The 57,671-nt window shown below is 67.9% G+C and carries 46 protein-coding genes, 1 tRNA gene and 1 pseudogene; 29 read left to right on the plus strand and 19 right to left on the minus strand.

Going from position 1 to position 57,671, the window contains the following annotated elements; all coding sequences use genetic code 11:
- Window positions 1-121: 121 nt before the first annotated feature.
- Both OE647_RS12340 and OE647_RS12345 read right to left on the minus strand, forming a co-directional pair.
- Window positions 122-628, minus strand: coding sequence for an SDR family NAD(P)-dependent oxidoreductase (locus OE647_RS12340; protein ID WP_318527946.1), 507 nt, complete (start codon window positions 626-628; stop codon window positions 122-124).
- 3 nt (window positions 629-631) lie between these two features.
- Window positions 632-817 (minus strand): hypothetical protein, encoded by a 186-nt coding sequence (locus tag OE647_RS12345; RefSeq protein ID WP_263722043.1) that lies wholly within the window; start codon window positions 815-817, stop codon window positions 632-634.
- A gap of 74 nt (window positions 818-891) precedes the next feature.
- Here OE647_RS12345 and OE647_RS12350 point away from each other — a divergent pair.
- From OE647_RS12350 to OE647_RS12360, 3 genes are all read left to right on the plus strand, one after another.
- Window positions 892-965, plus strand: a tRNA-Gly gene (locus tag OE647_RS12350).
- A 279-nt stretch (window positions 966-1,244) separates the two neighbouring features.
- On the plus strand, window positions 1,245-3,035 hold the full coding sequence (locus tag OE647_RS12355) for an ABC transporter transmembrane domain-containing protein (RefSeq protein WP_263722044.1): 1,791 nt from the start codon (window positions 1,245-1,247) through the stop codon (window positions 3,033-3,035).
- A gap of 84 nt (window positions 3,036-3,119) precedes the next feature.
- Window positions 3,120-5,018, plus strand: a complete 1,899-nt coding sequence (locus tag OE647_RS12360) for an acyl-CoA synthetase (RefSeq protein WP_263722045.1) — start codon at window positions 3,120-3,122, stop codon at window positions 5,016-5,018.
- A gap of 3 nt (window positions 5,019-5,021) precedes the next feature.
- Here OE647_RS12360 and OE647_RS12365 read toward each other — a convergent pair whose 3' ends face one another.
- From OE647_RS12365 to OE647_RS12390, 6 genes are read right to left on the minus strand one after another with little or no spacing between them, the layout of a single operon-like run.
- Entirely contained in the window at window positions 5,022-5,948 is a 927-nt protein-coding gene (locus OE647_RS12365; RefSeq protein WP_263722046.1) for a hypothetical protein, read from the minus strand.
- Window positions 5,949-5,950: 2 nt separating this feature from the next.
- The gene (locus OE647_RS12370) at window positions 5,951-6,688 is read right to left on the minus strand and encodes a TSUP family transporter (protein ID WP_263722047.1); all 738 of its coding nucleotides are present in this window, start codon (window positions 6,686-6,688) and stop codon (window positions 5,951-5,953) included.
- 6 nt (window positions 6,689-6,694) lie between these two features.
- Window positions 6,695-8,008: a TRAP transporter large permease gene (locus tag OE647_RS12375; protein WP_263722048.1), complete on the minus strand. Its 1,314-nt coding sequence runs from the start codon at window positions 8,006-8,008 to the stop codon at window positions 6,695-6,697.
- Between the two features lie 9 nt (window positions 8,009-8,017).
- Window positions 8,018-8,560, minus strand: coding sequence for a TRAP transporter small permease (locus tag OE647_RS12380; RefSeq protein WP_263722049.1), 543 nt, complete (start codon window positions 8,558-8,560; stop codon window positions 8,018-8,020).
- A 60-nt stretch (window positions 8,561-8,620) separates the two neighbouring features.
- Window positions 8,621-9,592: a TRAP transporter substrate-binding protein gene (locus tag OE647_RS12385; RefSeq protein WP_263722050.1), complete on the minus strand. Its 972-nt coding sequence runs from the start codon at window positions 9,590-9,592 to the stop codon at window positions 8,621-8,623.
- 31 nt (window positions 9,593-9,623) lie between these two features.
- Entirely contained in the window at window positions 9,624-10,874 is a 1,251-nt protein-coding gene (locus OE647_RS12390; protein ID WP_263722051.1) for an NAD(P)/FAD-dependent oxidoreductase, read from the minus strand.
- Between the two features lie 190 nt (window positions 10,875-11,064).
- Here OE647_RS12390 and OE647_RS12395 point away from each other — a divergent pair, with 190 nt between their 5' ends.
- Window positions 11,065-11,763, plus strand: a complete 699-nt coding sequence (locus OE647_RS12395) for a GntR family transcriptional regulator (RefSeq protein WP_263722052.1) — start codon at window positions 11,065-11,067, stop codon at window positions 11,761-11,763.
- A complete protein-coding gene (locus OE647_RS12400; RefSeq protein ID WP_263722053.1) occupies window positions 11,760-12,479 on the plus strand; it encodes an aspartate/glutamate racemase family protein in 720 nt (239 codons plus the stop codon). The genes OE647_RS12395 and OE647_RS12400 overlap by 4 nt, the downstream gene beginning before the upstream one ends.
- A gap of 3 nt (window positions 12,480-12,482) precedes the next feature.
- On the opposite strand, the gene OE647_RS12405 is transcribed toward OE647_RS12400, so the two are convergent.
- Window positions 12,483-14,012 (minus strand): phospholipase D-like domain-containing protein, encoded by a 1,530-nt coding sequence (locus OE647_RS12405; protein WP_263722054.1) that lies wholly within the window; start codon window positions 14,010-14,012, stop codon window positions 12,483-12,485.
- 245 nt (window positions 14,013-14,257) lie between these two features.
- Here OE647_RS12405 and OE647_RS12410 point away from each other — a divergent pair, with 245 nt between their 5' ends.
- The 4 genes from OE647_RS12410 to OE647_RS12425 all read left to right on the plus strand — a co-directional run bounded on the left by OE647_RS12410 (window position 14,258) and on the right by OE647_RS12425 (window position 19,654).
- Entirely contained in the window at window positions 14,258-15,889 is a 1,632-nt protein-coding gene (locus tag OE647_RS12410; protein WP_263722055.1) for an MFS transporter, read from the plus strand.
- Between the two features lie 130 nt (window positions 15,890-16,019).
- On the plus strand, window positions 16,020-17,534 hold the full coding sequence (locus OE647_RS12415) for a thymidine phosphorylase family protein (RefSeq protein ID WP_263722056.1): 1,515 nt from the start codon (window positions 16,020-16,022) through the stop codon (window positions 17,532-17,534).
- Window positions 17,531-18,415: a ribose-phosphate pyrophosphokinase gene (locus OE647_RS12420; RefSeq protein ID WP_263722057.1), complete on the plus strand. Its 885-nt coding sequence runs from the start codon at window positions 17,531-17,533 to the stop codon at window positions 18,413-18,415. The genes OE647_RS12415 and OE647_RS12420 overlap by 4 nt, the downstream gene beginning before the upstream one ends.
- Window positions 18,416-19,222: 807 nt before the next feature.
- Window positions 19,223-19,654: a hypothetical protein gene (locus OE647_RS12425; RefSeq protein ID WP_263722058.1), complete on the plus strand. Its 432-nt coding sequence runs from the start codon at window positions 19,223-19,225 to the stop codon at window positions 19,652-19,654.
- 36 nt (window positions 19,655-19,690) lie between these two features.
- Here the strand turns inward: OE647_RS12425 and OE647_RS12430 are convergent, their stop codons facing one another.
- From OE647_RS12430 to OE647_RS12440, 3 genes are read right to left on the minus strand one after another with little or no spacing between them, the layout of a single operon-like run.
- Window positions 19,691-20,488 carry a transglutaminase family protein gene (locus OE647_RS12430; RefSeq protein WP_263722059.1) on the minus strand — a complete coding sequence of 266 codons (798 nt, stop codon included), beginning with the start codon at window positions 20,486-20,488 and terminating at the stop codon, window positions 19,691-19,693.
- A 3-nt stretch (window positions 20,489-20,491) separates the two neighbouring features.
- Entirely contained in the window at window positions 20,492-21,433 is a 942-nt protein-coding gene (locus OE647_RS12435) for an alpha-E domain-containing protein (RefSeq protein WP_263722060.1), read from the minus strand.
- A 3-nt stretch (window positions 21,434-21,436) separates the two neighbouring features.
- Window positions 21,437-22,861 (minus strand): circularly permuted type 2 ATP-grasp protein, encoded by a 1,425-nt coding sequence (locus OE647_RS12440; RefSeq protein WP_263722061.1) that lies wholly within the window; start codon window positions 22,859-22,861, stop codon window positions 21,437-21,439.
- Between the two features lie 274 nt (window positions 22,862-23,135).
- Between OE647_RS12440 and OE647_RS12445 the strand changes: the two genes are divergently transcribed.
- Window positions 23,136-24,377: an extracellular solute-binding protein gene (locus OE647_RS12445; RefSeq protein ID WP_263722062.1), complete on the plus strand. Its 1,242-nt coding sequence runs from the start codon at window positions 23,136-23,138 to the stop codon at window positions 24,375-24,377.
- Window positions 24,378-24,662: 285 nt separating this feature from the next.
- The gene (locus OE647_RS12450) at window positions 24,663-25,292 is read left to right on the plus strand and encodes a hypothetical protein (RefSeq protein ID WP_263722063.1); all 630 of its coding nucleotides are present in this window, start codon (window positions 24,663-24,665) and stop codon (window positions 25,290-25,292) included.
- Window positions 25,293-25,310: 18 nt separating this feature from the next.
- Here OE647_RS12450 and OE647_RS12455 read toward each other — a convergent pair whose 3' ends face one another.
- Entirely contained in the window at window positions 25,311-28,664 is a 3,354-nt protein-coding gene (locus OE647_RS12455; RefSeq protein ID WP_263722064.1) for a glycosyltransferase, read from the minus strand.
- 171 nt (window positions 28,665-28,835) lie between these two features.
- On the opposite strand from OE647_RS12455, the gene OE647_RS12460 reads away from it, so the two are divergent.
- Entirely contained in the window at window positions 28,836-31,370 is a 2,535-nt protein-coding gene (locus tag OE647_RS12460; protein WP_263722065.1) for a DUF3131 domain-containing protein, read from the plus strand.
- A gap of 38 nt (window positions 31,371-31,408) precedes the next feature.
- Here the strand turns inward: OE647_RS12460 and OE647_RS12465 are convergent, their stop codons facing one another.
- A complete protein-coding gene (locus OE647_RS12465; RefSeq protein WP_263722066.1) occupies window positions 31,409-32,206 on the minus strand; it encodes a crotonase/enoyl-CoA hydratase family protein in 798 nt (265 codons plus the stop codon).
- A gap of 325 nt (window positions 32,207-32,531) precedes the next feature.
- Here OE647_RS12465 and OE647_RS12470 point away from each other — a divergent pair, with 325 nt between their 5' ends.
- The 5 genes from OE647_RS12470 (at window position 32,532) to OE647_RS12490 (ending at window position 39,200) form a co-directional block, all read left to right on the plus strand.
- Window positions 32,532-33,497, plus strand: coding sequence for a TAXI family TRAP transporter solute-binding subunit (locus tag OE647_RS12470; RefSeq protein WP_263722067.1), 966 nt, complete (start codon window positions 32,532-32,534; stop codon window positions 33,495-33,497).
- Between the two features lie 69 nt (window positions 33,498-33,566).
- The gene (locus OE647_RS12475) at window positions 33,567-35,660 is read left to right on the plus strand and encodes a TRAP transporter permease (RefSeq protein WP_263722068.1); all 2,094 of its coding nucleotides are present in this window, start codon (window positions 33,567-33,569) and stop codon (window positions 35,658-35,660) included.
- Window positions 35,657-36,022: a DUF1850 domain-containing protein gene (locus OE647_RS12480; RefSeq protein ID WP_263722069.1), complete on the plus strand. Its 366-nt coding sequence runs from the start codon at window positions 35,657-35,659 to the stop codon at window positions 36,020-36,022. The genes OE647_RS12475 and OE647_RS12480 overlap by 4 nt, the downstream gene beginning before the upstream one ends.
- 101 nt (window positions 36,023-36,123) lie before the next feature.
- Window positions 36,124-37,875 carry a sensor histidine kinase gene (locus OE647_RS12485; RefSeq protein ID WP_263722070.1) on the plus strand — a complete coding sequence of 584 codons (1,752 nt, stop codon included), beginning with the start codon at window positions 36,124-36,126 and terminating at the stop codon, window positions 37,873-37,875.
- Window positions 37,872-39,200 carry a sigma-54-dependent transcriptional regulator gene (locus OE647_RS12490; protein WP_263722071.1) on the plus strand — a complete coding sequence of 443 codons (1,329 nt, stop codon included), beginning with the start codon at window positions 37,872-37,874 and terminating at the stop codon, window positions 39,198-39,200. Before OE647_RS12485 ends, OE647_RS12490 begins: the two co-directional genes overlap by 4 nt.
- 15 nt (window positions 39,201-39,215) lie before the next feature.
- Here the strand turns inward: OE647_RS12490 and OE647_RS12495 are convergent, their stop codons facing one another.
- Entirely contained in the window at window positions 39,216-40,148 is a 933-nt protein-coding gene (locus tag OE647_RS12495) for a LysR family transcriptional regulator (RefSeq protein WP_263722072.1), read from the minus strand.
- A 116-nt stretch (window positions 40,149-40,264) separates the two neighbouring features.
- Here OE647_RS12495 and OE647_RS12500 point away from each other — a divergent pair, with 116 nt between their 5' ends.
- Window positions 40,265-41,491 (plus strand): urate hydroxylase PuuD, encoded by a 1,227-nt coding sequence (locus OE647_RS12500; RefSeq protein ID WP_263722073.1) that lies wholly within the window; start codon window positions 40,265-40,267, stop codon window positions 41,489-41,491.
- A 256-nt stretch (window positions 41,492-41,747) separates the two neighbouring features.
- On the opposite strand, the pseudogene OE647_RS12505 reads toward OE647_RS12500, so the two are convergent.
- Window positions 41,748-42,353: pseudogene (locus tag OE647_RS12505) on the minus strand (phytanoyl-CoA dioxygenase family protein).
- A gap of 78 nt (window positions 42,354-42,431) precedes the next feature.
- Window positions 42,432-43,157 carry a GntR family transcriptional regulator gene (locus OE647_RS12510; protein ID WP_263722074.1) on the minus strand — a complete coding sequence of 242 codons (726 nt, stop codon included), beginning with the start codon at window positions 43,155-43,157 and terminating at the stop codon, window positions 42,432-42,434.
- Between the two features lie 73 nt (window positions 43,158-43,230).
- On the opposite strand from OE647_RS12510, the gene OE647_RS12515 reads away from it, so the two are divergent.
- Complete coding sequence (locus tag OE647_RS12515; protein WP_263722075.1) at window positions 43,231-43,770, plus strand: HutD/Ves family protein; 540 nt, start codon at window positions 43,231-43,233, stop codon at window positions 43,768-43,770.
- 21 nt (window positions 43,771-43,791) lie between these two features.
- Here the strand turns inward: OE647_RS12515 and OE647_RS12520 are convergent, their stop codons facing one another.
- A complete protein-coding gene (locus OE647_RS12520) occupies window positions 43,792-45,150 on the minus strand; it encodes a formimidoylglutamate deiminase (protein ID WP_263722076.1) in 1,359 nt (452 codons plus the stop codon).
- A gap of 78 nt (window positions 45,151-45,228) precedes the next feature.
- On the opposite strand from OE647_RS12520, the gene hutI reads away from it, so the two are divergent.
- The 10 genes from hutI to OE647_RS12570 all read left to right on the plus strand — a co-directional run bounded on the left by hutI (window position 45,229) and on the right by OE647_RS12570 (window position 55,976).
- On the plus strand, window positions 45,229-46,434 hold the full coding sequence (gene hutI / locus OE647_RS12525) for an imidazolonepropionase (RefSeq protein WP_263722077.1): 1,206 nt from the start codon (window positions 45,229-45,231) through the stop codon (window positions 46,432-46,434).
- Entirely contained in the window at window positions 46,431-47,966 is a 1,536-nt protein-coding gene (hutH, locus tag OE647_RS12530; protein ID WP_263722078.1) for a histidine ammonia-lyase, read from the plus strand. Before hutI ends, hutH begins: the two co-directional genes overlap by 4 nt.
- Window positions 47,966-48,769 (plus strand): N-formylglutamate deformylase, encoded by an 804-nt coding sequence (gene hutG / locus OE647_RS12535; protein ID WP_263722079.1) that lies wholly within the window; start codon window positions 47,966-47,968, stop codon window positions 48,767-48,769. The genes hutH and hutG overlap by 1 nt, the downstream gene beginning before the upstream one ends.
- A gap of 11 nt (window positions 48,770-48,780) precedes the next feature.
- Window positions 48,781-50,484 carry a urocanate hydratase gene (gene hutU, locus OE647_RS12540; RefSeq protein WP_263722080.1) on the plus strand — a complete coding sequence of 568 codons (1,704 nt, stop codon included), beginning with the start codon at window positions 48,781-48,783 and terminating at the stop codon, window positions 50,482-50,484.
- A 100-nt stretch (window positions 50,485-50,584) separates the two neighbouring features.
- A complete protein-coding gene (locus OE647_RS12545; protein ID WP_263722081.1) occupies window positions 50,585-51,859 on the plus strand; it encodes a 3-deoxy-D-manno-octulosonic acid transferase in 1,275 nt (424 codons plus the stop codon).
- Window positions 51,837-52,805 (plus strand): threonine dehydratase, encoded by a 969-nt coding sequence (locus OE647_RS12550; RefSeq protein WP_263722082.1) that lies wholly within the window; start codon window positions 51,837-51,839, stop codon window positions 52,803-52,805. The genes OE647_RS12545 and OE647_RS12550 overlap by 23 nt, the downstream gene beginning before the upstream one ends.
- 106 nt (window positions 52,806-52,911) lie before the next feature.
- Complete coding sequence (locus tag OE647_RS12555; protein ID WP_263722083.1) at window positions 52,912-53,379, plus strand: NUDIX hydrolase; 468 nt, start codon at window positions 52,912-52,914, stop codon at window positions 53,377-53,379.
- Between the two features lie 52 nt (window positions 53,380-53,431).
- Window positions 53,432-53,854, plus strand: coding sequence for a DUF1178 family protein (locus OE647_RS12560; RefSeq protein WP_263722084.1), 423 nt, complete (start codon window positions 53,432-53,434; stop codon window positions 53,852-53,854).
- Window positions 53,855-53,938: 84 nt separating this feature from the next.
- Complete coding sequence (locus OE647_RS12565; protein WP_263722085.1) at window positions 53,939-54,589, plus strand: SDR family NAD(P)-dependent oxidoreductase; 651 nt, start codon at window positions 53,939-53,941, stop codon at window positions 54,587-54,589.
- A 130-nt stretch (window positions 54,590-54,719) separates the two neighbouring features.
- Window positions 54,720-55,976 (plus strand): aspartate kinase, encoded by a 1,257-nt coding sequence (locus OE647_RS12570; protein ID WP_263722086.1) that lies wholly within the window; start codon window positions 54,720-54,722, stop codon window positions 55,974-55,976.
- Between the two features lie 462 nt (window positions 55,977-56,438).
- Here the strand turns inward: OE647_RS12570 and OE647_RS12575 are convergent, their stop codons facing one another.
- Entirely contained in the window at window positions 56,439-57,503 is a 1,065-nt protein-coding gene (locus OE647_RS12575) for an alginate lyase family protein (RefSeq protein ID WP_263722087.1), read from the minus strand.
- Window positions 57,504-57,671 lie beyond the last annotated feature (168 nt).

The raw sequence follows: 57,671 nt of genomic DNA on the forward strand, positions 1-57,671 counted from the left end.
GGCAGGAACGGCTTCAGACGCTTCATCTGCGCCTCCGACAGCCAGTATAGGTTGCTCATTAAACAGGTCTCCTTGCGGAGCCTGAATCATGCCAAAAGCCTGAAATCAATGGGTCGGGAGCCTAGAACGTCTCCACCCACGGCCGGACGCTGATCTCATTCGACCAGGCGCTGCAGTCCTGCTCGATCAGGTGGCGGTAGGTGCGCGCGATGGCTTCTGGCTGCAGCATCGATCTCGGCCGGTCCTCGGGTTCGTCCCGACCAGGGACCAGGATCAGCCCATCGACGTTGATCCAGGCGACGTGGATGCCCTTCGGATGCAACTCGCGAGCCATGCTTTCTGCCAGGCCGCGCTGCGCGAACTTTCCCATCGCGAAGGGCGCAGATAGCGCATAGCCCTTTACGCCCGCGGAGGCCCCGGTAAACAGGATCGTGCCGCGGCAGCCGGCAACGGGCTCGACCCCGAGCATGCGCCGCGCGGCGTGTTTCCCGGTCAGGAAGGCGCCGATCGCGGAGACCTCAAGCACGCGCCGAACATCTTCGGCCGCAAGTTCCGCCACCGGGCCGCGCAGGCGCATCGAGGGGTTGTAGATGACGACCCGAGGTGGCTCAGGCAGGGCGTCGAACAGCGCCTAGACCGCCGCCTTGTCGGTCGCGTCCAGCAGCACCATCTCCGCCCCGGTCTCCTCGGCAACCGCCTTCATCCTCTCGCCGCTCCGCGCAGCAAGCGTCAGCCTGTGATCGCACGCGAGTTCCCGGGCGAGGGACGCCGAAAGCCCGTCCCCGGCCCCGATGATGACGGCGCGTGCCTTCTCCATGATCTCCTCCCAGGCTGCCTTGGGGGCCCACTTGACCTCGCAGGTTACATCGCTTACCTCATAGCGCGGCCCGAGCGGGCGTTGTGTAATGGTAAGACCCCTGCCTTCCAAGCAGGAGACGCGGGTTCGATTCCCGCCGCCCGCTCCAGCCGAAGCTTCCACCCATCGCGAAGATCAGACAACCGGGCGGACACCGGCAAGGTGCTGGCCTGGCTGCAAAACCGCAGCAGGCCCGGCGGGCACAGGGCGCCATCGCGCGGGACCATGGCAAGCTGGCGCTATTTCTACCGCCCCGCACAGCCCTCCCCCTTGCCGAAAGAGACCGCCACCGGCCCCGTCCCTGCGCGGGCGCGATCCTGTCGCAGCAATTCTGCCTTGTTCCCGGCCTGACCTCCGCCTAAACCCGGTGTCGCACGAAGGAGGTTCCATGGCGAGACGTTCCGATCCGACCCTGTCCGACCGGCAGTCGTCCCGGCGCATGCGCTCGCTTGGCGCGCTCTGGCCGTTCCTCAGGCCCTATCGGGTGATGGTGGCGCTGGCGGTTTGCGCGCTGGTGCTGACGGCCTCCGTCTCGCTTATCCTGCCGTTGGCGGTGCGCCGCGTGGTCGATCAGTTCAACGGCGCGACCCAGCTTCTGGACAGCTACTTCATGGTGGCGCTCGGCTTCGCCGCGCTGCTCGCCATCGGGACGGGCGCGCGCTACTACCTTGTCACGCGGCTCGGCGAGCGGGTGGTGGCCGACATCCGCCGCGCGGTCTTCAGCCGCGTGATCGGGATGAGCCCTGCCTTCTTCGAACGCATCCTGACCGGCGAGGTGCTGAGCCGGATCACCACCGATACCACGCTGATCCTGTCGGTGATCGGATCCTCCGTCTCGATCGCGCTCAGGAACTTCCTCATCCTCATCGGCGGGGCGGGGCTGATGCTTCTGACCTCGGCCAAGCTGACGGCCTATGCGCTGCTGATCGTGCCCGTGGTGATCGTCCCGATCATCCTCCTGGGGCGGCGGCTGCGGGCGCTTAGCCGCGAGAACCAGGACTGGATCGCCCAAAGCTCCGGCAACGCGTCAGAGGCGCTGCTGTCGGTGCAGACCGTCCAGGCCTTCACCCATGAGGCCGAAAACCGCGCGGCCTTCGCCGAGGTCACCGAGCGGTCGTTCCTGGCGGCCAAGACCCGGATCGGGACCCGCGCGGTGATGACGGTGATCGTGATCTTCCTGATCTTCGCCGGCGTGGTCGTCGTGCTTTGGTCCGGCGCGCGCGACGTGCGCGCGGGCGCGATGAGCGTGGGCGAACTGGTTCAGTTCGTGATCTACGCGGTCATGGTCGCGGGGGCCGCCGGTGCGCTTTCCGAGATCTGGGGCGAATTGCAGCGCGCGGCAGGCGCGACCGAACGGCTGGGCGAGTTGCTCGCGGCCGAGGATAGCGTCAAGGACCCCGCCACGCCGGTGACCTTGCCGCGGCCCGCCAAGGGCGCCGTCGCGTTCGAGGGCGTGACCTTCCGTTATCCCGCGCGGCCGGAGATCTCGGCGCTCGACGCCGTGGACCTTTCGGTGCAGCCGGGTGAGACGGTGGCGCTCGTCGGCCCCTCCGGCGCGGGCAAGACCACCGTGATCCAGCTTCTGCAACGGTTCTACGACCCGGACCAGGGCCGGGTGACCATCGACGGCCTCGACCTGCGCGACATGGCGCGCGCCGACTTCCGCCGCACCATCGCGCTCGTACCGCAGGACCCGGTCGTCTTCGCCACCACCGCGCGCGAAAACATCCGCTTCGGCCGCCCCGAGGCCACCGATGAGGAGGTAGAGGTCGCGGCCCGTGCCGCCGCCGCGCATGACTTCCTGAGCGCGCTGCCCGAGGGCTACGACAGCTATGTGGGTGAACGCGGCGTGATGCTCTCGGGCGGTCAGAAGCAGCGCATCGCCATCGCCCGCGCGATCCTGCGCGACGCGCCGATCCTGCTTCTGGACGAGGCGACATCGGCACTCGACGCGGAAAGCGAGGTCGCCGTTCAGAAGGCCGTGGAACTGCTCGCGCGGGGGCGCACGACGCTGATCGTTGCCCACAGGCTTGCGACCGTGAAGAAAGCCGACCGCATCGTGGTCTTCGACCAGGGCCGGATCGTCGCCCAGGGCACGCATGAAAGCCTGGTGGCAGAGGGCGGCCTTTACGCGCGCCTTGCCCGGCTTCAGTTCACCGAAGGCCAGGCTACCGAATAGATCGCGCCGCAGCGTCGCGCTTGCCGCAACCGCCGTTTGCCTCCATCCTTTCTTTCGGGGCCCGCCATGGGTCAGGGAGGAGACATGGTGAAGTTCGAGACCCGCGCCGACCGGGACGCGATCGAGCGCGAGATGCCTTGGGCCGATCGCGGGGTTCCAAAGACGCTTCATGCCTTTCTGGAACGCACGAAGCAGATGTTCGGCGCCCGCCCTGCGGTCAGCTTCCAGATCCTGTCGGACCCGCGCGCGGGGGCCGAAACGCTTGACTGGCGCACGCTTCACGGGCGTGTCACGCAGGCCGCCAATCTGTTCCGAAGCCTCGGGGTCGGCGAACACGACGTGGTGGCCTACCTTCTGCCCAACGCGACGGAAACGGTCGTCACCCTGCTGGGCGGGGCGATCGCGGGGATCGTGAACCCGATCAATCCGCTTCAGGAACCCGAACAGATCGCCGGCATCCTGCGCGAGACGGGCGCGAGCGTCCTCGTCACCCTCAAGGCCTTTCCCAAGACCGACGTGCCGCAGAAGGCGGCGGAGGCGGTGCGCCTCGCGCCCAATATCCACACGGTGCTCGAGGTCGACCTGAACCGCTACCTGCCGATCCCGAAGCGCTGGATCGTTCCCCTGATCCGGCCGAAGGTTGCGGTCGAACACCAGGCGGTGGTGAAGGATTTCAATGCCGAATGCGCGAAGATGCCGGCGGACCGGCTGACCTTTGCAGACAGCGCAGGCGACCGGGTCGCGGCCTATTTCCATACCGGCGGCACCACCGGCCTGCCCAAGGTCGCCCAGCACAAGTATTCGGGCATGATCTACAACGGCTGGCTCGGCGGCACGCTCATGTTCGACGAGACCGACGTGCTGATCTGCCCGCTGCCGCTGTTTCATGTCTTCGCGGCCTATCCGGTTTTCATGTCCGCGATCTGGTCCGGCGCCCATACCGTCTTTCCGACCCCGGCCGGATACCGGGGCGATGGCGTCCTTGACAACTTCTGGAAGCTGATCGCGCGCTGGAAGGTCACGTTCCTGATCACCGTTCCCACCGCCATCGCCGCGCTGATGCAACGTCCGGTCGATGCCGATGTCTCCTCGCTCAAGACCGCGATCTCGGGGTCGGCGCCGCTGCCGATCGAGCTTTACAACCGTTTCAAGGCGGCAACAGGCGTCGAGATCGCCGAGGGCTACGGCCTGACGGAGGCGACCTGCCTTGTCTCCTGCAACCCGCCCGAGGGCGGCAAGAAGGTCGGCTCCGTCGGCCTTGCCCTTCCCTATTGCGAGGTTCGCATCCTGCATTGCGACACCGATGGCAGCGTTGGCCGCGAATGCGCCACCGACGAGGTGGGGGAGATCTGCGTGTCGAGCCCCGGGGTCTTTGCCGGCTCCACCTATACCGAGGTCTCCAAGAACGAGGGGCTGTTCGCCGGGGGGCGTTTCCTGCGAACGGGTGACATGGGACGGATGGACGCCGACGGCTACCTCTGGATCACCGGCCGGGCGAAGGATCTGATCATCCGGGGCGGGCACAACATCGACCCCGCGCTGATCGAGGAGGCGCTGGCCGGGCACCCGGCGGTCGCGCTGGCCGGGGCGATCGGCCAGCCGGATGCCTTCGCAGGCGAGCTTCCCTGTGCCTATGTGGAGCTAGTCGCGGGGGCCGAGGTGACGGCAGAAGAGCTGACGGCCTTCGCCGCAGAGCGCATCGCGGAGCGCGCGGCCATTCCGAAGCACGTCGAGATCCTGCCCGAACTTCCCAAGACCGCGGTCGGCAAGGTCTTCAAACCCGACCTGCGCAAACGCGCGATCCGCCGCGTCTATGACGCCGCACTTGGCAAGGCCGGAATCGCGGCCTCGGTGGCAGAGGTCTATGAGGACAAGCGCCGCGGGCTTGTCGCCCGGCTTAGACGCGACGGCCCCGTGGACGAGGCGCGTCTGGGTCCTGTGCTCGACGCCTTCACCCGGCCGTGGGAGTGGGGCGAGGATTGACCGCTAGCCACCGTGGCGGTGAAGGTGGCGGGCAAAAAGCGGGGTCAGATACATCGGGATCTGATAGCAGCCGACAAAGACCATGAGCGGCGCGACGACCTCGGGCGGCAGCGCGACAACGAATAGGAGCACATTGCGGTTGCCGGCGATGATGCCGAAGGTCCCGGCTTCCGCGCCCCTGCCGCGCGCGCGCAGGATGGCCGAGGTCGCGGCCTGAAGCCCGAAGTTCAGCGCGAACGCCAAGGCCAGCCAGTAACACAGCCTGAGCGGATCGGAGAGCAGAACGGGGCCGACCTCGGCCATGAGGCCGATCACGATGACCGCGCCCAGGATCGCGCCCGCACCATCCGCCGCGCGGATCTGGGGCTCCGTCGCGCCGGGCAGAAACAGGCGGCGCAGAGCAAAGCCTGCCCCCGCCCCCAGGAGGATCGTGACGAGAAGCTTGCCCTCGGCCCAAAGGACGCCGGCGCCGGGGCCAAGGCCGGGCAGCGTCGCCAGGACCGGCAGCGCGCTCAGCGGCAAAAGCGCGGTGCCCAGCACCAGCTGGCGCAGGGCGGGCTCCGGCGGCAGGCCGCTCAGCACCGCAAGGCCGGGCCCCATGCCGACCGGGGGCGCGGCCATCACCAGAAGCGCGATCACCGCCTCGGGCCGGTGCATCAACCCGACCGACGCAAGAGCCGCCAGCGCCGCCAGCGGCAGCAGGAATTGCAGCACGATCGCCATGCGCAGCGTCAGCACCAGATCGGACAGCGCACCAACGGCCCGGCGCAGCCCGATGCGGAAGGCCGCCAGCCCAATGAGCGCCGCGGCCATCGGGCCAAGCCAGGGCGCAAGCGCGCGGGCAAGGCCGGGGAGGCCCACCCCCGCCAGAAGGCCCAGGATCAGGAGCAGGCGGCCATGCCGCGCGGCCAGCCGCAGGAGGTCGCCCACGTTCATCCCCAAAGCGCCCGGACGGTCAACAGCACCGCGGCGAGCGCGCTTGCCGCCAGCATCAGCCCGCGGTAGCGCCGGTCGAACGCCCCGCTGAAGCGCCCCGCGGTCCAAAGCCCCGCGACCATTGCCGGGGCCATCAGCGCGGCAAGGCCCAGATCCCCCCACCCCAGCCGCCCCGCGCCCCACAGCCCGGCAAGCGAGGCCGTGCAGCCGAGCGTGAAGAAGGCCGCCAGGGTCGCGCGCGCCTCGCGCGGCGGACGCTCCTTGTAGATCAGCGCCAGCGGCGGCGCCCCGACCGAGGTCAGCGTCCCCATGAGACCCGAAAGTGTCGAAAGGGCCACGAGCTTCGGCCTCGAGAAGCCCAATCGCCACCCCGCCGCCGAAAGCGCCACCGCGATCCCGATCATCGCCGCGAAGGCCAGCGAAAAGGCGCGCGGGTCAGAGGCCGCCACGAGGAAGGCCGTGGCCAGCGCCACGCCCGTGACGCGGCCCGCCGTCCCGATCCAGACCTCGGCCCAGCGGATCAGCGGCGGCGCCTGGACCGCGACCCAGAGAGAGGATGCGAAACCCAGGATCAGGACAGGCGCGGGCACCAGCGCGGAATCCAGCAACGCCAGAAGCGGCGCCGCCGCCAGCCCGAAGCCCATGCCAAGCCCCGCCTGCACGATCGCCGCGACGAAGACGATCGAGAGGACGGCGGCCAGCAGAAGCGGCGACCCCGCCAGGATCGGGTCCATGGGGCGCTATCCGGGCGTCTGGCGCATGTTCGCCGGCAGCCAGGTCGCAAGCTCCGGGAAGGCGATCAGGACAAAGACCATGACCACCATGATCAGGAACATCGGGAAGGCCGCGCGCGCGATGAAGTTCATCTCGTGCCGGGTCATGCCCTGAAGCACGAAGAGGTTGAAGCCGATGGGCGGCGTGATCTGCGCCATCTCCACCACGACAACGATGAAGATGCCGAACCAGATGATGTCGATGCCTGCCTGACGGATCATCGGCTCCACCACCGCGATGGTCAGTACGACGGAGGAGATGCCGTCGAGGAAGCAGCCGATCACGATGTAGAAGACCAGAAGCGCCATCAGAAGCTCGAACCGCGAAAGGCCAAGCGAGCCGATCCATTCCGCCAGCGCCCGCGGCAGGCCGGTGAAGCCCATCGACAGCGACAGGAACGAGGCGCCCGCGAGGATCAGCGCGATCATCGCCGAAGTGCGAGTCGCCCCCATCAGGCTTTCCTTGAGGCTGGTCCAGGTGAGCGAGCGCTGGAATCCCGCCAGTGCCATGGCGCCGAGGACGCCGAAGGAAGCGGCCTCGGTCGCGGTCGCGAAGCCCAGGTACATCGAGCCGATGACAAGCAGGATCAGCAGCAGCACCGGGATCAGGAACCGAGAATTCGCCAGCTTCTGCCCCAGGCTCATCGCCGGCTCGGCGCTGGGGCGGTAGGTTTTCGAGAACCGCGAATAAAGCGCGATATAGCCCATGAAGAAGATGGCCAGCACCAGCCCCGGCAGGATGCCGGCGATAAAGAGCTTGGTGATCGATTCATTGATCGTCACGCCGTAGACGATCAGCGTCAGCGAGGGCGGGATCATCAGGCCCAGCGTCGCCGCGCCGGCCAGCGTGCCGATGACCATGTGTTCGGGGTAGTTGCGGCGCAAAAGCTCGGGGATCGACATCTTGCCGACCGTCGTCAGGGTCGCGGCCGACGATCCCGAGACGGCGGCGAAGACCGTGCAACCGACGACGTTGGTGTGTAGAAGCCCGCCCGGCAGCCGCGCCATCCAGGGGCTGAGGCCGCGGAACATGTCCTCTGACAGGCGTGTTCGGTAAAGGATCTCGCCCATCCAGATGAACAGCGGCAGCGCCGTCAGCGACCAGGACGAAGATGACCGCCAGATCGTGGTCATCATCGCATCGCCCACCGGGCGGGTGGTGAAAAGCTCCATCCCCACGAAGGCCACGCCAAGAAGCGCAAGCCCGATCCAGACCCCCGAGCCCAGCAGCAGGAACAGCGTGAACAGGAAGATGGCGAGCGGCCAGAATTCATGTGCCATGGTCCGCTCCTACTCCGCGTGGGATTGATCCGCGAGTTCCTCGCGGATGTTGTCGCGCCCGGTCAGGAGCAGCGCGATCAGGTTGTCGGCAAAGGCCACGGCCAAAAGGCAGGCGCCAAAGGCCATCGGCACCTGAACGATCCAGAGGGGCGTGGCGTCCTGGCCCTGGCTGATGTCCTTGAGCTTCCAGGACCAGTAGACGAGCCGGACCGCGTACCAGGCAAGATAGCCCGACGCGGCGGAGGCGATCACGAGGCACCAGAGCTCCCCCCAGAAGCGGTGGCGGCCCAGTGCTGTCAACGCCAGCCCCACGCGGATATGCGACCCGGCATTCAGCGCCGAAGCGAAGGCCAGGAATGAAGCCGCGGCCATCAGGTAGCCCGCGTATTCCGCAGATCCGGGAAAGGTGAAGGAAAACCAGCGCGCGCACATCTGCACGACGATCACGATCAGGATGCCCACCAGGCAAAGCGCTGCCACGACACTTGCGGCCGCGTAGATCCGGTCAAGCAACCCTCGCAGGATGCCGGCTCCCCGGTCCTGTTCCACCATCGGCGCCTCCTTCCTCGGGCGGCGGGGCCAGCGTATGAACCGGCCCCGCCCTGTTCGGGCTCAGTTGCCGCGATAGGCCGCGATCGCTGCCCTGCCGGCATCGCCGGCGCTGGCGAGCCATTCCTCGGTCATCGTTGCGCCGAAGCCCTGCAACCCGGCCTTCAGCTCATCAGAGGGGCCGCCGACGGTCATCCCGTTCTCGGCAAGCGTCTTGAGATATTGGTCGGTCAGTTCCTTGGCGCGCGCCTCTCCGGCGGCGCCTGCCTTCGCACCGCAGTCCATCAGCGCCGCCTTGCCCGCGTCGTCAAGCGCGTTGAAGCTGTCCTTGTTCACGAAGATCGTGTTGCGCGGCAGCCAGGCCTGCACGTCGTAGAAATGCGTCAGGCTTTCCCAGACCTTGGAATCCACGCCCGTCGAGCCGGAGGAGATGAAGGATTCGGCAACGCCCGTGGCCAGCGCCTGGCTGAGTTCCGCGGCCTCGATCTGGACCGGGACCATGCCCGCAAGCTCAGCGATGCGCGCGGTCGCGGCGTTATAGGCGCGGAACTTCACCCCGGCCATGTCGGCAACGGAATTCACCTCTTTCTTGAAGTAGAAGCCCTGCGGCGGCCAGGGAACCGAGTAGACATAGACCAGGTTCTGTTCGTCAAGCGCGGCCGCCACAGCGTCCTTCGCCGCCGCCCAGAGCTTGTCGGAATCGTCGAACGAGGTCGCCAGGAACGGGATCGAGTCGACCCCGAACAGCGGGTTTTCGTTGGCATGGGCCGAAAGCAGGCGCTCGCCGATCGGGGCCTGGCCGGTCTGCACCGCGCGCTTGATGTCGTTACCCGCAAAAAGCGAGCCGCCCGCATGCACCACAATGTCGATGGCGCCCTGCGTCGCGTCGCGCACGCAGGAGGCAAAGGCGGTGCCGTTTTCCGAATGGTAGTTGGTCGCCGGATAGGCCATGGGCATATCCCAGGTTTCCGCCGAAAGCGCGGTCGCGCCAAGGCAAAGGGCGGCCGTGGCCATGAGTGTCGCAGTCGTCTTCATGTCTTCCTCCTGTCGGTCCTTGTTTTATCGTTCATAGAAAGCGGTCGGGCGCGTAGGGCGCAAGGTTTATGTTGGGCGGCTGCCCGTTGATCAGCGCGGCAAGGATACGGCCCGTCCGCGGCCCCGCCGTCAGGCCGATATGGTGGTGGCCGAAGCCGGTGAAGGCGCCCCGGATCGCCGGGACCTCTCCGATGAAGGGCAGGGAATCGGTGGGGGCGGGTCGGTGGCCCAGCCATTCCTCCTTGCGGCTCCATGTCAGGCCGGGCAGCACGGCGCGCGCCCGGCGTTCCAGCAGCCTCAGCGGCGCCTCCGAGGCCGGCGCGTCCAGCCCCCCGAACTCGACAATGCCGGCCAGGCGCAGGCGCCCCTCCATCGGGGTCATGACGAACTTGCCCGAGGCGACCATGCTCGCCGCATTGGGGATGATCGAAGGGTCCCAAAGCTCAATATGATAGCCACGCTCGCTTTCCAGCGGCACCTTCAGCCCGAGTTGGCGGCCAAGCGGGCCGGACCAGACCCCGGCGGTCAGCACGACGCGGTCGGCCGCGATGGTCTCTCCGCCGGCGCGCACGCCGGTCGCGCGGCCCGCTTCGGTCACGATGGCCGACACCTCCGTTCGCAGCACCCGCCCGCCCTGGCGTTCGACATGGGCGGCAAGGGCCGTGACATAGGCGCCCGGGTTGCGGATGCGGCCATGGTCCGCAAAGCTGGCCGCGAAGCCGATCTCGGGGCCGAAGGCGGGTTCGTAGTCGCGCCAGGCCTGGCCCTCCAGTTCCCGCCAGGTCAAGCCCAGGTCGCGGCGCAGGCCAAAGCCGAAGGCATCGCCGGCGTAATGGGCCCGGTCGCGATAGAGAAAGTTGTAGTCGCAGGGCACGATGTAGCTTTCGGCGCCCGTCCCCTCGGCAAGCTGGCGGTGCTGGGCGAGGCTATCCCCCACGATCGGGGCCAGCCCTTCGGCGATGCGGCGGGCGTCAGCCGCGTTGGCGTGGCGCAGGTAAGGGAAAAGCCAGGGCAGAAGCCGCGGCAGGTAGGACCAGCGCAGGAACAACGGCTGGCTCGGGTCCAGCAGCATTCTGGGCGCCTTCGCCAAAAGGCCCGGCGCCGTGACCGGCACCACCGAGCAGGACGCCAGCACCCCGCCGTTTCCGTAGCTCGTTCCCCCGGCCGGGCCGCGCGGGTCCAGGATCGTCACGCGGTGCCCCGCGCGCTGCAGCCACAGCGCCGTCGCGACGCCATTGATCCCGGCGCCGATGATCGCGACGTGAAGCGGGGCCTGGGTCATCTGCGCAATCCTTTGGCGGCGCCCGCGGGATCGGTGAGCGGGCTCACCAGCGGGCGTTCGGGCTATTGGCTAGGGCCGTCGATACATTGAATGTCAGTCTGTATTCAGGGATGCATCTTGTGGATGCGAATGCCCTGTGTCAACCTGCTCGGCATGGGGGAGACGCGGGCGAAGATCGCGGGAGGACGGGATGGCCGAGGGCCGGGTCGAGGCGCTTTACGCGGCGCTCAAGGAACGGGCGGTCACATTCCGCATCCGTCCGGGCGAGCGCATCAACGAAGGCGCGCTGGCCCAGGAGCTTGAAGCCAGCCGCACGCCGCTGCGAGAGGCGTTGAACAGGCTGGTGGCCGAGCGGCTGGTCGATTTCCATCCCGGCCAAGGCTTCTTCTGCCGCACGCTCGACGCGACCACGATCCACGACCTTTACGAGCTGCGCGAGGCGCTGGAGGTTCTCTCGATCCGGCTGGCCTGCCGCCGTGCCGGGGACGCGGAGCTTCGGGCGCTGGCGGAAGGTCTGGCGGCGCAGGAAACCGGGCTTGCCCGGCGCACCGTGGGCGAGGTGACGGCGGCGGACGAGGCCTTTCACCTGGCGATTGCCGAGGCGGGCGGGAACGCCGAACTCGCGCGCCAGATCGCGGCGGTGAACGATCGCATCCGTTTCATCCGCTGGGTCGACATGGGCCACCGCGTTCACGCGACCAAGGGCGAACACCGGGCCATGGCCGAGGCGCTTCTGGCGCGCGACGAAGACCGCGCGGCCATGACGATGCAGGCCCATATTTCAAAGCGCATGGACCAGATCGTGGCGGCGGTGAAGGAGGGTTATTCCTCCATCTACGTCGATGGGCCCGAGGCGCTCTTCGGGCGGGTTCTGGAGGAGGGGACATGATCGCGACGGGCGGCAAGGCAGTCTACGGGGCCACGGTCGGCATCCTGATGCTGGAGGCGCGCTTCCCGCGCATTCCCGGCGACATGGGCAATGCCCTGACCTGGCCCTTTCCGGTGCATTACCGCGTGGTGCGCGACGCCTCGCCCGACCGGGTGGTGCGCAGGGGGGCGGAGGGGCTGCTGGACCGCTTCATCGCCGCGGCGCGCGACTTGGTTGCCGATGGGGCGGACGGGATCACGACCAACTGCGGGTTCCTGTCGCTTTACCAGCGTGAGCTCGCGGCGGCGGTGGGGGTGCCAGTGGCGGCGTCCTCGCTGATGCAGGTGGCGATGGTCAATGCGACGCTGCCGCCGGGCAAGCGCGCCGGGGTTCTGACGATCTCGGCCTCGACCCTGACGCCCTTGCACCTGGAACGCGCGGGCGTGCCCGAGGGGACCCCGATCGGCACCACCGAAGGTCTGCGCGAGTTCACCCGCGCCATCCTCGACAACGAAGCGACGCTGGATGTGGAGGCCGCGCGCGCCGATAATGTTGAGGCGGCGAAGGCCCTTGTGGCGGCGCATCCCGACATGGGGGCCATCGTGCTTGAATGCACGAACATGCTGCCCTACGCCGCCGACATCCGGCGCGCGACCGGGTTGCCCGTCTATTCCATGTTCAGCTTCGTCAGCTGGTTCCAGTCCTCGCTTGCGCCGCCGCGCTTCCCCGCCCCCTGAGGCTCAAAGGTCTTCCTCGATCGGCAGGATGCCCCCCAGAAGTGCGACGAAACGCGCCAGGAAACCCGCGTCGGGATTGGGCAGGAAGGTCGTCCGCCCGGCACCCTTGCGGCGCAGCCAGCGCGGCAGGCCGGTCTCGCCGACCTCCACATGGTAGGCGGCCGTTTCGGCAATGCGCGCCCAGCCCGCCGCCAGGTGGCGCGCCAGGCCGGGGCTGTCGATCCTGTAGACATGCTCGGTGTTCAGCTTCATCGAGCGCGGGTCGAAATTGGGCGAGCCGACCAGAAGGACGCGGCGGTCCACGATGATCAGCTTGGAATGCATCACGGTGCGGTCGACCGGATGGGCAGCACCGGGTTCAAGCACGGGACCGGCGTCGGCGCGGATCTCGTAAAAGTCGACGCCCTTCGCGGCCAGCCGGTCGCGGTAGCGCGAATAGCTGCCATGCACCAGCGAATGGTTCGTCGTCGCAAGAGAGTTGGTCACAACCGTGACATCGACCCCGCGACCCTCCAGCGCCTCAAGGATAGCGGAGCCCTGTTCCTGCGGCACGAAATAGGGGGTGACGATCAGCACCTCAGACTGCGCGGCGCGCAGCGTGGCGTAGAGCGCCTCGGCGACCGGCTGCGGGGCGGCGCCGACGTTGCGTGCGAGCTTCGCGGGCGGGTCAATGATGAACTCCGCCGTTCCACTCCAGGCGCGCGCATCTCCTGCCGCCAGCCGCCGCATCGCGCTTTCGGGCAGGGCGGTAATCGCGCTTGGCGTCTCTCGCACGGCGGCAAAGGCGCCTGTGGCGCCGAAGCGCGGCTTCAGCCGCTGGTAGGGCACCGCCAGCCGGTCACGCCAGTAGATGTCGAACCCCGCCCGAAGCGGCGCGAGCGCCGGCCCCTGGATCAGGATGTCGAAATCGGCGAAATGGCGGACAGGGTCCTGGCCGAAATATTCGTCGCCCACGTTCCGGCCACCGAGGATCGCCACCTGCCCGTCCACGACCAGCGCCTTGTTATGCATCCGCCGGTTCACGCGGGTGTGGTCAAGCACGTAGCCCAGAAGCGCCGGCGCATGGCGGGAAAACGGGTTGAAGGCGCGGATCTCGATATTGGGATGGCCCGTCAGACCGCCGATGCGGTCGTCTTTCATCGCCATGAACACATCGTCGATCAAGAGCCGTACGTGCACGCCCCGGTCGGCCGCGTCCAACAGCGCCTGAGACACCGCGCGGCCGGAACGGTCTGCGCGCATGATGTAGGTCATCACGTCGATGGATTGCTGTGCGCCGCCGATCAGGTCGAGCCAGGTGGCCAGCGCCTCCTCCCCTGAAACGAGCGGATAGATCCGGGCCGGGGCGGGGCGCGGGACGGGCATCACCGCAGCCGGATTATGCGCCGCACCCGGATAGATGGCGGCGCGCTGGGGGCCATCGAAGGGAACCGAGGTGCAGGCGGACAGTGCCAGCAGGCACAGGAGATGACGCAGCCCGCGCCAGCGCGCCGCGAGCGCCCTGAGGGCGAGGTGTCCGGACACTCCACTCATCCCTCCCTCTTGCCCCATTTCGCCGCGTGAACCAAGCGGACATGCAGCCTTGCCATGACCCGACGTGCGCGCGTTGCCCCGAAGCCTCCACGAATGCCGGCGGCGGTGCCCATGGGGCGGTGCCTGCCCCCGGGGCACCGCCCGAAATCTCCAAGGGAAATGGCGTTGACCGTTGACCTCCGCCGCGCTGCATCCGACGATTTCGGCGATGCGACGGCGGCCCGCGCCGCCAGGAGGATGACGCGATGCCGAATGCCGAACCGACTCTGGCGGTCTTCCGCAACCAGACGTTCCGCATGCTCTGGATCGCGACGCTGGCATCGAACTTCGGCGGGCTTGTCCAGTCGGTCGGGGCCGCCTGGATGATGACCTCGCTTTCCGGGTCCGAAAGCATGGTGGCGCTGGTCCAGACCTCGATCACGCTGCCGATCATGATCTTCTCGCTTGCGGCGGGCGTCTTTGCCGACAACTTCGACCGCCGCCGGATCATGCTGGCGGCTCAGGGCTTCATGCTTCTGGTCTCGCTCGGCCTGGCCTTCATGGCCTATGAGGGGCTGCTGACGCCCTGGCTGCTTTTGTCCTTCACCTTCCTGATCGGCTGCGGGACGGCGCTTCATAACCCGTCTTGGCAGGCCTCGGTTGGCGACATCGTCACCCGCGCGGAGCTTTCGGCCGCCGTCTCGGTCAACAGCATGGGCTTCAACATGATGCGCAGCGTCGGTCCCGCCGCCGGCGGGGCGATCGTGGCCATCGCAGGCGCCGCGGCGGCTTTTGCCGTCAACGCGCTGAGCTATGTCGCCATCATCGCGGCGCTCTTCAACTGGCGCCCTGCCCTGCCACCCCGCCGCCTGCCGCGCGAACCCTTCGGCAGCGCCTTTTCGGCGGGGCTGCGCTATGTGGCGATGTCGCCCAACCTTCTGCGCGTGATCTTCCGCGGCTTCCTGTTCGGATCTTCGGCGGTGGCCCTTCAGGCGCTTCTGCCGCTGGTGGTGCGCGATCACATGCAGGGGACCGCGCTTGACTACGGCTTCCTGTTGGGCAGCTTCGGGTTCGGGGCGGTCGCCGGCGCCTTCGCCAACGCCCGGCTGCGCGCGCGGCTGCGAAACGAGTTCATCACGCGGCTGGCGTTCCTGGGTTTCGCTGCCAGCGCCGCCACGCTGTCGCTGAGCGGCGGCTTCGCCTCAAGCATTGCCGCGATGTTCGTCGCGGGGATCTGCTGGGTGGTGGCGCTTTCCCTCTTCAACGTCACCATGCAGCTTTCGACCCCGCGCTGGGTGGTGGGTCGGGTCCTCGCACTTTATCAGACCGGCGTCTTCGGGGGCATGGCGGGCGGCGGCTGGCTTTGGGGCGCCGTGGCGGAGAGCAATGGCGTGCAGGGCGCGCTTCTGACCGCGGCCGCGTTCCTTGTCGTCGGGGCGCTTGCGGGTCTGCTTGCACCCCTGCCGGACGCGGCGGAGCTTAACCTCGACCCGCTGAACCGCTTCCGGGAACCGCCGCTGCAACTCGATCTGACCCAGCGCAGCGGCCCGATCATGATCATGGTGGACTACGAGATTGCCCAGGCGGACGTTCCGGCCTTCCTCACCTTGATGAGTGAGCGGCGGCGCATCCGCATCCGCGACGGCGCCCAGCATTGGACGATCCTGCGCGACCTGGAAAACCCGGACATCTGGACGGAAACCTACCATGTCCCGACCTGGGTCGAGTACATCCGCCACCACGAACGCCGCACCCAGTCCGATGCGGAGATCACCGACAAGCTGATCGCGCTGCACAAGGGCGCGGAGCCGGTGCGCGTCCACCGCATGATCGAGCGCCAGACGGTTTCGGCACGCGACGACATGCCACGCAGGCAGGCCGCCGCGCCGCCGCGATAGTCGGGGGGTGAATGCGTCAGCCGCCCGGCGACCGGGGGGCGCCCGGACGGCCCCACAAGGGGCGCCGCGAATTGCGCAATTGACCGGCGGGGTTGAAGCGACCACGTTGGAGCCGGCGAAAGGACCCGCGATGAGCAAGCAGAGCGCGCCCGGCAACGGGCTGAAGATACGGCGCCTGGGCATCGACACCGGCCATGACTTTGTCATCTACATGCGCCGGGATTGCCATGTCTGCCGGTCCGAGGGGTTCACGGCCCATACCCGCATCGAGGTCGATTCAGGCGACCGCAAGATCACCGCGGTCCTGAACATCGTCAATCACGGCCTTCTCCTGCAGGGCGAGGCAGGCTTGTCGGAGCGGGCCTGGACGAAACTCGGCGTGTCCGAGGGGCATGTCGTCACGGTGCGCTACGCCAAACCGCTCGATTCCCTCAGCCAGGTGCGGGCGAAGATCTATGGCAAGCGCATCGACCCGGACGGTTTCCTCGACGTGCTGGGCGATGTCGTCTCGGGGCGCTATTCGGACATTCACCTGTCCTCCTTCATCACGGCCTGCGCGGCCCAGGCGCTCGACACCAATGAGGTCAGCGCCCTGACCGCCGCCATGATCGAGACCGGCGACCAGGTCAGCTGGCCCAACAGTCCCATCGCGGACAAGCATTGCGTGGGCGGCCTGCCCGGCAACCGGACGACGCCGATCGTCGTTTCCATCGCGGCGGCCTGCGGGCTGACCATTCCCAAGACCTCGTCGCGGGCGATCACCTCGCCGGCGGGGACGGCCGACACGATGGAGACCCTCGCCCCCGTCAACCTGAGCGCCGCGGCGATGCGGCGCGTCGTCGAGCGCGAGGGGGGATGCATCGTCTGGGGTGGCGCGGTCGATCTGAGCCCGGCGGACGATATCCTGATCCGGGTGGAACGGGCGCTCGACCTCGACAGCGAGGGGCAGCTGGTCGCCTCGGTCCTGTCGAAGAAGATCGCGGCGGGCTCATCCCACGTCGTCATCGACATTCCCGTCGGCGAGACGGCAAAGATCCGCAGCGCCGCCGCGGCCGCCTCGCTCGCGCGGATCATGACCGAGGTCGCGCATCGCTTCGACCTCAAGCTCGCGGTGACGACCAGCGACGGCAGCCAGCCCGTCGGCCGCGGCATCGGCCCGGCTCTGGAGGCGCGCGATGTGCTTGCGGTGCTGCAGGGCAAGGACAGCGCCCCCGCCGATCTGAGGGCACATGCCCTGACGCTGGCCGGGTCGCTTCTGGAACTCTGCGGCACGGCAGCAGAGGGCGCGGGGGAGGATATGGCCGCGCAGACCCTGGCCAGCGGTCAGGCCTGGGCCAAGTTCCAGGCCATCTGCGAGGCGCAGGGCGGCATGCGCGTGCCCCCGGTCGCGGACCATCGCAAGCCTGTCCTGGCGACCCGAAGCGGCCGGGTGAGCGCCCTCGACAACCGCAAGATCGCGCGTGCCGCGAGGCTCGCCGGTGCGCCGGTCTCCAAGGCGGCGGGGCTGGAGATGCACATCCGGCTTGGCGACACGGTCGAGGCCGGGCAACCGCTTTTCACCCTGCACGCCTCGGCATCCGGTGAACTGAACTACGCACTGGATTACATCGGCACCCACCAGCCCGTCATCGTGATCGAGCCATGACCTGCGCCCTTGTCGCCCTGCCCGGAAACGAAGCCTTTACAGCAACCCTTGCCAAGGCCCTAGGGACGGAGGTTCTGAAGGTCACCTGGCACCGCTTCCCCGACGGGGAAACCAACCTTCGCTTCGACACTTCGCCCGCGGGGCGCAGCATCGCGATCGTCGCCACGCTCGACCGCCCCGACGCGAAACTTCTGCCGCTGGCCTTCTGCGCCGCCACGGCGCGCGACCTGGGCGCCCCGCGCGTGGGGCTCGTCGCCCCCTATCTTTGCTACATGCGCCAGGACCGCCGGTTCGTCGCAGGTGAAGGGATCACCGCGCATTACTTCCCCCGGATGATTGCCCAGTGGTTCGACTGGATGGTCACCGCCGACCCGCATCTGCACCGCATCCACGACCTGTCCGAGGTCTATCCGATCCCGACGCGCGTGGTGCATTGCGCCGAAGCAGCGGGCCGCTGGATCAAGGCGCATATCGACCGGCCGCTGATCGTCGGTCCGGACGAGGAAAGCGCGCAATGGGCCGACGTCATCGCGCAAACAGCCGGCGCGCCCGCGATCGTCCTGCGCAAGACGCGCCACGGCGACAAGGACGTGACCGTCGAAATCCCGAACCTTTCCGAATGGGCGGGCTACCAGCCGGTCCTGGTGGACGACATCGTCTCAAGCGGGCATTCGATGGTGGAAACCATCCGTCGCCTCCGGGCGCAGGGTCTGGCGGCCCCCTGGAGCGTCGCGGTCCACGCCGTCTTCGCGGGCAGCGCCGAGGCAGAGATCCGCGCCGCCGGCATCACGGGCCTGGCGACCTGCAACACGATCGTGCATCCGACGAACGCGATCGACGTGGCCGGGCTCTTCATCGACCCGGTCCGCGACCTGGTCTGACCGCGCCCGATCAAAGCGTGAAGCGCCAATGCTTGCGGGGCATGTGGAGCCGCGTCTTTCGCATCGCCCGGGCGAATGCCTTCATCGCTCTCTCGTCGCCACCGGCAAGGCAGGTGTCGGCGGGGCGAACGTCCTTCTGCGAAGCCAGAAGCTCCTGCTGATGGCATGGGCGGAAAAGCCGTCGATCGTGTGGACGGTCGCGCGAATGCCGGCGCGACCTCGATCTCCTTCCCATCGGCCACCTGGCGGCCTAAGCAATCGAAGGCGTTGTTGGCGTCGAGGGTGCCCGTAGAGCGGGCCCGGCACCCTGCCGCCCACGGGCGATGGTGGCGCAACCGGTTCCGGTGATCCGCTTCCTGGATATGCGCCGGATCCAGTAGGACCAGCCGCGCAGGTTTCTGCGCGGGTCCCGTCGCGATGACATCCCCTGCGAAGCCGCGCCTGCGCAGAAGCGGAACGCGGCCGCAATGGTCCAGATGCGCATGCTTGAACCGGAGGCAGCCGTTCGCCGCCGGGGTCGAAGCCGAAGTCGCCACAATGACAAGGATCAGAGGCGCGCACGCAACGCGGATTTGTATATTTGCGCGACGCGACACAATTGCAGGTAGAAGCTCGACGGCCTCCATGAGAAATCGACGAATACTATCATGTTTTTGAATATACTTCCCGCATTTGCCCGCTTGCGCCGCCATATGTTGGCATCCATTGCGTCCATTTTCGAAACGCGGCGCTTTACCGACTCGTTAACAAAAGGTTAACATGCGGGGCATTCGGTCAGTCTCGGCCCTCAGTTCTTAGGAGAGACGAATGACGCTAACCGACGCGGTCATTAGTCAAAATGCGGTTAATGCAACCCTGTGTTCCTTTCTCGGATTGTCCGCGCGCGATCTTGCCGAAATTGGCGGCTTCTCGGACAGCTTCGCCAGGGAACTGCTGGCCGGGCAACGCCCGTTCCCGCAAGAGACCCAGAGCGCCCTTGAACAGCTTCTCGACGATTTCGAACGGATCACCCAGGCCTTCGCCCAGGAGATGCGGGAGGGTGAGCGGCGCATCTACATCTATCGCACCAACGAACAGCTCAGGGCCTCTCCGGTCGGGCGGGTCTGGCCGGCGCGGGGACGGGCGGCCGGCGGTTTCATCGGGGCCTACCGGGCAGCGGTATTCAACGCCTGGCGCAACCTGCAGAACCAGGGGATCAACGCCCAGCTGATCTTTGCAGAAACGCCGGAAGTGTCCTGATCGCCAAGGCGCGCAGGTATCGACGCCGCCGCGCGCCTATTGCTGCGACACCTGGATCTGGATGTCCATCGACTCGCCTTGGCCGCCCAACCGGGTCCCGATGACGGGCGCCGCGTCTGCGTAGTCGAGGCCCGCCGCCAGACGCACATAGCGATCATCCGGGCAGATCGCGTTCGCCACGTCGAAGCCGACCCAGCCCAGACCATCGACATGCGCCTCGGCCCAGGCGTGCATCGCCTCCTGCTCGATCCGACCGTCCAGCATCAGATAGCCCGAGACATAGCGCGCCGGCACGCCCATCTCTCGCGCGCAGGCGATGAAGGCGTGGGCCTGATCCTGGCAGACGCCGCGTCCGGCCGACAGTGCCGCCTCCGCGTCCCAGCCCGGGTCTGACGCGCCGACCTCGTAGACAACCGCCTGTTCCACCGCGGCCATGAGCGCGTGCATCCGCGCCAGGGTGCCCTCGCCCTCGACCTGCCGCAGCAGCGCCTTGACCCCGACCCCGGCCCGCGTGCGCGGGCTGGGCCTGGCATAGAGCCAAAGCGGCGTAGGGCCGCGGTGCCGCCCGATGACGCCGTTGCCGTCGGCAAGCTCGACCTCCCCCACGCAGGTCACGACCAGTTCCGTCGCGTCGCGCTCGAAGCTGATCAGTTCGACCATGTTGCCGTGGTGATCCCTGAAGGACAGCTCCTTGCGCCCGCCCGCCACCTGCGTGTCCCAGGACAGGACCCGCTGCGTGTCGCTGTCCCATGGGGTCTTGCGCAGTTGCTGGAGCCCGTATCTGACCGGATGGTCGAACCGATAGCGTGTCGCGTGAGAGATCTTCAGGCGCATGGCTTACTCATAGAAGCGATAACCGACCTCGATCTGGCGCCCGATCTCGGCCAGCAGGGTCAGCTGTTTCTGGATGAACTCGTACAGGCCGAAATCGAAGACCGCGTCGATGTCGCGCCTGAGGAAGGTCTGCTCGATATCCTCAACCCGGCCGAGCGCGGGGGACCGTTCCCCGTAGGCGCCCGCCAGGTATTCGAGGTTGTCGCGGATCTTGCCCATGCAGAAGGCCAGGCTGCGCGGCATCCGCCGGTCGAGGATCAGGAACTGCGCGATCTCCCTCGGGCCGGCGCCGGCGCCATATTCCATCCGGAAGCCGCCCCGCCCCGAGACGGCACGCAGGATCGTTTCCCATTGCACATTGTCCACCGCGGAGCCGACCGATGAAGCGGAGGGCAACAGGACGTAGTATTTCACGTCAAGAATGCGCGCCGTGTTGTCGGCGCGTTCAAGGAACGTACCAATGCGCGCGAAATCGTAGATGTCGTTGCGCAGCATGGTGCCCTGCGTCGCCCCCCGCACCAGCGCGGCGCGCTGCCGGATCGTCCCCAGGACGCCCGGCAGGTCGCGTTCGCCAACCTTGCGCGAAAGAAGCTCCTGCGCGCGCATGTAGGCGCTGTTGGTCGCCTCCCAGACCTCATGGGTCAACGCGGTCCGCACCATCCGTGCGTTCTGCCGCGCCGCCGCGATGGAGGAAAGCACCGACGACGGGTTCGCCGGATCGCGCAACATCCAGTCGATGGCGGCGTCCTTGGTCAGCGTCTCATGCGCCGCGTCGTAGCCCGCCGCAACGCCCGCGGTCTGAAGAATGGACCGCCATTCGTCGTCCGAGGCCCCCAGCCGGGTCAGGGCAATGCGCTGGCCCGTCTCGATCAGGCGAGAGGTGTTTTCCGCCCGTTCCAGGTAGCGGTACATCCAGAAAAGCCCGTTGGCCGTCTTGCCCAGCACCGCTCAGTCCTCCAGCACCCAGGTGTCCTTCGTGCCGCCCCCCTGAGAGGAGTTGACGACGAGCGATCCCTTCTTGAGCGCGACACGCGTCAGCCCGCCGGGCGTGATCTTGATCCCGTCGGGGCCCATCAGCACGAAGGGGCGAAGATCGACATGCCGCGGGCTCAGCCCCGCGCGCGAGAAGACGGGCACGGTGGACAGGCTGAGCGTCGGCTGCGCGATGTAGTTCGAGGGCCGCGCCATCAGTTTCTGGCGGAACGCGGCCAGTTCCTTCTTGCTTGATGTGGGGCCGATCAGCATGCCGTAGCCGCCCGACCCGTGGACCTCCTTCACGACCAGTTCGTCGAGATGGGCAAGCACATGGGCCAGCGCCTCCGGCTCGGAACAGCGCCAGGTCGGCACATTGCCCAGAAGCGGCCGTTCGCCGGTATAGAACTCCACGATCTCGGGCATGTAGGAATAGATCGCCTTGTCGTCGGCGATCCCGGTGCCGGGCGCGTTGGCGATCGTGATGCCCCCGGCGCGGTAGACATCCATGATACCGGGCACGCCCAGCGCGCTTTCAGGATTGAAGTTCAGCGGGTCGAGGAAATCGTCGTCAACCCGGCGATAGAGCACGTCGATGGGTTTGTAGCCCTGCGTGGTGCGCATCGCGACGCGCCCATCGACCACGCGCAGGTCATGCCCCTCGACCAGTTCGACGCCCATTTGGTCGGCTAGGAAGGCGTGTTCGAAGTAGGCGGAATTGTAGATCCCCGGCGTCAGCACCGCCACCGTCGGGTTGGACCCGGCGCATTGCGGCGCCGAAGCCGCGAGCGATCGCAGCAGATCGGCCGGATAGGTCTGCACCGGCTGCACCCGGTTGCGCGCGAAAAGCTCCGGGAACATCTGGAGCATGGTTTCGCGGTTTTCGAGCATGTAGCTCACCCCGGAGGGCGTGCGGGCGTTGTCCTCCAGCACATAGAATTCATCCGGGCCGGTCCGAACCAGGTCGATCCCCACGATATGGGTGTAGATCCCGCCCGGTGGCGAAACACCGATCATATGGGGCAGGAAGGCCTCATTCCGGCTGATCATCTCGGCGGGCAGGCGGCCGGCCTTGATCATCTCCTGCCCATGGTAGATGTCGTAGAGGAAGGCGTTGATGGCGCGGACACGCTGTTCGATCCCGCGCGACAGGCGGAGCCACTCGCCCCCCGACACGATGCGCGGGATGATGTCGAAGGGGATCAGACGCTCCTCGGCCTCGGCGCGGCCGTAGACGTTGAAGGTGATGCCGGTCAGGCGGAACAGGTCCTCCGCCTCGCGTTGCTTGGCGCGCAGGCGTTTGGGGTCCTCCGCGCCGAGCCAGTCGTTGAAACTGCGATAGGGCTCACGCAGCGCCCCCGCGCGGCCCCACATCTCATCAAAGATCGATTCTTCGCCCATGGCCCACCTTCGACGCGCAATCGTGCCGGAATCCATCCGCCAGCAGGCCCGGCGACCACGCATTCCGGATTTGCCCGCAATTCGCGCAATTCCCAGCCCCGACGGGCAAAAAAAGCGGCGCCCCCAAAGGCGCCGGACCTTGCCCGGCGGGCTTGACCCGCCCCCAAAAAGCGCCGAAGCCTCTGCCATGGGCTTCCCGCCACTGGTCCCGCGACGCGGAGCGCATGGCGCCCAGCCGGCCGAAGCCCCGGTCGCCCCCGGGCGGAGAGGACGGATGGTCAAGCGCAGAACGACCCTGACCACGTTGCTTGGCCTGATCTTTCTGGCCACATGGGCCGCATTTCCGCTTCATGCCGAAACGCGGCTTCGCGCGCTTTTCATGGAGGGGAGCGCCTACGGCGATGCCGAAATCCGCGCAATGACCGGGCGTTTCACCGCCGCCCATCCCGAGATGCGCGTGACGCTGGATTTCGCCCCATATGAGGATCTGAGGGATCTGACGCTGGGCGCCACCGACAGCGGCACGGGCTATGACGTGGTGGTCTTCGATGCGATCTGGCCCGCTGAGTATGCGGACCGCCAAATCCTCCTCGACGTGACGGCGCGCATCACGCCTGAGATGCGCGCGGGCATCCTGCCTGGCGCCTGGACGACGGTCGATTACGCGGGCCATAGCTATGGGCTGCCATGGCTGCTCGACACCAAGTACCTGTTCTACAACAAGCAGATCCTGGCGCGCGCAGGCATCCCGGCGCCCCCCGCCACCTGGGAGGCGCTCCTGGAACAGGCGCGGATCATCGCGGACAAGGGGATCCTTGACCATCCCGTGGTCTGGGGCTGGGCCGGCACCGAGGGGATCGTCTGCGACTTCACGACGCTGGTCGCAGCCTTCGGCGGGCGCTTCGCGCCGGATGGAACGACCACCGGGAACCCCGGCGCGGCGGGCGAGGCGCTGCGCTACATGGTGGAAAGCCATGCCTCGGGCCTCGCGCATCCCGGCTCGATCGGGTTTCAGGACGAGGACGTGCGCCGCGTCTTCGAAAGCGGCCAGGCGGCTTTCGCCCTCAACTGGTCCTACATGTACCGGCTTTCGAACAATCACCGCGACAGTGGGGTCGCGGGCAGCGTCGGCATCGCCCCCGCACCCGGTGCGGTGGGCCACAGCCTGTCCGCCGCCGTCAATGGGTCCATGGGCCTCGGGATCACCGCGCGAAGCCCCAACCCCGACGCGGCATGGGACTACGTCGCGTTCCTTACGAACCCGGCAGAGCAGAACGCCCAAGCGCAGTCGAGCCTGCCGGTCTGGGCGGCGTCTTATGATGATCCTGCGGTGACCACCGGCCAGCGCGCGTTGGTCGATGCCGGCCGAATCGCCCTTCGCGACATGATCCCGCGGCCCGCGACCCCACGCTACCAAGGCCTGTCAGAGGCATTGCAGACCGCGATCCGCGACGCCCTTCTTGGCCGCGCAACCCCCGAAGAGGCACTCGCCGCAGCAGCGGCAATCGGCAACTGATCGCCACCTCTCGGAACTTTTCCGCTCAGCGTCGGACCTTCTTGTGTCGTCGCCTTCACAACCCGGCGGGCCTTTCCATATATTCAACCCGCCATATCTGTCCCGACTTCGCGACGGGCGCGATCTTGGCACAAAACGGGTAACGGCAGCACGTCGGTCATCCTTCGACCTCGCCGGGTTCACAGCCCGACGACCACCTCACGGGACGGGCTGCCCATTTTTTGCCCCGAATTGTTGCTAGGACCGAAACTGGCGCAGTCGGAAGTTGAAAACGGGAGACAGAACATGCGCAAGAGCGTGGCGGCGATCTTTACCCTCGGAACTTTTCTGACACTGTCGGGATGCTTGGGCGAAACCAATGCGCAGGCACAGCGGGCGCAACTGCGCCTGCCCGAGCCGCCCGCCCAGACGCGAACCCAGACGCCCGAGGTCACCAAGGCCGCTGCGGCCGCCTCGCGAAACTTCTCCATCTACCTGACCGGCTACACCTATTGGGATAATACACCGCCCGGCTCCTCCGCGATCGCGCGCCCTGTCGTGCACCGGCGCGCGGGTGGATCCGGCACCTGGGCCGACCCGATCACGATCGCCGTCGGACACCGGATCGAGGGTGGCCGGCAGTCGCTCGACTACCCGGCGGGAAGCCGCTTCTACCTGCCGCGCCTGCGCAAGTACGCCATCGTCGAGGACGTGTGCGGTGATGGTGCCAAGCCCCAGGACGGACCCTGCCATACCGGCCATCGCGGCCACCCGTGGCTCGACATCTGGATCGGCGGGCGCGGGCAGTCGCCCGAGGCCTCGGACGCCTGCGCGCGCCGCATCACGGCGGTCCAGCAGGCGATCTTCAATCCGCCGCGCGACCTGCCGGTCGAGCCCGGTGAAATCGCCGCGAACGGCTGCCGCGTCTTTGGCTGATGCCCTGCGGGCAGAGCGTTAGCGCGGCGGGAGGCCGAGCGCGGTTCCGCGACGCACCAGCTTGCCCCAGGCTGCCACATGCCCGACCAGCGCGCGCCCGACCGCGCGCCAGACGGTGATGTAGAGGAGCGGCCGGTAGACAAGCCGGTAGAGCGGAAAGAACAGGATCAGAGCCTTGCTTTCCCGCCGCTCGAACAGCAGCGCCACGAGGATGAAGACAAGATCGGTCGCGGGAAGCGCCAGCCAGCCCAGCAGGATCGGCAGGTCGCGCCCTGCCATGGTGGGCAGTTCCCCCGATGCCCAACCCCGCGCGGCATCGACAAGCGCCCAGAGGAACACGAAATCGGCGACCGGGGCGAGCAGCCCCAGCGCCACCCCCGTCAGGAACAGGTCGGGGATGGAGAACAGCCCCGCGCCCGGCGCCGTGGCCGCGGCGCGCCGGTGCTTCCAGGCCGTCTGCATCATCCCGAAGGTCCAGCGCAGGCGCTGCCGCAGGAAGGCGCGCACCGTCTCGGGCACCTCGGTCCGCGACTGGGCGCGCTCCTCGAAGACCACGCGGTAGCCCGCGCGCAGGACCGCGACGGTCAGGTCGGCGTCCTCGGTGATGGTGTCGCCCGAATAAAGCCCGGCCCTGGCCACGGCAGAGACGCGCCAGGCCCCGATCGAACCCGGCACGACCAGCATGGCGTTCAACCGCTCGGCCGCACGGCGGTCGATGTTCTGGGCCGTCACATATTCCAGCGTTTGCAACCAGGGCAGCAGGCCGCTGCGGTTACCGACCTTGACGTTCCCGGCGACCGCCCCGACCGCAGGATCGGCGAAGTGGCGCGCGAGCAGGCCGATCGCGTCCGGCAGCAGCAGCGTGTCGGCATCGACGGCCACCACGACCTCGGTCGCGACGCGGGTATAGGCGGCGTTGATCGCGCTCCACTTGCCGCCGTTCGCCTGCCGTATCAGCGAGACGCGCGGATCGGCGCCGAACGCCTCGGACACCACCTTGGCGGTGTCGTCGGTCGAGCCGTCATCCACGACGATCACGCGCAGGTCGGGGTGGTCCGAGGCAAGCGCCGCCTGCACCCCCTCGACGATCACGTTTTCCTCGTTCAGCGCGGGGATGATCACGGTGACCGACACCGGCGCCCCACCGTCAGGCGCACGGTGCCGACGCCGCAGGAGCGCCAGCGCAAGAACAAGCGACGAACGCGTGACCCCGTAGACGATCGCGCCCCAGAAGAGCCAGTAAAGCACCTTTCCGACGCTGGCCATGACGGCAAAGGCCACGTCGTCGAGGAAGCCGTAGCGCGGCCCGACCTCCGGCATCACCTGGTCCCGCGTCAGCCCGATCAGGGAGGACAGCGGGACGAACCCGTACCCCTCGGCCCGCAGCCGGTCGATGATCAGCCCGACCGAGGTGGCGGTCGCGGATCGGTCGCCGCCCGCGTCATGAAGGACGATGACCTGGCTTCCCGGCGTCGTGAGACCCGCCATCACGTCCTCGGCGATCTCTTCGGCGCTCAGGTTCTCCCAGTCGCGCGGCACGATGTCCGACCCCGCGACGACATAACCCATACCCTCCACGATCTGCATCGGAGCCGCTTCGAAGGCAGTCAGCGGCCCCTCGCTGCGCCCATAGGGCATGCGGAACAGGTAGGTCGTCCGGCCGGTGATGCTCGCCAGCAGGCGCTGGACCGAGTTCAGCTCGACCCGCAGACGCTCTTCGCTCATCGCATCGTTGCCGGGATGGAAGAAGGTGTGGGAGCCGACCTCGTGCCCCTCCGCCACCATGCGGCGCACGATGTCGGGTTCCTGCAGCATCCCGGTCCCGACGAGGAAGAACGTCGCGGGCACGGCTTGCGCCTTCAGCGTATCGAGGATCGCAGTCGTATAGGCGGGATCGGGACCGTCGTCAAAGGTGAGCGCGACGATCTTGTCCTCGCGCTTGCCGTAGCGCTCGACCAGGAATGGCCGCGGCAGCGGATCGTAGAAGACACCGCTGACCAGCCCGGTATCGGTATCCCTGTAAAGCTGCCGCTGGCCGTCGGCCGCCGCGCGCAGGGTCCGGCGGAAGGGGCCTTCCCCCTCATAGGCGACGAAATCCTTCAGCCGCACCGCCTCGATGTCGGCGGCGCGGACGGGCGGCGCGCCCTTGGCCAGGAATGGCCAGACACCAGGGTCCTCAAGCCCCGCGGTCCAGAGCACGATGCCCGCGGGCGCGAGCGCCTCAAGCATTGAGATCTGGTTTCTGAGCGACGGGGCGTCGAGCAGCCAGATCTCCCGGCGCGCGCCCGCAGCATCATCGAAGGCGATGTGCGTATTCAGGTCAGGCGGCGCGAAGCCGAGGGTCGAGGCGTTGCGCGTCGCAAGGTCCATCGTATCGGCATAGGACAGCGGGATCGGGTCCAACCTGCCATCGATCCACTGGCGCCCGAATGCGCCCAGCGCGATGCGAAGCCTTTGCGGCCCGATGACCTCCCTCGCCTCGGCGATCAGCGTCTCGAACCACGGTTGCGGGGCCAGCGCCTCGGGGGCGGAGGTGCTGTCGGGCAGGCGAAAGGCCTGAAGCACGACGCTGTCCACAGCGGCCGTGATCGCCGGGTCGCGCCACAGCGCGCCCTCGGCTTCGGCGATCAGGCAGGTCGTCTTTCCAGCCGGCAGGCGCGTTCGCAGGTCCGCCAGGAACGCGCGCAGGCCCTCGCGGTGAATATCCGCATAGCCTTCGGGATAAAGGCAAAGGCCCGCGTAAGGCCCGCCCGCAAGCTTTCCGGTCAGGGCGTCAAGGATCGCGCGCCGGGCCTCCGCGTCCTCCAGCGCCCCGGCGCTGAGCGAAAAGGCGGAAGGTAGTTCGATCCGCGCGACAAGTTCGAGGCGCGTCGCGGGTGCCGTGCCCGCAAGGGCACGCAGCGGCGCGTCGGAGCGCGCCTCACCCAGCCACTCCACTGTCCGGGCGCGCAGGTCGATCCGCAGCCACTCCGCCAGCACCTGGTCAAGGCGCCCGCAGTTGGGCGCAAGCGCGGCCAGCGATGCGTCCGGCCAGACCCGCAGATAGGCCGCCGTGCCCCAGCCACGCGCGCCGACCAGGTCCGCCCCGGGCGGAATCGGATCGCCGGTGCAGGTCGGTTGGACAACCATGTCCGCCGCCCCTTGGGGCGAAGCGCCCTGCCCGGTCGCGCCCACGACTAGGTCCGTCTCCGGCAAGATCCGGACGTAGTAAAGGTTGAGCGCGAAGGCCGCCGCCCAGGCCAGCGCGATCACGAACGAGAGCGCGGCCGCGCCTTTCACCACCCGCGCCCGCGTCGTACCTGCGTCCAGGAATACCGGATTTCGCCTTCGGGAGCGCAGGCGCGCGCGCAGACCGTGTTTGCTTTGCGCCATGCGCATCTCCTCCGCCGGGGCTTGCGGTCGCACTGCACGCTGGTCGGCGCCTCTGTCTGTGCTATATCAAAGCAAGGGGCGAGAACAGTTATACAAATGACGCAGCGCACCGCCGTTCGAGGGAGAGCGGGGCGCAGATAGCCGCCGCAGGGACGGGATTGCCGAGCGCCGATGGACATTGATCGCCGAACCTTGCTCAGATGGTCTCTGCCGGGGATCGCCGCCCCCTTTCTGGGCCGTCCCGCGCGGGCCGAAAGCGCGCCCGCACCCCTCTTCGTCCTGATCGAGGGGATCGGCCCGGCGACGACATCCGCCACGCTGGAAGCCGTGCTTGAACCGCTGCTCGTCGCCAGCGTCCCGGTCGCGCTTGTGCTGCCGATGGGCGCGGGGTCCGAGGGTGCCCTGCCTGAGGACGCCGGAACCCTGGTGCGCCATCTGGTCACGCGCTTTCCCGAACTGGTCGAACCGGTGCCGGAGATTCCGGGTCTGGCTGGCCAGTCAACCTACTTCCGGCGCCGCACGGCAAGCGAGGCGCTGGCAAGCTTGCGCCAGTTGCTGGCACCGGGGCCGGTATCGCCGCCCCCGCTGAGCGTGGCGACCAAGGGCGTGGGGACGGCCAATCTCGACGCCCTGCGCGCGCTCGGCGTCCGGCAGGTCATCGACACCGGGACCGGCCCGGGCGGTGCCACGACCTCGACCGGCTGCGCCATGCGGATGATCTGCATGTCGGGCGCGGCGCGGCTGGATCTAACGGGCACGCAGGACTGCGGCCGGTGGACGACACGGGCGCTCGCCACCAAAGACGCGGTGGCAATGGTGATCGACGTCTCCGGCGCCGAAGGCATCCCGGTGCAGGACCTGCGTCGACGCTCCGAAGAGGTGGTGGGCGCCATCGCGCAGGCGGTGCAGGCCAACCGCCGTTTCGTGTCCCTGCCTCGCGACCAGATCGGCTGGTTCGCCGCAGCCCAGCCGCGCCGCATCGCGCTGCTTCTGATCCGCCCCACCCCGGGGGACGCGGCAGCCGGACAGGCCTTTGAGGCGATGCAAGGGGCGCTTGGCGCACGCGGCCTTGCGTTCTCGGTCGCGGGCCGGCCGTGGGAGGGTGACGGGCCGGACGCCTGCCTCGCGCTCGACGGGGCTGATGCGGCGAAGGCCCTCCCTTGGTTCAAGGCCGCGAACGAAGCCGGGGTCTCCTGCGCCCTGGGGGCGGTCGCCGGAGCACTGCCGCCAGACCTCGCCCTTGGTCTCGACCTCCTCATCGGGCCGGGTGCCTGGCCCGCTTTCGACGGCGACGGCCCCTTGCGGACCGGCACCTTGACCCTTACCGATGCGCTGAGCGAAGGAAACGCAACACAGGCGCGCGATCTCATCCTGACGCTGGACAAGACGGCCTATGCAACGGAGGAAGCGCGGCAGGCCACGCTGGCCCAACTGGATGGGCTTGTCGATGCGGGCGGCGCGGTCCTCGGCGATCTGCCCGATCATATGGCCGCAACCCAGGAGCCCGACCGCCTGTTCGCAATCCTGCGGGACACCGAGCGGGCGCCCCCCGCCCCCGACCCGCAGGGCGACCTTTCGCGCGAGGAGCTTCTGGCCGATGCCCGCCTTGCCTGGCAGTTCTTCGAGAAATACTCGAATGCGGCCAGCGGGCTCTGCATCGCGACCGCGCATGAATCCGACGGGACGACCTACCTGCATCAGGAACTGACGATGTGGGATCTGGCGAGCCTTCTGGCCGCGCTCATGGCGGCGCAGGAACTTGGGCTGATCGGCGATGACGACTATGCCGCCCGGACCGCCAGGATCGTCGCGGCGATCCCCACGGCCCGGATCAGCGCAAGGCGCCTGCCCGCGGCGGTCGTGTCGGTGCGCAGCGGCGCGGCGCTTTCGAACGATTTCAACGCTTGCGACACCGGTCGCCTGCTCAGCGTGCTGCGTGAGGTCGACGCGCATCCCCTGACGCGCGGGCTTGCCGCCGAGGCGGTCGGTCGCTGGGACCTCGATGCGATCATCCCGGGTGGCCGGGCGAACTCGGTCATCAAGGGCCGCTTCGTCGATCAGTCAGAGACCCACTGCAGCCATTACACCGCCCGCGCTTTCTTCCACTGGGGCTTCCCGGTCCAGTCCCCCTACATGATCGCGGAGGACGGTCCGGTTGCCGACCGCCGGATGCGGCTGATGGAGCGGGTGCGCGCCATCGGCCCTTTCGGCGCCGAGCCGCTTTTGCTGGAAGGGGTGGAGATGCCGTTCTCGGAACCAAGCGCGTTTCTGGCCGACCTGCTGCTGGACCGCCAGCGCCGCGGATACGAAGCGACCGGGGACCTGATCTGCGTGTCGGAGGCCCCGCTCGACCGGGCGCCCTGGTTCATGTACCAGGGCCTGAGCCTTGCCACGCCGGACCACCCTTGGGTGGTTCAGACGCTCGACAGTGGCAGCGAATGGCAGGACGAGAGCTTCTGGCGCGCGGTGCGGCTCGTGAACACCAAGGCGGCCTATCTTTGGGCCGCCACCCGCCCCGGCGCGTTTTCCTTCCGGCTCGCGCGCCATGTGCGGGACCGCGCCCGCATCGAGGGCGCGGGCTTCTGCCCGGGCGTCTTCTCGGCCACGGGCGAGCCGATGAACGGCTATGTCGACGTGAACACCAACGGCATCATGCTGCAGGCGATCAGCTACATCCTCAGGGGCCGGAAGCCGCGCTTTGACTAGGGGGCGGTACGATTACCCCCCTGTCCCGGCAATGCACCCTAGTCCGGCCGCACCCGCGCCGCGGTCTTGTTGGCGAAGGCCTCAAGTCGGCCGCGCGAGGCAGGCTGGGTGTTGACAATGCCCGCCACGACGGCCTCGGCATAGGCGGCATCAAGCGCCGACATGTTCTGCATGTGGCTGATCGCCGAACAGATCGCGAAATTCGTGAGCGGCGGGTTCTGCGCCGCCGCGCGGGCAAGCTCCATCGCCTTGGCCTCGGAATCCTCGACGAGGTACTGGCAGAGGCCCACCGCCATCGCCTCCTCGCCCTTGTAGACACGGCCTGTGAGCATCATGTCGATCATCCGCGCCTTGCCGACCAGATCGGCCACGCGGATGGTGGCACCGCCGCCGGTGAAAAGGCCCCTCTGCCCCTCGGGCAGCGCGAAATAGGTGCTCGCATCGGCGACCCGGACATGCGCGGAGGAGGCAAGCTCCAACCCGCCGCCCACTACCGCGCCCTTCAACGCGGCGATGACGGGGATGCCGCCGTATTCCATCTTGTTGAAGGCCTCGTGCCAGCGCAGGCAGATGTGCATGAATTCGGCCGGGCTGCGGTCCTCGCGGTGATGTTCGACCAGGTCCAGGCCGGCGCAGAAATGCGTGCCCTCGGCCCGCAGGAGGACGGCCTTGACCCCGGTGCGCGGCAGGAGCGTGAAGAGCGAGACGAGCTCCTCCACCGTCGCGGCGTTCAGCGCGTTGCGCTTGTCGGGCCGGTTCAGGCTGACGGTCGCGATTCCCTCGTCGTCCACCTCGACCTTCAGGTTTTGCAGTCCCAGATCCTCGATCGCTTGCATCGCATCCTCCAATTCGGCCTCCACGTCGGAGCGCGCGCACCCTGCCAGAACGCAACGGCCCCGATCAATGCGGCGCGCGCCCTTACGCTGCGTCACAAACGCGCTCAGCCCAATCGGCGGGTCGGATTTCGACCGACGCGGAGCGGCGCAGGGGGCAGGGGCTCCCACTCAGGCAAGGTTCCGCCTTGACGCGGGCAAGGCCTTGCCCGCCAACTCGGCCGTGCAGCCTGCTGGCGCTTGCCTCATGGCGATCGCGCGCTAGGCTTCGGTGCCATGGACACGCTTCCGTGCGGAAAGCCGTGTGCGAAGATCGGAGGAGGATCTCATGAACGAACTCAAGACGACGCGGCGCAGCTTCTGCGTCGGCGCCGCGGCCGCCGTTTCCGCGACCGCACTGCCGATGGCGGCCCGGGCCGAGGAATTCATCAATATCCTGACCGGCGGCACGTCGGGGGTCTACTACCCGCTCGGCGTCGCGCTTTCGAAGCTTTACGGCGACAACATCGCGGATGCGCGCACGCAGGTGCAATCGACCAAGGCCAGCGTCGAGAACCTGAACCTCTTGCAGAAGGCCAAGGGCGAACTGGCGTTGGCGCTCGGCGACAGCGTGAAGCACGCCTGGGACGGCAATGCCGACGTTGGCTTCGCCCAGCCGCTCGACCGTATCCGCGGGGTGGCCGCGGCCTATCCGAACTACATCCAGATCGCCGCCGCCGCCGAGAGCGGGATCAAGACGCTTGCCGACATCAAGGGCAAGAGCATGTCGGTCGGGGCGCCCAAGTCGGGAACCGAGTTGAACGCCCGCGCGATCTTCGCCGCCGCGGGGATGAGCTACGACGACATGGCCAAGACCGAGTACCTGCCCTTCGCGGAATCGGTCGAACTGATGAAGAACCGCCAGCTCGACGGGACCTTGCAGTCGGCAGGGCTGGGCGTGGCCTCGATCAAGGACCTGTCGACCTCGATGCCGACCACGATCGTCTCGATCCCGGCCGAGATCGCCGAGACGCTCGGCGCCCCCTATGAGGCCGCGACGATCCCGGCGGGCACCTACGAGGGCCAGACCGAGGATGTGCCAACGCTCGCGGTGCGCAACTTCTTCGTCACGCACGAGGGCGTGCCCGAGGAGGCCGTCTACATGATGACCAAGCTCATGTTCGAAAACCTGCCGGAGCTTGTCGCGGCCCACAAGGCGGCAGGCGGCATCACCCTCGAAGGGGCACTGTCGGGCATGCCGGTCCCGCTCCACCCCGGCGCTGAACGCTACTACAAGGAAGCAGGCCTGCTCTGAGGCCAGCCTGTACCAGGGCGGGTGCGCCGACCGCGCGCCCGCCGCCTTCGGTTTCGGGGAGGATACCGGATGCGCCCACAGACAGCCGCGCGCGACGCCGCGCTTGATCACGCCCTGCACGACCCGCTTGCCGCGGGCTTTCCGAAAGGGGCGCAGGGAAGGCTCCTGTTCTGGATCGCGGTGGTCTTTTCCCTGTTCCAGATCGCGACCGCCGCGCATTTCCTCGACATGCCAAGCCAGGTGACGCGGGCGATCCATGTCGGATTCCTGGGGCTTCTGGCCTTTCCGCTGATCGCCCTGGTCGGCAATCGCGGCCCGATCGCCCTGACGCTTGCCTGGATCGCGGCGCTCGCCGCGGTGGTCGTGGCGGGGTATCAATGGTGGGAATACGTGCCGCTTCTGATGCGGGCGGGCGATCCCCTTGGGCGCGACGTCGTGCTGGGTGTGATCGCGCTTTTCCTGGTCTTTGCCGCCGCCTGGGTGCTGATGGGGCCTGCCCTGCCGATCATCGCCGGGACGTTCCTGGCCTACTGCTTCTTCGGCCAGCACCTGCCCTCGCCGCTCAACCATCGCGGCTACGACTTCGCGCAGGTCGTCGATCACATGGCCTACGGGACCGAGGGGATCTACGGCATCCCGGTCTATGTCTCCTCGACCTATATCTTCCTGTTCATCCTCTTCGGCGCCTTCCTGGAAAAGGCCGGGATGATCAAGCTGTTCACCGATGTCTCCATGGGGCTTGTCGGGCACAAGATCGGCGGCCCGGCCAAGGTCGCCGTACTGTCCTCGGGGCTGATGGGCACGATCTCGGGCTCGGGCGTCGCCAACGTGGTCACCACGGGCCAGTTCACGATCCCGCTGATGAAGCGCTTCGGCTACCGGCCCGCCTTTGCCGGAGGGGTCGAAAGCACGGCCTCGATGGGGGGGCAACTCATGCCCCCGGTGATGGGCGCCGTCGCCTTCATCATGGCCGAGACGCTGGGCGTGGAGTATGTGGAGGTCGTCACGGCCGCCGTGATCCCCGCGATTCTCTATTTCGGCTCCGCCTTCTGGATGGTGCATCTGGAGGCCGGCCGCGCCGGTCTGACCGGGTTGGCCCGGTCCGAACTCCCCTCGCCCCTGCGGGCGGTGAAGGACGGCTGGCACCTGCTTTTCCCGCTGGCGGCCCTCGTCTACCTTCTGTTCTCGGGCTATACGCCGCTTTTCGCGGGCACCACGGGGCTGGCGCTGACGCTGGTGCTGATCCTTGGGGCCTCGGCCGCGCTGGGTCTGCCGGAGGGCTGGATCAGGATCTTGTTCTGGATCGGGCTGGGGCTGCTGGCGGCCACGTCGCTGAAGCTCGGCATCGGCATCGTCGCGATTGCCATCGCCGCGCTGATCGCCTGGAACGCCCTGTCGAAGGGCGGGCGGGAGACGCTGATCCTGTGCCGCGACAGTCTGGCAGACGGCGCGCGCACCGCGATCCCGGTGGGTGTAGCCTGCGCGCTTGTCGGCGTGATCATCGGGACGATGACCCTGACCGGGGCGGCCAACACCTTCGGGCAGTTCATCGTCAGCGTGGGCGACAAGTCGCTGTTCCTGTCGCTGGTGCTGACCATGCTGACCTGCATCGTTCTGGGCATGGGGATCCCGACGATCCCGAACTACATCATCACCTCCTCGATCGCGGGGCCGGCACTTCTGGGGCTGGGCGTGCCGTTGATCGTCAGCCACATGTTCGTCTTCTACTTCGGCATCCTCGCCGACCTGACGCCGCCGGTGGCGCTGGCCTGTTTCGCGGCGGCCCCCATCGCCAAGGAAAACGGGCTGAAGATCTCGCTCAACGCGGTGAAGATCGCGGCGGCGGGCTTCGTGATCCCCTTCATGGCGGTCTATACCCCGGCGCTGATGCTGCAACCCGGCGGCCCGCTGGCCGAGGCGGTGGGCTTTATCCCGGCCGTTGCCTATGTGGTCGCGAAGGCCGTGATCTCCATCGGGTTCTGGGGCGCGGCGGTCATCGGGTGGCTGGGCCGGCCGCTCGCGCTGTGGGAACGCGCGCTGGCGATGGCCGCGGCCTTCACCCTGATCGCCGCCCTGCCCCTGACGGATGAGGCAGGCTTCATCCTGGCCGCGGCCTTCGCGCTTCGTCTGTGGCTGACGCGGGCCAAGGTGCCCGCGGCATGACCGCTTGCCTGATGGCCGGGGCGCTGATGCTGGCCCTGCCTGCGTCGTCCTTCACGCTCGAATGGACGCACTCGGTCGAAAAGACCGCCTGGAGGGAGGAGTGGCACGTCGAGGGCGGCGCGTTGCATTTGGACCGGGCGATGGTGAAAGGGTCCGGTGCCGGGATGGAGCCGGGCGAGGGCGCGGTGCTTGAGGACGGCTGGTGGGTCTGGCGGCCCGACCTGCCGCCGCAGGCCGAACTGTTACTGGCGGCTTCGGGCGCGACGATCTCGGCCTGGCGGCTCTGTTCGGCGGTCGAATGCCATGAGCTTGGCGCCGCCCCCGGGGCGGCGTTGCATCTGGCGCCCTGCCCCGCGCCCTGAGCGCCGCTTTTCATTGCGCAACCCGCGCGTTTGGGTCTTTCTGGATGAATGAGAACCCGCCTCCCCGCCCCCCGACGCCAGCGCAAGGCGGCCGCCCCGACATGACCGGCCTGCGCGTGCTTGGCCTTCTGGCGGCCGTGGGGCTTGCGGCGGCGCTCATCGCCTATGCGATGGCCGAACGCGTCCTTCTGGCCGATCTCGACACGCAACTGGACCGCTCGCTGATCCTGTCGTCCCGCGCCGTGGAGTCCGAGATCGAGCGGCTGCGCCCGCTGCCCGACATCGCGGCGGAGGATGCGCGCATCCGGGCGGCCGTCGGGGCGCCGCGCGACGCGCAGGCGATCGACACCGCGAACCGCTATCTTGAGGCGATCGCGGGCCATAGCGGCGCGGACCAGCTTTACCTGATGGACGCGACCGGCCTGACCGTCGCCGCGTCGAACTGGAACACGCCGGAAAGCTTCGTCGGCCAGCGCTACGACTTCCGCCCCTACTTCAAGCGCGCCCTCGCCTCGGGCCGGGGGACCTATTACGGCATCGGCGCGACGACACGGCGGGCGGGCTACTTCCAGTCGTTGCGCATCGATGCGCCGGGCGGGACGACCGGCGTCCTTGTCGTCAAGATCGAGCTTCAGTCGCTCCAGGACACCTGGCGCAGCGCCGAGCTTGCGACCGCCGTCGCCGACCGGGACGGGGTGATCTTCCTGTCGGGCGTGGACGACTGGCTTTACCGGCCGCTGTCGCCGCTTCCCGCCGGGGCACTGACGGCGCTGACCTCGGCGCGCACCTACGACGGGGCCGCGCTCGATACGGCCGCGCCGTTGTTGCAAGCCGGAACCATCCAGGACGCCGAGGGCGCGCCCATGCGCCTGCGCAGCGCGCCCATCGCGCGGGAGGGCTGGACGCTGCTGGCCGCCGCGCCGCTCGCGCCCGTGCGCGCCTCGGCACGGCTCTGGGCGGCGGCGGCGGCGCTGGTTGCCGCACTTCTGACCGGAACGGTGAAGATCTGGCGCCAGCGGCACGAGCTGACACAACTCCGGCTGCGCCAGTCCGCCATGCTCGAAACCCAGGTGGCCGAGCGCACCGCCGATCTGGCGCGGGAGGTGGAAGCGCGCAAGCGCACCGAGGCAGACCTGCGCGCGGCGCAAGACAGCCTGATCCAGTCGGCCAAGATGGCCGCCCTCGGCCGCATGTCGGCGGCGATCGTTCATGAGGTCAGCCAGCCGCTCGCCGCGATGGAGGCGACGCTGGCCGCCGCGGACCTGACCCTGCCCGAAGGGGACACCCGCACCGGCCCGCGGATCGAGACCGCGCGCGGCCTGATCCGGCGCATGCAGCGCACGGTCAAGAACCTCAAGTCCTTCGGCCGCCGCGCCCCTTCGACGCCCGAGATCGTCGATCTGCGCCAGGTCGTTGCAAATGCGCTTGAGATCGTGGCGCCCCGCGCACGAACGCTGGGTGTCACGCCGCAGGTCACGGGGAGCGACGCCCCCCTTCGCGCGCGCGTCGGTCCCGTCAGGATGGAACAGGTCTGCGTGAACCTGCTTCTCAATGCGCTCGACGCCGTGGCCGAGAATGGCGGCACGGTTCAGCTGCGGCTTGGACCCGGCCCGGTGCTTTCGGTCCTCGACACCGGCCCCGGCATCCCGGCCGACCGCCTTTCGCAGGTCTGGGAGCCGTTCTTTTCCACCAAGACCGGCGGCGAGGGGTTGGGGCTGGGCCTTTCCATCTCGCGCGAGATCGTGGAGGAATTCGGCGGCCGGATGGAGATCCAGTCGCCCCCCGGCCTCGGGACGGAGGTCAAGGTCAGCTTGCCGCCCGTGGAAGATGACCGGAAGGAGGACGCGGCATGACGGGCGCGAAGGCGATGATCCATGTGGTGGACGACGACCTTGATCACCTGGCGGCACTTGTAGACCTGGTCGAGGCAGCGGGCCATGCCGCCATTGGCCTGTCGTCGGGCAAGGAGGCGCTGGCGGCCGCAGGCCAGGCCGCGCCCGACGCCGTCCTCACCGACCTCCGGATGCCCGGAATGGACGGGATGGCGCTGATGGCGGCGCTCAGGGCCGAAGGTCACGCCATGCCGGTCGTCATGCTGACCGGCCACGGCGACGTACAGCACGCCGTCCGCGCCATGCGCGCGGGCGCCGAGGATTTCCTGGAAAAACCCTATGACGCCGCGCATCTGCTGGCGGTGCTGGCCCGCGCGCTTGCCAGCGGGGCCGCGCGCAACGAACTCGCGCGGCTTCAAGACCTGGTGCAGGCCCGTGAAAGCCATGAGATCCTTGGCGGCAGCGCGGCCATGGATGCCCTTCGCAAGCGCATCGCGGCGCTGGCGCCGCTGGACGTCGATGTCGTGATCACCGGAGAGACCGGCACCGGCAAGGAGCTGGTGGCCCGCGCGCTTCACGCCCAGGGCGGACGGGTCGGCGGGCCTTACGTCGGGGTCAACTGCGCCGCCCTTCCCGAGGCGCTTTTCGAGATCGAGATGTTCGGCCACGCCGCCGGCGCCTTTCCGGGCGCGGTGAAGGACAAGACCGGCAAGCTTGAGGCCGCGAACGGCGGAACACTTGTCCTGGACGAGATCGAGGCGATGCCCATCGCCCTGCAATCCAAGCTTCTCAGGGCGCTCCAGGAACGCCAGATCGAGCGGCTGGGCGAAAACCGCCTGCGTCCGCTCGATCTGCGGATCGTCGCGACCTCCAAGACCGACCTGGCCGCGCTGGTGCGCGCGGGGGGCTTCCGGTCGGACCTTTATTGGCGGCTTGCCGGCGCGGATATCGCGACCGAACCCCTGCGCGCGATGGGGCAGGACATCGTCCTGATCTTCGCCCATTACGCCCGACTTGCCGCCCGCCGCTACGGGCGCGATCTGCCGGAGCTTGGCTTTTCGGAGCGCCGCGCGCTCCTTTCCCATGCCTGGCCGGGCAATGTGCGTGAACTCAAGGCCGCGGCGGAGGCCTTCGCGCTTGGCATCGGGCGGCCGATCCCCTCGGGGGGCGAGGCGATGCCCGCGGCACCGGGGACGCTGGCCGAGCGTGTAGCCAGCTTCGAGGCGCGCGAGATCCGGGCCGCGCTGGAGCGCTTCAAGGGCAACAGCGAGCTTGCCGCGCGGGCGTTGGGGCTGCCGCGGCGGACGCTGAACGACAAGGCGAAGCGCTTCGGGCTGAGGGGCTAGGACCGCCCCGGCCGGCTACGACGCCAGTTCCAGCCCCTCGGTCGCGCGGGCCAGATCGGCCTTGCAGCGGGCGATGATGAAATCGGTAAAGGCGCGGATCTTGGGATCGCGCAGGCGCCGGTGCTGGGTCAGGCAGGTCAGCTGCACCGGCAGCGGCGGGGTTGCCCGCGCGACCGGAACCAGGCGGCCCTCGCGCAGATGCTCGGCCACCTCGAAGATCGGCTTGAGGATGATGCCCCGCCCATCCAGAGCCCACCCCGTCAGCACGTCGCCGTCGTCGGTCTCGAACGGGCCGGAAACGTCGTAGCGGCGCGGGCCCTCTGCGGTGACCAGCGTCCACTGGAATTCACGCGCGCCGGGGAAGCGCAGGTTCAGGCAGGCGTGGCCGTCGCGGATCAGCGCCTCCCCGTCCGCCGGATCGCCACGCCGCGCGATGTAGGAGGGGGCGGCACAAAGGATGCGCGGGCAATCGGCCACAAGGCGCATCTTCAGCGTGCTGTCCTCAAGCATGCCAAGGTGGAAGGCCATGTCGAGCCCCTCGCCGATCACGTCGATCATCCGGTCCGACAGCCGCAGCCGCACGTCGATCTGCGAATACTGATCCTTGAAGGACGGGACATGTGAGGCGATGAAACGCCGCCCGACGCCCAGGGGAGCGGCCACGAAGATCGTGCCCCTGAGGTTCTGGGTCGAGGTCATGACCGCCGCCTCGGCCTCATCGATGGCGTCAAGCACCTTGCGCGCGCCCTCGTAGAAAAGCCGCCCGTTCTCGGTCGGCTTCAGCCGCCGCGTGGTGCGGTTGAAAAGCCGTATCCCGAGATGCCGTTCCAGATCCGCGATCCGGGCCGATGCGACGGCCGGAGAGGTGCGCTGGTCCCGCGCGGCCGCGCTCATGTTGCCCAGTTCATAGACCCGGACGAACATCTTCAGGTTGTTGACATAGGACATCCGCGCCCTCCCGCCGCATTCTTTGGGTATCTTTGAAAGTTCTGCGGCATTCAAAGGATTATCAGGAAGATCGCTTTCGGTATAGCGTAAAGCCCAAAGCCGCGGAGGGATCTGGCATGTACGACTTCATCGTCCTGAGCGAATGGCTCGAATTCGCCGTGCGCTGGCTGCACGTGATCACGGCCATCGCCTGGATCGGGTCAAGCTTCTACTTCATCGCGCTCGACCTTGGCCTGCACCGCGACCGCAACCTCGCCTCCGGCGCGGATGGCGAGGAATGGCAGGTCCACGGCGGCGGCTTCTACCATATCCAGAAGTACCTCGTGGCGCCGGAAACGATGCCCTCGGACCTGATCTGGTTCAAATGGGAAAGCTACGCGACCTGGCTTTCGGGCTTCGCACTGCTTTGCCTCGTTTACTACCTGGGCGCCGACCTTTACCTGGTCGATCCCAATGTGCTCGACATTCCGGTCTGGCAGGCGATCGGCATCTCGCTGGCCTCGCTCGCGGTGGGCTGGCTGCTTTACGACACGCTCTGCAAGTCGCCGATGGGGGATAACCCGACGGCGCTGATGGTGCTGCTTTACCTCATCCTGGTCGCGCTGGCCTGGTTCTACACGCAGGTCTTCACCGGCCGCGCGGCACTGCTGCATCTTGGCGCGATCACCGCGACGATCATGTCCGCCAACGTCTTCATGGTCATCATTCCCAACCAGAAGGTCGTGGTCGCCGACCTGATCGCGGGCCGGGCACCCGACCCGAAATACGGCAAGATCGCCAAGCTGCGCTCGACCCACAACAACTACCTGACGCTGCCTGTCATCTTCATGATGCTGTCGAACCACTACCCGCTGGCGTTCGCGACCGAGTACAACTGGATCCTCGCCAGCCTCGTGTTCCTGATGGGGGTCACGATCCGGCACTGGTTCAACACCCGCCACGCCCGCAAAGGCAGCCCGACCTGGACCTGGGCGGCAACGGTGGTCCTGTTCCTGACCGTCGCCTGGCTGTCCACCGCGCCGATGTTCCGGGCCGAGGACAGCGAGACGGTGGAGCTGACCCCGGCGGGGCAGAGGTTCGCCGCGGCCGAGCATTTCGAGGAGGTTTCGGACATCGTCCTTGGCCGCTGCTCGATGTGCCACGCGGCGGAGCCCGCCTATGACGGCATCCCTTGGGCCCCCAAGGGCGTCATCCTCGAGACCCCGGTTCAGGTCGCCAACTGGGCGCGGGAGATCTATGTGCAGGCCGGGGCCAGCCACGCCATGCCGCCCGCCAATGTGTCCTATATCGAACCCGAGGAGCGGGCGAAGATCGTCGCCTGGTATCGCGGCGCGGCGGGCTGAGACGACAGACCGAACGCGCCATAACGACAAAGGGCCGGGGACCGCTGCTGCCGCGAGCGCGGCAATAGACCTAATGATTTCCTTTTCCGGCCTCATATCCTTTTTGCGAGGCGTAAATGTGCCTCGCATTGGATTATCTGATCTTAAATTTTCATAAGCCTAGCGGCGAAGCCTCTCGCCGCACCGCAAGGCGATGGCTGGGCGCGCGCGTTTCGAAACGCACACTGATCCAACCGCTTACGCCGAAGCGCCGCCCTCAGACGGCGACGCGCATCAGGTGGGGGAACCAGTCTTCCCGCAGGCGCTGGCCGGGCTGCATCTCATGGCCCGGAAAAGGCGGAGAGGTGCGCCCGGGCCGTTGGACGCAATGGGCGTCCGCGCCGGGAACGGCGCATATAGGCCTCCTGGTCGGGGTGGAAATCGGTTTCCGCGCGCCAGCGCTTGGGCAAGGCCTCCTTCGGACAGCGATGGATCCGGCGGCACAGCGCAGCGGCGCCTCGTGGACCGGGTCGAGGGGCGACCAGGAACTGACCGTCTGGCTGCCCTTGACGAAGTAACAGGGGCCGTCCTAGTGCCAGGGCGTGGACTTCGCCGTTCCCGGTCCCTTGATCAGGACGTGGTCGTGAAACACTTGCACCGTGTCCCGCCGCATCAGGCGCGCGGCCACCGTTGCCACCTCGGAATTCCCGATCACCTCCCGGAACTCGGAGATCCGGGTCCAGTGGCAGTCGTCATCGAAGAACCGCCCGCCCTCGCCGGGCTTGAGGTTCTCGGCGGCAGAGGGGCCGGGCTTGGCCAAGTTGCGCTCGCCCCCGGCGCGAAGCACGTCGGCCCAATCCGTTCAAAGCCCCCGGACCGGCACCGCACCGTCGCGCTCGAGATCTTCGACCACCGAATGCGCAGCCGACGGCACGCCTTGCGCCGGGCTTCCCCGCCTATGTCAATATCGCGTCGTCATGCGGTAGCCGCGGGCGAAACTCAGCCGCACATGGGTGATCGCGCGGCTCTGCCACCAGGTCGTCCGCTCGGCCGTGAAGGTCGGCTCGCCGGGCTCGATACCCAGGGCGGCCGCGACATCGACGGTCGCCGCCGCGGCCAGGAAGCTGATCTCAACCTCCGAATAGGGGACCGCCTGCACCAGCCATTCGTTCGGCCCTTGCAGGGCGAAGTCCGCAGTTTCAGCCTGCGGCAGGGCCTGCAGGTTGATCCAGCGATCCTCGAACTGGTAGGGCCGCCCGTCGGCCGAATGCAGACAGCGCAGATGCAGCGCGCGGGCGCCGGCGCGAAGCCCAAGGCGGTCGCGCAGCCAGTCCGGGGCGGGCACGGTCTGCGTCGAAAGAAGGGCGTAGTGATAGGCCGCACCCATGGCGGTGATTTCCGCGCGCACCAGGGGGATCTCGAACCGCGCCTGGCGCAGGGGCATCGCGCGCACCCGCGTCCCGGCCTTGCGCTTGCGTTCCAGAAGCCCTTCCTCGGTCAGTTCTCGCATCGCCCGGTTGACCGTCGCTCGCGCGCAGCCGAAGTCCTCGGCCAGGTCGATCTCGCCGGGAACCAGGTCGCCCGGCCCCCAGATCCGCCGCTCGATCCGGCGACGGATCTCGGCCTTCACGTCGCGGAAGGATATCTTGTCGCCCCCGGAAGGGTCTGGCGTCTGGTCGGCGGGCATCGCGGATCTGACTTCTGGATTTTGCCGGTGAAGCTGTTTCATATGTATAGACCTAAGCAGAATCGGTGCGCAAATGCGGATATTCGCCCCTGAGGATTTCGACACCCAGCCCTGGAAGAACGGCAGCGGTGTCACCCATGAGATCGCGCGCGAGGACCACGGGGCGGGGCTGCTCTGGCGGCTCTCGATCGCGGAGGTCGGAACCGACGGGCCGTTCTCTGCCTTTCCGGGGCTGGCGCGCGTCCTGACGGTGATCGAGGGCGCGGGTCTGCATCTGCACACGCCCGAGGGGCGGCTGGACGCGCTGCCCCTCGCCCCGGTAGCCTTTTCCGGCGACACGCCGGTGCGGTCCCGGCTGATCGACGGGCCGGTTCGCGATTTCAACGTGATCTACGATCCCGCCTGGCTTTCCGCGCATGTCGAACAGCCACCCATGGGCCGATCGGACTATCCCTTGGCGCCGGGGCATTTCTATGCCTGTCTCGCGCTCGCATCCGGCGTTTCGGTCGATGGCGTCACGCTGCCGACGCTCGGCGTTGCGCAGTTCGAGGCCGGGCATGTCGAATGCCCGGCCGGTATCGCTGCCCTGCTGGTCCGCTTCGCGCCGTCCTGACCGCAGGACGCGCGGGCGAGATCAGGCCCCGGCGACAAGCTCGGCAACGGCGCGGCGGTAGCGTCCGGCAATCGCGTCGCGCGCGACGTGACGCCCCCCGCGGACCTGATGGCGCCCGGCAGCCCAGACATCGGTCACGACCCCGTCAGGCGCCGCGAAGCAAAGCCCGTCCAGAAGCTGCGCCTCGTTCAGGGCGCAGAGCGTGGCATGGCCGCTGTCGATCGCGACAAGGTCGGCCAGACGGCCCTGCGCGATCGTCCCCGCGTCCCGGCCACAGGCGCGCGCGCCCCCGCTGGCCGCAGCCTGGTAAAGGAACGTGCCCACCGACCCGGCCTCGGGCACCAGGACGTTGCGCGCGAGGTCCCGCAGGCGCTGAGAGTATTCGAGCGTGCGAAGCTCCTCGGTCAATGAGATGCGGACGTTCGAATCCGATCCAAGCCCGAAGGCGCCCCCGGCGGCGATCCAGCCCGGGCCGTTGAAGGGGCCGTCGCCCAGGTTCGCCTCGGTAATCGGGCAAAGCCCGGCGACGGCCCCCGACCGCGCCAGCGCGGCGGTTTCCCCGGCGGCCATATGGGTAGCATGTATGGCGCACCATCCGGCATCCACCGGCGCGTTCGCCAGCAGCCATTCGACCGGCCGCGCGCCCAGCCAGTCCCCGATTTCCGCGACCTCGCGCGGCTGTTCGGCGATGTGGATGTGGATGGGCGCGCCCTGTGCCAGCGGGATCGCCTGCGCCAGATCCTCGGGGCAGGTCGCGCGCAGCGAGTGGGGGGCGATACCGACGACCGTGTCGGCGGGCAGATCCCGCGCCGCGCCACGTGCGGCCTCCAAGAGCCGGGCGAACCCCGCGACGTCATTGCCGAAGCGTAGCTGCCCCCCCGCCAGCGGCGCCTTCCCGGCCCCGCCGTAGCTGTAAAGCACGGGCAGATGGGTCAATCCGATCCCGGTTTCCGCCGCCGCGGCCATGATCCGCGCCGAAAGCTCCGAAGGATCGTCATAGGGCGCGCCGCCGGGCTGGTGGTGGACATAGTGGAACTCCCCCACCGCGGCGTAGCCCGCCTCCAGCATCTCGACCTGCACCTGGGCGGCGATGACCTCCACCTGCTCCGGCGTCAACCGGTCGAGGAACCGGTACATGAGATCACGCCAGGTCCAGAAGCTTTCCCGCCCCGCGGCGCGGTATTCGGTCATGCCCGCCATGGCGCGCTGGAAGGCGTGGGAATGCAGGTTCGAAAGCGCGGGCAAAAGCGTGTCCACGGCCACGTCGCCCGGCGCCGGGGCGGTCCCCGCGGCAACCGCCGCAATGCGCCCCTCCTCCACTGTCACCCGCACGTTTCCAGCCCAGCCCGAAGGCAAGAGCGCCCGTTTGGCGAAGATCATCGCTTGCTCCATTATGTCTAGACATATATCGTATAAACTCATAAAAGCCGACTCGGCAACCGGAAAACCGAGACATCAATGCGCCAGCCAAACAGCCTTTTCGTGAACTGCCGCGCCGCGACCCTTACGGGCCCCGACTACGGCCTGATCGACGATGCGGCCATCGCCGTGACGCCGGACGGCATCCTTTGGGTAGGACCCCGATCGGACATTCCCGCAGCCGTCGCGACCTTTCCCCAGACCGACCTTGGCGGGCGGCTGGTCACCCCCGCGCTGATCGATTGCCACACCCATGTCGTCCACGGCGGCAATCGCGCCGGCGAGTTCGAGATGCGGCTCAAGGGCGCAAGCTACGAAGAGGTCGCGCGGGCGGGGGGCGGCATAGTCTCGACCGTGCGCGCCACCCGTGCGGCGCGCGAGGAGGATCTGATCGCCTCCACCCTGCCCCGCGTCGACGCGATGATCGCGGAAGGGGTCGCGGTCATCGAGATCAAGTCGGGCTACGGCCTCGACATCGAGACCGAGCTTCGGATGCTGCGCGCCGCGCGCCGGATCGGGGAGCTCCGGCCGGTCGAGGTGCACACCACCTTCCTCGGCGCCCACGCCGCGCCCGCCGACTACAAGGGACGCGAGGACGCCTATATCGAGGAGATCTGCCTGCCCGCCCTGCGCGCCGCGCATGCGGAAGGGCTGGTCGATGCCGTCGACGGCTTTTGCGAGGGGATCGCCTTCACCCCCGCCCAGATCGCCCGCGTCTTTGACGCGGCCCAGGCGCTGGGTCTGCCGGTCAAGCTTCACGCCGAACAGCTCTCGAACCTGGGCGGCGCGGCACTGGCCGCGCGCTACGGCGCGCTGTCGGCCGACCATCTGGAGTATCTGGACGAGGCGGGCGTCAAGGCCATGGCCGAGGCGGGCAGCGTCGCGGTAATCCTGCCCGGCGCCTTCTACACGCTGCGCGAGACCAAGGCACCGCCGATCGAGCTGTTGCGCGCCCATGGCGTGCCGATGGCGGTGGCGACCGACATGAACCCCGGCTCCTCGCCCATGTGTTCGCCGCTCCTTGCGATGAACATGGCCTGCACACTTTTCCGCATGACCCCGGAAGAGGCGCTGATGGGCGCGACGCGCCATGCCGCCCGTGCATTGGGTCTGGCCGATCGCGGCACCATCGTTCCCGGCAACCGCGCCGACCTCGCGGTCTGGAACCTCGAACACCCGGCCGAGCTTGCCTATCGCATCGGCTTCAATCCCCTTCACCAACGCATCATCGGAGGCCGCAGTTGAGCGTTCTCACCCTGACCCCGGGCGAGGTCACGCTCGCCCAACTCGCCCGCGTGTATTTCGAGGAACTGCCCGTCCGGCTTGACCGGTCGGCAAAGACCGGCGTGGACCGCGCCGCCGCCGCGATCGCCGCCGCAGCGGCGGGCGACGTGCCCGTCTATGGCGTCAACACAGGCTTCGGCAAGCTGGCGAGCCTGCGCATCGCCCCGAAGGACACGGCAACGCTGCAACGCAACCTGATCCTGAGCCATTGCTGCGGCGTGGGCGAACCCATCGCCCGCGCCCATGCCCGGCTGATGATGGCGCTGAAGCTGCTGTCGCTGGGGCGGGGCGCCTCGGGCGTACGCTGGGAGTTGATCGAGCTGCTGGAGGCGATGCTGGAACGCGGCGTGACCCCGGTCATCCCGGCCCAGGGCTCCGTTGGCGCCTCGGGCGATCTCGCGCCCTTGGCCCATATGACCGCCGTCCTGATCGGCGCGGGCGAGGCAGAGTTTGCCGGCCGCGTGATGACGGGGGCCGAGGCGCTGGCGGCGGCCGGCCTGAAGCCCATCCCGCTTGGCCCGAAAGAGGGTCTTGCCTTCATCAACGGCACGCAGTTTTCGACCGCCTTCGCGCTCGCCGGGCTTTTCGAGGCCTGGCGCGCCGCCCAGGGGGCGCTGGTGATCTCGGCCATGTCGACCGACGCGATCATGGGCTCGACCGCGCCGCTCCAGCCGGAAATCCACGCCCTGCGCGGCCATGCCGGACAGATCGAGGCCGCCGCCACGCTGCGCGCGCTTCTGGACGGGTCCGAGATCCGCGAAAGCCACCGCGAAGGCGACAGCCGCGTGCAGGACCCCTACTGCATCCGCTGCCAGCCCCAGGTAACCGGCGCGGCGATGGATGTTCTGCGCATGGCCGCCCGCACGCTTGAGGTCGAGGCCAATGCCGCCACCGACAATCCGCTGGTGCTGACCGGGGCCGGGCTGATCGTCTCGGGCGGGAACTTCCACGCCGAACCCGTGGGCTTCGCCGCCGACATGATCGCCCTTGCGGTCAGCGAGATCGGCGCCATCGCCCAGCGCCGCGTCGCGCTGATGGTGGACCCGACGCTGAGCTTCGACCTGCCGCCGTTCCTGACGCCCGATCCCGGGCTCAACTCCGGCCTGATGATCGCAGAGGTCACCACGGCCGCGCTGATGAGCGAGAACAAGCATCTGGCAAACCCCTGCGTGACCGATTCCACCCCCACCTCCGCCAACCAGGAGGATCACGTCTCCATGGCCGCGCACGGCGCGCGCCGGCTGATCCGGATGGTCGCGAACCTCGACCGAATCCTGGGGGTGGAGTTGCTGTGCGCCGCACAAGGGATCGAGTTCCGCGCGCCGCTTCAGACCTCCGCCCCTCTGACCCGCGCGCTCGACCGGCTCCGCCGCAATGTCGCGACGCTGGGCGAGGACCGCTACCTGGCCCCCGACCTCGAGGCCGCTGCGCGCCTTGTCGCCAGCGGAGATATCGCGATTGCCGCAGGCGTGACCCTGCCGGAGCTCTGGTGATGCAGCCATTCGTTGTCACCCAAGGCGACAGCCCCGTCATCCTCGGCATGCCGCATGGCGGCACCTGGCTGCCGGACGACCTGACCGCGCGCCTCAACCCCACCGGCCGGGCGCTGGCCGACACCGACTGGCACATCGCAGCACTTTACCAAGGGCTCCTGCCCGGCGCGACTGTCGTCGCCTCGACCGTCCACCGCTACGCCATCGACGCCAACCGCGACCCGGCGGGTGTCTCGCTCTACCCCGGGCAGAACACGACGACGCTCTGCCCCCTGACCGATTTCGACGGCAACCCGATCTGGCAGCCCGGCCAGCCCCCCTCCGAAGACGAGGTCCGGGCGCGTCGCGCAGCCTTCCACGCGCCCTATCACGCGGCGCTGCAGGCCGAGATCGACCGGGTCCGGGCGCGCCACGGCGTCGCGATCCTTTACGACTGCCACTCCATCCGTTCGCGTATCCCGTTCCTGTTCGACGGGCTGCTGCCGGTGTTTTCCATCGGCACCAACGGCGGCGAAACCTGCGCCCACGGGATCGAGGCCGCGACCCTGACGCGCTGCGCCGAAGCGGAGGGCTTCACCCATGTGCTCAACGGACGCTTCAAGGGCGGCTGGAGCACGCGCCACTATGGCCAGCCCGCCAAGGGCGTTCACGCGATCCAGATGGAACTTGCCCAGCGCGCCTACCTGACCGCCGAAGCGGCCCCCTGGGCCTATGACCCGGCCCATGCCGCCCCCCTGCGCGCGGTGCTTGGCGCCATCCTTTCCGACCTCGACACACTCGCCCGATCCGGCGCCCTTTCCTGACGGAGCCCCCCATGACCAACCTCGACCGCAAGAACACCCGCGACATCTTCCCGCCGACCGGCCCCGAACTGAACGCGAAAAGCTGGCAGACCGAGGCACCCCTCCGGATGCTGATGAACAACCTGCATCCCGACGTGGCCGAAAACCCGCATGAACTCGTCGTCTACGGCGGCATCGGCCGCGCCGCGCGGACCTGGACCGACTTCGACCGCATCGTGGCGACGCTGAAGGACCTGGAGATCGACGAAACCCTCGTCGTCCAGTCCGGACGCCCCGTCGCCGTGGTCCGCACGCATGCCGACGCCCCGCGCGTGCTGATCGCCAACTCCAACCTCGTGCCGCACTGGGCGACGTGGGAACATTTCAACGAGCTCGACCGCAAGGGCCTGATGATGTACGGCCAGATGACCGCCGGGTCCTGGATCTACATCGGCACCCAAGGGATCGTGCAGGGCACCTATGAGACCTTCGCCGAAGCCGGCCGCCAGCACTACGGCGGCGACCTGACCGGCAAATGGATCCTGACCGGGGGCCTGGGCGGCATGGGCGGCGCACAGCCGCTGGCCGCCGTCTTTGCCGGCGCCTGCTGTCTGGCCGTCGAATGCGACGAAACCCGCATCGACTTCCGCATCCGCACGAAATACCTCGACGCCAAGGCCCACACCCTCGACGAGGCGCTGGCGCTCATCGCCGACTGGACCGCGAAGGGGGAGGCGAAGTCCGTGGGCCTTCTGGGCAACGCGGCAGAGGTGTTCCCCGAGCTTGTCCGCCGCATGCAGGCCGGGGGCGAGGGCGTCCCGAACGGCCGGCCCGACATCGTCACCGACCAGACCTCCGCCCATGACCCGCTGCACGGCTACCTGCCCCTAGGCTGGACCGTCGCCGAGTGGCGCGCGAAACAGGAAACCGACCCCAAGGCCGTCGAGAAAGCCGCCCGCGCCTCGATGCGCCAGCATGTCGCGGCGATGGTGGATTTCTGGAACGCGGGTGTCCCCACGCTCGATTATGGCAACAACATCCGCCAGGTCGCTAAGGACGAAGGGCTTGAAAACGCCTTCGCCTTCCCCGGCTTCGTGCCCGCCTATATCCGGCCGCTTTTCTGCAAGGGCATCGGACCCTTCCGCTGGTGCGCGCTCTCGGGGGACCCGGAGGACATCCGCAAGACCGACGCCGCGATGAAGCGGCTCTTCCCCGAGAACCACCACCTGCACCGCTGGCTCGACATGGCCTCCGAACGGATCGCCTTCCAGGGCCTGCCCGCCCGCATCTGCTGGATCGGACTTGGTGACCGTCACCGGGCGGGGCTGATGTTCAACGAGATGGTGGCATCGGGCGAACTCAAGGCCCCCGTCGTCATCGGCCGCGACCACCTGGACGCGGGCTCCGTCGCAAGCCCCAACCGCGAGACCGAGGCGATGAGGGACGGCTCCGACGCGGTCTCCGACTGGCCGCTCCTGAACGCGCTCGTCAACACCGCGTCCGGCGCGACCTGGGTCTCGATCCACCACGGCGGTGGGGTCGGCATGGGGTTCTCGCAGCACGCGGGCGTCGTGATCGTCGCCGACGGCACGCCAGAGGCCGCCAAGCGCCTCGAACGGGTGCTGTGGAACGATCCCGCCTCCGGCGTCTGGCGCCACGCCGACGCGGGCTATGACATCGCGGTCCAGCACGCCAAGGACATGGGGCTGCGCCTGCCCTCGATCCTGGGGAACTGATCCCCTCTTCTTCATTGCCCAAATACCCCGGGGGGCGCGGGGGGCTGGCCCCCCGCACTAGCTTGCCGCCGCGCGCCCCCTGTGCAAGATCGTCGCCACGATGTGGCTCTATCGACTGATCCTGACGCTTTTCGCCCTGCCCGCGCTTCTCATGCGCCGGGTGGCGCTTGCGCTTGCGGGGCGCAAGGAGCCGCGCGGGCTGACCGAGCGCCTTGCCCTCGCCCCGCCCCGGCCCGAAGGTCCGACGATCTGGCTCCACGCGGCCTCGAACGGCGAACTGGCCTCGGCCCGCGCCACGGTCATCGCGATCCTGGACCGACATCCCAGCGCCACGCTCGTGGTCACGACCAACACCACGACAGGCCGCGCCCTGGCCGAAAGCTGGCACCTGCCACGCCTCATCGCCGTGCTTGCGCCGGTGGACACACCTTTCGCCACGCGGCGCTTCCTCGACGCCCTTCGCCCCGCCGCGCTGATCGTGGTCGAGAATGAGCTCTGGCCCGTTCGCCTGACCCTCGCGGCGGCGCGCGCGATCCCCGTCTTCGTGCTGGGCGCACGCATGTCCGCGAAAAGCCACCGCAACTGGTCGCGCCTGCCCGGCCTCTCACGCCGGGTCATGGGGGCCATCACCTGGCTTTCCGCGCAGGATCAGGACAGCGCCCGCCGCTTCCTGGACCTCGGCCTGCCCCAGCCGCGGCTTGGCCCGGTCCTGAACCTCAAGGCCGCCTTCGTCCCGCAAGCCGGGGCACCCATCCTGCCCTGGGCGCGCGCAACCTCGCTTCTGGCCGCCTCCACCCACCCCGGAGAGGAAGAGGTGATCCTGGCCGCCTTCGCCGCCGCCCGCGCCGCAAACCCCGCGCTGCGGCTTGTCCTCGCCCCCCGGCATCCCCGCCGCAGCGCCGAAATCGCGCGGCTGATCCAAGGCGCGGGCCTACCCTTCGCAACACGCTCTCTGGACCAGGTGCCGCAGGACGCAACACCGGTTTATCTTGCCGACACGATGGGGGAGATGGATCTTTGGTACGCAGGCGCGGGCATGACCTTCGTCGCCGGATCGCTGACCGGCCGGGGCGGGCACACACCCTATGAGCCTGCCGCCCACGGCTCGGCGATCCTGCACGGACCGGATGTGGCGAATTTCGCCCCCGCCTACGCGGCCCTTCATGCCGCAGGTGCGGCGGTGCGGGTGGAGACCGCCCAAGACCTCGCGGCCGCGATCCTGCGGCTGGCAGACGCGGAGGCGCAGGCGGCCATGGCGGCACGGGCGCGTGAGGCGCTGTCCGCCGCCGATCCGGCCACCCTTGCCCCCTTCTTCGCGGCGCTCGACGCCACCCTCGCCGAAAGGACGCCCGATGTTCACCCTGCCCGAGCTTGAGGCCGCCGCCCGTCTTGTCCACCGCCAGATGGAACCGACACCGCAATACGCCTGGCCCGCGCTTTCTGACCGGATCGGGGCCGAGGTCTGGGTGAAGCACGAGAATCACGGCCCGACCGGCGCCTTCAAGGTCCGGGGCGGGATCACCTTCATGGACTGGCTCGCCCGCGAACATCCGGGCTATGGCGGCATCATCACCGCGACGCGGGGCAACCACGGCCAGTCGCAGGCCCGCGCCGCGACGGCGATGGGCCTGCGCGCGGTGGTCTACGTCCCCCACGGCAACTCGACCGAGAAAAACGCCGCGATGCGCGCCTTCGGGGCGGAACTTCGCGAACATGGCGCGGATTTCGACGAGGCCCGGCAAGAGGCGATGCGCGTGGCCGAGGCCGAAGGGCTCTACCCCGTCCCACCCTTTCATCCGGAACTCGTCCGTGGCGTGGCGAGCTATGCGCTGGAGTTCTTCCGCGCCGCCCCACGGCTGCACACGGTCTATGTCCCCATCGGCTGCGGCTCGGGGATCTGCGGCGTCATCGCCGCGCGCGACGCGCTTCGCCTGCCGACCCAGATCGTCGGTGTGGTGTCGGACCGGGCGCAGACCGCGAAACTCTCCGCTGAGGCGGGCCGGCCCATCCCCACGGACAGCGCCCGCACCTTCGCCGACGGCATGGCGGTGCGCGTCCCGGTCGAGGCGGCGCTGGCCGTCTACGGCCCCGGCGCCGCCCGAATCGTCGCGGTCAGCGAGGATGAGATCGCCGAGGCGATCCGCATCTACTTCACCGATATCCACAACCTTGCCGAGGGCGCCGGCGCGGCGGCGCTGGCCGCGCTGATCCAGGAACGGGGCCAGATGCAGGGCCGCAAGGTGGGCGTGATCCTGTCGGGTGGCAATATCGACACCGGCCCCTATCGCAGCATTCTGGCCGGCGGCACGCCCGCGCCGTGACGGTGGAAAAGCCATACCCGTCGTGCTAGGATTCCCGTCAGCCCCTTACAGGCAGGAACAAGGACCCTCAACGACAGGCGGGCGGCTAAACGCCCGGAATCGCGCAGTGAAGAAACTCGACAAGGCCAGCAGCAGCGCCCAGGAGGCGCTGACCCAATATGCCGCCCTCTGCCATCGCAAGACCGCGAAGGGCAGGACCGAGGTCTTGCTGATCACCAGCCGCGACACCGGCCGCTGGGTCATCCCGAAGGGCTGGCCCATGAAGGGCAAGAGCGGCGCGGAATGCGCCCTGCGCGAGGCCTATGAGGAGGCGGGCGTCGAGGGCAAGCCCGACAGCCGCTGCATCGGCATCTACGCCTATGACAAGGTCATGAAGGACGGCACCAGGCAGCCCTGCATCGTCGCGGTCTATCCGGTCAGCGTCCAGCGCATGAAGGACGAGTTTCCCGAAAAGGGCCAGCGGGTGCGCAAATGGTTCTCGCCCAAGAAGGCGGGAAGCCGGGTCGCCGAGCCCGAGCTTGCGCTTCTGCTTGCCAATTTCGACCCCGACCGGCAAGCTGAGGAAATCAGTTGAATTCCGGCCGCGCATCCATAAATCAGGGCGCAGGCCCAAACCGCGCAAGAACATGATCCGTTATTCGCTTACCTGCGACCGCGACCACAGCTTCGAAAGCTGGTTCAAGTCGGCCGATGCCTTCGACCGGCTTCTGGCCGCGGGCCATGTGGCTTGCCTTACCTGCGGGTCCACCAGGGTCACGAAGGATCTGATGGCCCCCGCCGTCCGCCCCGCCCGCCAGGCCGAGACCCGCCCCTTGGCCACGCCGCAGGGGGAGATGGAGCAGGCCCTCGCCGCCATGCGCCGACAGGTCGAGGAGAATTCCGAATATGTCGGGCTGAACTTCGCCTCCGAGGCGCGGCGCATCCATGAGGGCGAGGCGCCGGGCCGCTCGATCTACGGCGAGGCACGGATCGACGAGGCGAAGAAGCTTCTGGAGGACGGCGTGCCGGTGGCCACGCTTCCCTTCATGCCGGCGCGCAAGACGAACTGATGCCGGGAAGGGGGCGTTTCGCCCCCTCTGCGCCTTGGGGCGCATTCACCCCCGAGGGTATTTGGGCAATAGAGAAGGATGGCGATGGAGGTCCTTGTAACCGGCGCGAACCGGGGCATCGGCGCGGCCCTGCGCGCAGCGTTTCAGGCGCGCGGAGATACGGTTTGGGCGACGCGGCGCGACGCAGGCGACGCCGCGGGCTGGTTCCATCTGGACGTAGCGGACCCGGCGTCGGTGGCGGCGCTTGCGGCATCCCTTGCTGGGCGGCCGCTCGATCTCTTGGTCTGCAACGCGGGGGTTTACCTCGACAGGGATGACTGGCTGGCCGAAGGCTACCCGGCGGCGGCCTGGGCCGAAACCTTCGCGGTCAATGTCACGGGCGTATTCCTGACCATCCAGGCGCTGTTGCCCAACCTTCGGGCGGCGCGGGGGAGGATCGCCATCATCGGTTCCCGCATGGGCTCGGACGCGCGGGCCCCCGGCGGCAGCTATATCTACCGGGCGAGCAAGGCGGCGGTCCTGAACCTCGGGCGCAACCTGGCAGCCGATCTGCGGCCGGATGGGATCGCGCTTGGCGTCTACCACCCTGGCTGGGTCACAACCGAGATCGGTGGCCCGGGCGCCCAGATCGCGCCGGATGCCTCGGCCCGCGATCTGCTGCGCCGTTTCGATGCGCTCTCGCTCACCACCTCGGGTTGCTTCGAGAGCCACGACGGAACGCCGATCCCCTTCTGAAACGGCGTGGCCTGCCTGCCGCAGCGCGGCGCGCCGCTGCGGAACGCCCTTGCCCTTCGCCCGGCGCGCGCCTATGAAACGCGCGGTTTGACTCGGGGCGCATGCGTGCGCGCAGCTTGGGGGGGCTCGGATGCCGCTTCTCGTGATGAAATTCGGCGGCACCTCGGTGGCCGATCTCGACCGCATCGCCAACGCAGCCCAGAAGGTCAAACGCGAGGTGGAGCGTGGCTATGACGTGATCGTCATCGTCTCGGCCATGTCGGGCAAGACCAATGAGCTTGTCGGCTGGGTCGAGCAGACCTCCCACCTCTATGACGCGCGCGAATACGACGCCGTCGTCGCGAGCGGCGAAAACGTGACCGCCGGGCTGATGGCGCTGCGCCTGCAGGAGATGGGCGTGCCCGCGCGGTCCTGGCAGGGCTGGCAGGTGCCGATCAATACGACCTCTGCCCACTCCTCGGCCCGCTTCGTCTCGATCCCGCGCGACAACATCGACGCGAAATTCGCCGAGGGGTTCAAGGTCGCGGTGGTGGCTGGGTTCCAGGGCGTCTCGGACGAAGGCCGGATCACAACGCTGGGGCGTGGCGGGTCGGACACCACCGCTGTGGCCTTCGCCGCCGCTTTCGGCGCGGCGCGCTGCGATATCTATACCGACGTGGACGGCGTCTACACGACCGACCCGCGGATCTGCGGCAAGGCCCGCAAGCTGGAGCGCATCGCCTTCGAGGAGATGCTGGAGCTGGCCTCGCTGGGCGCCAAGGTGCTGCAAACCCGCTCGGTCGAGCTGGCCATGCGTTACAAGGTGAAGCTGCGGGTGCTCTCCAGCTTCGAGGAAACAGACGAAAGCTCCGGGACCCTGGTCTGCGACGAGGAGGATATCATGGAATCCAAGGCCGTTTCTGGCGTCGCCTACAGCCGCGACGAAGCCAAGATCACGCTCGTCACGGTCGAGGACCGGCCGGGCATCGCCGCCGCGATCTTCGGCCCCTTGGCCGACGCGGGCGTGAACGTGGACATGATCGTCCAGAACATTTCCGAGAAGAACTACGAAGGCCACACCATGGCCGTCACCGACATGACCTTCTCCTGCCCGACGAACCAGGTGGCGCGGGCAAAGAAGGCGCTGGAGGACGCCCGCACCGCTGGCGTGATCAACTACGACGACCTCGTCGTGGATACCGAAGTCGCGAAGGTCTCGGTCGTCGGCATCGGCATGCGCTCGCAGTCCGGCGTGGCCGCCAAGATGTTCGCGGCACTCGCCGCCGAGAACGTGAACATCAAAGTCATCGCAACTTCTGAGATCAAGGTCTCGGTGCTGATCGACCGCAAGTACATGGAGCTTGCCGTGCAGGCCCTGCACGACGCGTTCCAGCTCGACCAGGCCTGAACGGCCACCGTCCAAGCAAAAGAAAGCCCGCCCGGCAACCCCGGGCGCATTCCGGAATCTGGGACACAAAAGCAACGCCAACCGGGAAATCTCCCGGTAGGCGTATGATTTTTATGGTGATTTCGAACTGTCTGCCGATGGCGCGCGCGGGCGGCAAAGGCGCGCGCAATGGACCCGCCTACATCGACGGGGCGGTGTTCAACCCGGCAGTTCTTATCGCCCTCATCAACATCTACCGCTTCTACTACAACTGGTTCGAGCCTAGGCAATACGTCGAACCCGGGGCGGCAGGTGATAGCACCGTCGAGGTGGAACAGGGCTTGTTAGCGATCAAGGTTCCCTGGTCGGACGAGACGATCCAAATCCCAAAGCGGCGTGCTGTCGCTCCCGTCCTTCGGGCACCAGCAATGAGGCGCGGCGTGGACCCGGTCCGGGACCCGAACAAGGTCGTCCTGGTTCAGCTCAACCACTCACAAAACAGCGGGCATTGCCGCCTGACTGCTGGTGAATGCCAGCCTTCCCGGCGCGCAGGAATGGAGAGACGGCAAGAAGCGATTTGCCGCTCGGCGTCGTCCCGAAGCGCCGCAAGTAGTAGTACCCCCATGACGATTTCGCTTCCGAGGCCCACCGCCTATCCTGGTTTTCTGCGGAGTACCCCTTGAATGAACCCGTTCCTTTGGCTGTGGAACGAGCATAAGCTGCAATCAGGCTTGGGTCGGATTGCGCGGCGGCCAGAAAACCAACCGCCGTGTGCAGCGATTTTTCGCCGGAGCTATAGGAATAGAGATCTATGTCGGCATCAGTGGCGAGCTCTGCGATCGCAACGAGGTTGGCGAGTGCAAGATTGGTATAGTGAAGCGAGCTGCCTCCGCGCGCGGTGTCGCCGGGAAGGGAACCGTCCTTCCGCATGCTTCTAACAGCAGTCTTGTAGATACGAACGCCTTTCGATAGATGAGCCTGCTTGCCAGTGACCACGCCATATGCGGCGCTGAGGGCGCCAAACTGGTATTTCTTGTTGTCTGTCTTCCACTTCGCAATCTGCGGTGTGCGACCAAGCCGATCCACGATGGAGCCGGCCCAATCCTCGAAACGTTGACGCTCCGCGGGCGAAAATGCATCGCGGTTCTGACCGTAGGCGATCAGGGCCGGGAACAAGGTTTCCATCGTATGGTAGATCGTGCTTGGTGGGCGATCGTAACCTTGCGACCAATTCGAAGGCCAGGACATCGCGTTCTCCATCGCAGCAGCCATCAATTGATCGTGGAGCTGACGGCGCGTCTGGGAAGAACGTCGGGCATTCGAGCCGAGACGCATGATGTGATCGGCCCAAGCCTTCATCGCCGAAGTGACTGGGTCTGGCGTGTTGGCGGTATAAGCGTCAGGAACGTTCACGACGGTGGGTAGCGCCGCTGACCTTCCCGTGCTGATTGCGCAGGTCTTACCGGACCCGCCGGATAGAAGGGGAGAAGCCTGAGCTGGCATCGCGGAGGCCAACAAGGAAAAGACAATCGCATTGAATAACCGCATCGGGTTTCTCCTGCCCAAACAAGAGATGCGTTGTCATGATGCCCCGGGGGCGCAGAACCTGTCAAACTCGCGATAACAGATCGGTATGTACTTCCGACGCAATCTGGCCAACTTCCCGAAGAAGATCCAACAATCCAGAACTCGACGGAACATGTGGATTAGGGCTGG

The organism is Albidovulum sediminicola (genome assembly GCF_025751575.1).
In the GTDB taxonomy this organism is placed as follows: domain Bacteria; phylum Pseudomonadota; class Alphaproteobacteria; order Rhodobacterales; family Rhodobacteraceae; genus Albidovulum; species Albidovulum sediminicola.

Excerpts from the sequence above, each read along its gene's own strand:
- OE647_RS12345 (WP_263722043.1), bottom strand. The coding sequence starts at position 817 with ATGGAGAAGGCACGCGCCGTCATCATCGGGGCCGGGGACGGGCTTTCG.
- OE647_RS12355 (WP_263722044.1), top strand. The coding sequence starts at position 1,245 with ATGGCGAGACGTTCCGATCCGACCCTGTCCGACCGGCAGTCGTCCCGG.
- OE647_RS12360 (WP_263722045.1), top strand. The coding sequence starts at position 3,120 with ATGGTGAAGTTCGAGACCCGCGCCGACCGGGACGCGATCGAGCGCGAG.
- OE647_RS12370 (WP_263722047.1), bottom strand. The coding sequence starts at position 6,688 with ATGGACCCGATCCTGGCGGGGTCGCCGCTTCTGCTGGCCGCCGTCCTC.
- OE647_RS12375 (WP_263722048.1), bottom strand. The coding sequence starts at position 8,008 with ATGGCACATGAATTCTGGCCGCTCGCCATCTTCCTGTTCACGCTGTTC.
- OE647_RS12380 (WP_263722049.1), bottom strand. The coding sequence starts at position 8,560 with ATGGTGGAACAGGACCGGGGAGCCGGCATCCTGCGAGGGTTGCTTGAC.
- OE647_RS12385 (WP_263722050.1), bottom strand. The coding sequence starts at position 9,592 with ATGAAGACGACTGCGACACTCATGGCCACGGCCGCCCTTTGCCTTGGC.
- OE647_RS12390 (WP_263722051.1), bottom strand. The coding sequence starts at position 10,874 with ATGACCCAGGCCCCGCTTCACGTCGCGATCATCGGCGCCGGGATCAAT.
- OE647_RS12395 (WP_263722052.1), top strand. The coding sequence starts at position 11,065 with ATGGCCGAGGGCCGGGTCGAGGCGCTTTACGCGGCGCTCAAGGAACGG.
- OE647_RS12400 (WP_263722053.1), top strand. The coding sequence starts at position 11,760 with ATGATCGCGACGGGCGGCAAGGCAGTCTACGGGGCCACGGTCGGCATC.
- OE647_RS12405 (WP_263722054.1), bottom strand. The coding sequence starts at position 14,012 with ATGAGTGGAGTGTCCGGACACCTCGCCCTCAGGGCGCTCGCGGCGCGC.
- OE647_RS12410 (WP_263722055.1), top strand. The coding sequence starts at position 14,258 with ATGCCGAATGCCGAACCGACTCTGGCGGTCTTCCGCAACCAGACGTTC.
- OE647_RS12415 (WP_263722056.1), top strand. The coding sequence starts at position 16,020 with ATGAGCAAGCAGAGCGCGCCCGGCAACGGGCTGAAGATACGGCGCCTG.
- OE647_RS12420 (WP_263722057.1), top strand. The coding sequence starts at position 17,531 with ATGACCTGCGCCCTTGTCGCCCTGCCCGGAAACGAAGCCTTTACAGCA.
- OE647_RS12425 (WP_263722058.1), top strand. The coding sequence starts at position 19,223 with ATGACGCTAACCGACGCGGTCATTAGTCAAAATGCGGTTAATGCAACC.
- OE647_RS12430 (WP_263722059.1), bottom strand. The coding sequence starts at position 20,488 with ATGCGCCTGAAGATCTCTCACGCGACACGCTATCGGTTCGACCATCCG.
- OE647_RS12440 (WP_263722061.1), bottom strand. The coding sequence starts at position 22,861 with ATGGGCGAAGAATCGATCTTTGATGAGATGTGGGGCCGCGCGGGGGCG.
- OE647_RS12445 (WP_263722062.1), top strand. The coding sequence starts at position 23,136 with ATGGTCAAGCGCAGAACGACCCTGACCACGTTGCTTGGCCTGATCTTT.
- OE647_RS12450 (WP_263722063.1), top strand. The coding sequence starts at position 24,663 with ATGCGCAAGAGCGTGGCGGCGATCTTTACCCTCGGAACTTTTCTGACA.
- OE647_RS12455 (WP_263722064.1), bottom strand. The coding sequence starts at position 28,664 with ATGGCGCAAAGCAAACACGGTCTGCGCGCGCGCCTGCGCTCCCGAAGG.
- OE647_RS12460 (WP_263722065.1), top strand. The coding sequence starts at position 28,836 with ATGGACATTGATCGCCGAACCTTGCTCAGATGGTCTCTGCCGGGGATC.
- OE647_RS12465 (WP_263722066.1), bottom strand. The coding sequence starts at position 32,206 with ATGCAAGCGATCGAGGATCTGGGACTGCAAAACCTGAAGGTCGAGGTG.
- OE647_RS12470 (WP_263722067.1), top strand. The coding sequence starts at position 32,532 with ATGAACGAACTCAAGACGACGCGGCGCAGCTTCTGCGTCGGCGCCGCG.
- OE647_RS12475 (WP_263722068.1), top strand. The coding sequence starts at position 33,567 with ATGCGCCCACAGACAGCCGCGCGCGACGCCGCGCTTGATCACGCCCTG.
- OE647_RS12480 (WP_263722069.1), top strand. The coding sequence starts at position 35,657 with ATGACCGCTTGCCTGATGGCCGGGGCGCTGATGCTGGCCCTGCCTGCG.
- OE647_RS12485 (WP_263722070.1), top strand. The coding sequence starts at position 36,124 with ATGACCGGCCTGCGCGTGCTTGGCCTTCTGGCGGCCGTGGGGCTTGCG.
- OE647_RS12490 (WP_263722071.1), top strand. The coding sequence starts at position 37,872 with ATGACGGGCGCGAAGGCGATGATCCATGTGGTGGACGACGACCTTGAT.
- OE647_RS12495 (WP_263722072.1), bottom strand. The coding sequence starts at position 40,148 with ATGTCCTATGTCAACAACCTGAAGATGTTCGTCCGGGTCTATGAACTG.
- OE647_RS12500 (WP_263722073.1), top strand. The coding sequence starts at position 40,265 with ATGTACGACTTCATCGTCCTGAGCGAATGGCTCGAATTCGCCGTGCGC.
- OE647_RS12510 (WP_263722074.1), bottom strand. The coding sequence starts at position 43,157 with ATGCCCGCCGACCAGACGCCAGACCCTTCCGGGGGCGACAAGATATCC.
- OE647_RS12515 (WP_263722075.1), top strand. The coding sequence starts at position 43,231 with ATGCGGATATTCGCCCCTGAGGATTTCGACACCCAGCCCTGGAAGAAC.
- OE647_RS12520 (WP_263722076.1), bottom strand. The coding sequence starts at position 45,150 with ATGATCTTCGCCAAACGGGCGCTCTTGCCTTCGGGCTGGGCTGGAAAC.
- hutI (WP_263722077.1), top strand. The coding sequence starts at position 45,229 with ATGCGCCAGCCAAACAGCCTTTTCGTGAACTGCCGCGCCGCGACCCTT.
- hutG (WP_263722079.1), top strand. The coding sequence starts at position 47,966 with ATGCAGCCATTCGTTGTCACCCAAGGCGACAGCCCCGTCATCCTCGGC.
- hutU (WP_263722080.1), top strand. The coding sequence starts at position 48,781 with ATGACCAACCTCGACCGCAAGAACACCCGCGACATCTTCCCGCCGACC.
- OE647_RS12545 (WP_263722081.1), top strand. The coding sequence starts at position 50,585 with ATGTGGCTCTATCGACTGATCCTGACGCTTTTCGCCCTGCCCGCGCTT.
- OE647_RS12550 (WP_263722082.1), top strand. The coding sequence starts at position 51,837 with ATGTTCACCCTGCCCGAGCTTGAGGCCGCCGCCCGTCTTGTCCACCGC.
- OE647_RS12560 (WP_263722084.1), top strand. The coding sequence starts at position 53,432 with ATGATCCGTTATTCGCTTACCTGCGACCGCGACCACAGCTTCGAAAGC.
- OE647_RS12565 (WP_263722085.1), top strand. The coding sequence starts at position 53,939 with ATGGAGGTCCTTGTAACCGGCGCGAACCGGGGCATCGGCGCGGCCCTG.
- OE647_RS12570 (WP_263722086.1), top strand. The coding sequence starts at position 54,720 with ATGCCGCTTCTCGTGATGAAATTCGGCGGCACCTCGGTGGCCGATCTC.
- OE647_RS12575 (WP_263722087.1), bottom strand. The coding sequence starts at position 57,503 with ATGCGGTTATTCAATGCGATTGTCTTTTCCTTGTTGGCCTCCGCGATG.